This is a genomic window from Pseudomonas sp. FSL W7-0098, from assembly GCF_005930585.1.
Classification (GTDB): domain Bacteria; phylum Pseudomonadota; class Gammaproteobacteria; order Pseudomonadales; family Pseudomonadaceae; genus Aquipseudomonas; species Aquipseudomonas bubulae.
Genome location: NZ_RXHW01000012.1, coordinates 113699 through 171369, shown reverse-complemented (window position 1 = coordinate 171369; position 57671 = coordinate 113699). Strand labels below are relative to the sequence as shown.

The following is a 57671-nucleotide window of genomic DNA, read 5'->3' as shown; positions in this document are numbered from 1 at the left end:
TGCCGCCCATGTGACCGCATTTTTTCACCGAGGCCAGTTGGTCTTCGAAGTGAACGCCTGCAGCGCCCGCTTCGATCATGCTTTTCATCAGCTCGTAAGCGTTGAGTACGCCGCCGAAACCGGCTTCAGCGTCAGCCACGATCGGTGCGAAGTAGTCGATATAACCCTGGTCGCCCGGGTTTTTACCGGCTTTCCACTGAATCTGGTCGGCACGACGGAATGAGTTGTTGATGCGCTTGACCACGGTTGGAACGGAGTCCACCGGGTACAGCGACTGATCCGGGTACATGGATTCGGCAGAGTTGTTGTCTGCCGCCACTTGCCAACCCGACAGGTAGATAGCCTGGATACCGGCTTTAACCTGTTGTACCGCTTGGCCCCCGGTCAGGGCGCCCATGCAGTTGACGAAGTCTTTCTCAGGACGGAAGGACGGGTGTGCGCCCTGTGTCACCAGTTTCCACAGCTTGTCGGCACCCATTTTTGCAAAGGTGTGCTCGGGTTGAACCGAGCCGCGCAGGCGGACCACGTCAGCAGCGGAGTAATCGCGAGTCACGCCTTTCCAGCGTGGGTTTTCGGCCCAGTCTTTCTCAAGGGCTGCAATTTGCTGTTCGCGTGTCAGTGCCATGGTGATAAACCTCGTCGCATAGGTCTGGGTTGAAAAATGGTTGCTCCACCAGGCACACAACACTGTTGTTTGTATAAGTGCGTGAATGGCGGCTCGCTACGGGCAGTAAAGGCCCCAGGGCCTTTGCGGGGCCTCTGATCAGCGGGAGCGGGGCCATCATGCCTTTGCATTTTTGAGGCGTCAAATGTTTTGTAGTGCTTTTTTTACAACACTACATAATTTGCGAAAAACGACTCGTCGGTCAGTTTTGGCCCTTTTGGTCGAGTACATCGACTTTGACCCGAATGGTCATGTCATCCCGGCTTTGCGTAGAGTAGCTGCGGGTTTGCGGCGGATTGTCAGTCTGGTTAAGAGCGTTGTTGCCCGCCACGGTTATCCATTGCCCCAGAGGGCCGCTGACTTGTGTGTCGGTACTTTGCGTGTTCACTACATCGGGTTGCTCCTGGCTCATGCGATCGCGAGTCGTACTGATCGCCAGGTGTACCGTTTCACCTGTGACGCTGGCGGTCACGTAAAAACCCCGGGTGACGTTGCGGTAGTCGGTCTGGGTAAGCAAGCGGCCGTAGGCGTCGGTCTGGGTGCTGGTCAGCGGTACGCTCTGGCCGATCTGGATAAATGCCGGGGTGCCTTCGCTGGTCTGGATTTGCTGGGTGCCGCCGTCGCGGCTGGCGGTGCTGATCACCCGGGTGTCCGGATCATTAGTGGCCAGGTTGTTGTCACTGGTATCGACCGTGATCAGCAGGCGCCGGGCGGGTGTGTCGAGTTGCGCCAGCAGGTCTTCGAGGTTCTGGATTTTCGAGGCGCCTGCCTCGACGATCAGTTGGTTGCCATAGGCGCTGACTTTGCCTTTTTTGCCGATAAAGTTCTGCGCGATGGGCAGCAATTCTGCACTGGTGCGGTTTTGCAGGGTGATGACGCGGGTGTCGGCGATCGCGCTGAAGCTAGCGATCAGCAGCAGGCCAGCGATGAAGGGGCGTAGGGACATGTCCATTATCTCCGCAATGCTTGAAAGGGCTGGGTCTGAGTGTGCCAGATAGCAAAACGCCCTGCGATCCGGGGATGGCAGGGCGTTTTGCAAAACTGCTGTGGGAGCGAGCCTGCTCGCGAAATTCTCAAGAGTGCCGCGCTAGCAGCCTTCGCGAGCAGGCTCGCTCCCACAGAGATCGGCGTGGCAGTTAGCTCACCCGCACCATATCAACGTGGGGAATCCCTGCTTCGAGGAATTCATCGCTGACGATCTTGAAGCCAAGGCGCTCGTAGAAGGGTGTGGCATGCACTTGGGCACTGAGCATTTGTTGCTTGAGGCCACGTTTTTCGGCTTCAAGAATCGTGGCCTGCATCAGTGCGTCGCCAACCTTCAGGCCGCGCCAGTCCTTGAGAACCGATACGCGGCCGATATGGCCGTCCGGCAGGAGCCGGGCGGTACCAATCGGGAAGTCGCCTTCATAGGCCAGAAAATGCACGGCATCGGCATCGTCTGCATCCCACTCCAGTTCTGGAGGTACAGATTGTTCGGCAATAAATACCGCCTCACGAATGCGTCGAAGTTCGGCGTTGTCCTTTTGCCAGTCGGCGACACGTACGTGAATGCTATTCATCAGCGAACCCCAGGCTTCCTTGTTTAACCAGCTCGCAGAGCAGGTTGCGTCCATCTTCATCGGCCAGCCATGTGCCGAGGTTGTCACTGTGCAGCGCGTCGGCGGCACAGATCATTTTCAGCAGTTCGCGCAGCTTGCCCGGCAGCAGGCGGCTTTGGCCGCTGGCGAATAACAACAGATCGTCATCGACCTCGGACCATGCCAGGCGTGCGCTCGGGTTGCGGATCAGGATCGCGCCCTGTTCCAGGCTACCCAACAGGTCTTCTTCTTCGAGTTCAGGGCCGACCACGAGTTCCGGATAACGTGGCTCGGTCATGAACTGGCCGAACCAGGTCAGCAGCATGCGCTCGTCGCTCATGTGCTCGGTCAGCAGGCTCTTGAGGCGATCAAGGGCGTCGTGCTGGATCTGGTGCGGGTCGCTGACCGGTTGCGCGTCAGCGTCGGTGTAGCGATCTTCGTCCGGCAGGTACTGGCTGAGGAAGTCGGTGAAGTGGGTCAGTACTTCAGCGGCGCTCGGTGCACGGAAGCCCACCGAGTAGGTCAGGCAGTCGTCTACGGCTACGCCACTGTGGGCCAGGCGCGGTGGCAGGTAGAGCATGTCGCCGGGCTCAAGGGTCCACTCGTCGGTGGCCTGGAAATCAGCGAGGATACGCAGGTCCGCGTGCTCCAGCAGCTTGCTGTCGGAGTCGCATATCTGGCCGATCTGCCAGTGACGCTTGCCATGACCCTGCAGCAGGAACACGTCGTAGTTGTCGAAGTGCGGACCAACACTGCCACCTGGGGCGGCGTAGCTGATCATCACGTCGTCGATACGCCAGCTCGGCAGGAAGCGGAAGTTTTCCAGCAGTTCATTGACTTCAGGCACGAACTGATCAACGGCCTGCACCAGCAGAGTCCACTCGCGCTCTGGCAGTTTGCCGAATTCGTCTTCGGCGAACGGACCGCGGCGCAGTTCCCATGGGCGCTCGCCGTGTTCGATGATCAGGCGCGATTCGACTTCTTCTTCAAGGGCCAGACCGGCCAGTTCGTCGGCGTCGATCGGGCTTTCGAAGTCAGGAATTGCCTGGCGCACCAGCAGCGGTTTTTTCTGCCAGTAGTCGCGCATGAACTCGCGCGCAGTGATGCCGCCCAGAAGTTGAAGAGGAATGTCAGGATTCATGTGTAACCTATTGAAAAATTGCACTTTGTAATCGGGAATAAAAACGCCCGGCACGGCCGGGCGTTAATAGGTCGTTGCAGCGATCAGATGCGCTTGGCTTGCTCGACGGCGTTGCCAATGTAGTTGGCCGGAGTCAGCAGCTTCAGCTCGGCTTTGGCCGCTTCCGGCATTTCAAGGCCGTCGATGAAAGTTTGTAGTGCTTCAGGGCTGATGCCCTTGCCGCGGGTCAGCTCTTTGAGCTTTTCGTACGGGTTTTCGATGTTGTAACGACGCATCACGGTCTGGATCGGCTCGGCCAGGACTTCCCAGCAGGCGTCCAGGTCAGCAGCGATTTTCTGTGCATTCAGTTCAAGCTTGCTGATGCCCTTGAGGCTGGCTTCGTACGCGATCACGCTGTGAGCAAAGCCCACGCCGAGGTTGCGCAGTACGGTGGAGTCGGTCAGGTCGCGCTGCCAGCGGGAGATTGGCAATTTGCTGGCCAGGTGCTGGAACAGGGCGTTGGCGATACCCAGGTTGCCTTCGGAGTTTTCGAAGTCGATCGGGTTGACCTTGTGCGGCATGGTCGAAGAACCGATTTCGCCGGCAATGGTGCGCTGCTTGAAGTAGCCCAGGGAGATGTAGCCCCAGATATCGCGATCGAAGTCGATCAGGATGGTGTTGAAGCGGGCGATGGCGTCGAACAGCTCGGCAATGTAGTCGTGCGGCTCGATCTGGGTGGTGTACGGGTTGAAACCCAGGCCCAGCTCGTCTTCGATAAAGGCGCGGGCGTTTTCTTCCCAGTCGATCTGCGGGTAGGCCGACAGGTGGGCGTTGTAGTTGCCCACGGCGCCGTTGATCTTGCCCAGCAACGGTACAGCAGCGACTTGAGCGATTTGACGCTCCAGACGGTAGACCACGTTGGCCAGCTCTTTGCCCAGGGTGGTCGGCGAAGCCGGTTGACCGTGGGTGCGGGACAGCATGGGTACGTCGGCGAACTTGATCGCCAGTTCGCGGATGGCTTCTGCGGTTTGACGCATCAGCGGCAGCATCACGTCATCACGACCTTCACGCAGCATCAGAGCGTGGGACAGGTTGTTGATGTCCTCGCTGGTGCAGGCAAAGTGGATGAACTCACTGACGTTGGCCAGTTCAGGCAGCTTGGCGGCCTGTTCTTTGAGCAGGTACTCAATGGCCTTCACGTCGTGGTTGGTGGTGCGCTCGATCTCTTTGACGCGTTCGGCGTGCTCAAGAGAGAAGTTCTCGGCCAGTTCATTCAGAACGGCGTTGGCTTCGGCAGAGAAGGCCGGGACTTCAGGGATGGCAGCGTGGGCGGCCAGGCGCTGGAGCCAGCGAACTTCAACCAGAACGCGAGCACGGATCAAGCCGTATTCGCTGAAAATTGGGCGCAGGGCCTGGGTTTTGCCGGCGTAGCGGCCGTCAACAGGGGAAACCGCAGTGAGCGAAGAGAGCTTCATGGGGTGTTCTCGGACAGTCGGGCAACGAAATGGGGCGCGTATCATACATGAAAAAACGGCCGGTCCGTTGCCAAGTGACCGGCGTCATACGCGTATCGATTTTAAATTCTGTGCCTGCCGGCGTGTTTCAGTTGCCGCGCAGCATCGGGTAAAGCTCTTTGAGCAGCTTGCGTCGGCTGATGACCAGCTGCCAGCGGTGGCCGCCCAATTGGCGCCACAGCCTTGCGCAGCGGATACCGGCCAGCAGCAGGGCGCGAATTTTTGCCGCGTTGTTCGGTTGTTGCAGGTTGCGCATGTCGCCGTGCACCTGGATACGCTGGCGCAGGGTGCTCAGGGTGTCCTGGTACAACGCGCCACAGGCGGCCACCACGTTTTCATGGGCCGGGCCGAAATGCTCGACCTGGGACTGGATCTGCGGCAGGCGCTTGCCGATCAGCTCCAGCATGTCGTCCCGCTTGGCCAGTTGGCGCTCAAGGCCGAGCATCGACAGTGCGTAACGCAGGGGCTCGCGCTGCAGGGTGTTGGGATCGCGCTCAAGGGCACCGATCAGGGCACGATAGCCTTCGCGCAGGTTGATGTCGTCGCCACCAAAGACTTCCAGGGTGTCCTTGGGGTCACGCACCAGCAGGCTGCCGAGCATGCAGCTCAGGTCGGCTTCGCTGACCTGGCCGGTCTTGGCAATTTTATCCACTAGCACCGCGGCCAGAAATACGCCGCCGAGGGCTACCAGTTGCTCCTGAGTGGCGTTCATGGGCGTTTGCCCTTGCTCGACCAGGGCTCGGCCACTTCGATCACGCCGCCGCCCAGGCAGACTTCGCCGTCGTAGAACACCACGGACTGGCCGGGGGTGACCGCGCGTTGCGGGTCGTCGAAGGTGGCGCGGTAGCCGTTGGCGGTTTTTTCCAGGGTGCAGGGCTGATCGCTCTGACGATAGCGAACCTTGGCCGTCAGGCGCAGCGGGGTGCTCAGGTCGATCGGATTGACCCAGTAGATCTCGGAGGCGAGGAGGGCGCCGGAGAACAGCCACGGGTGGTCGTTGCCCTGGCCGACGATCAGCTCGTTGTGCTCCAGATCCTTGACCAGCACGTACCACGGCTCGTCGCTGGCGTCCTTGAGGCCGCCAATGCCCAGGCCCTGGCGCTGACCGATGGTGTGGTACATCAGGCCATGATGGCGGCCGATCACTTCACCTTCTGTGGTCTTGATCTCGCCCGGCTGTGCCGGCAGGTATTGCTTGAGGAAGTCGCTGAAGCGGCGTTCGCCGATAAAGCAGATCCCGGTGGAGTCTTTTTTCTTCGCGGTGGCCAGATCGTGTTTTTCCGCAATGCGGCGCACTTCCGGTTTTTCCAGCTCGCCTACCGGGAACAGGGTGCGGGCGATCTGTTCGCCGCCGACGGCGTGCAGGAAGTAGCTCTGGTCTTTGTTCGGGTCCAGGCCCTTGAGCAGCTCGGTACGGCCGTCAATGTCGCGACGGCGCACATAGTGGCCGGTAGCAATCAGGTCGGCGCCCAGCATCAGGGCGTAGTCCAGGAAAGCCTTGAACTTGATTTCGCGGTTGCACAGGATGTCCGGGTTCGGCGTGCGACCGGCCTTGTATTCGGCCAGGAAGTGCTCGAACACGTTGTCCCAGTACTCGGCAGCAAAGTTGGCGGTGTGCAGCTTGATGCCGATTTTGTCGCACACGGCCTGGGCGTCTGCCAGATCATCCATGGCGGTGCAGTAATCCGTTCCGTCGTCTTCCTCCCAGTTCTTCATGAACAGGCCTTCCACCTGGTAGCCCTGCTCCATAAGCAGAACGGCGGAAACGGAAGAGTCGACACCGCCGGACATGCCGACGATGACGCGCTGTTTTTCGGGGGCGACTAGGGCTGGATCACGCATAAGGATTCAATGAGTGTCTTGAAAAAGGACGCGATTCTAGCAGGCCCGAGCGCTCAAGGCTAAACCGAAGGGCGGATTAACGTCAGGTCGAACAGTTTGCCGCCCAGATAATCATCGATGCACTGCAGGGTCAGCTCGCTGCGCCAGCGTTCGCGCTGTGCAAGCAGTTCGTCGCGAGTCAGCCACAGCGGGCCAATGATGCCGGTGTCCAGCTGGTAGTCGGGGTGGTGCTTGAGCGCCTTGCCGGCAAAGCAGATGCGCTGGTAGGTCACGCCGTTGCTGGGAGCGGTGTAGAGGTAAATGCCGATCACACCGGTCAGTTCGACGTCATAGCCGGTTTCTTCGAGGGTTTCGCGGATGGCGGCCTCGATCAGGCTTTCGTCGGGGTCCAGATGACCGGCCGGTTGATTGAGCACGGCGCGGTCGCGCTTGAGTTCTTCGACCATCAGGAAGCGGCCATTGTCTTCGACGACAGTGGCGACGGTGATGTGGGGTTTCCATTCCATGGGGTGGGTCTCGGTTTATAGGTGGATGCATATCCCCTGTGGGAGCGGGCTTGCTCGCGATGCAGGCGCTTCGGTCTGTGCTTTTTACGCGGTGATGCTATCGCGGGCAAGCCCGCTCCCACCGGGTTTGTGTAGGCCGTAAAAACACAAACCCCGGCGTCGTGGGCCGGGGTCTGTGGTGTTGCCTGTTGCCCTTACACCGAAGCGATGATCGCGTTCAGTGTGGCGCTAGGGCGCATTACTTTGCTTACCTTGTCGGCATCGGCGTGGTAGTAACCACCGATATCGACCGGCTTGCCCTGCACGGCGTTGAGTTCGGCAACGATTTTTGCCTCGTTCTCGGCCATGGCTTTTGCTACTGGAGCAAATTGGGCTTGCAGCTCTTTGTCTTCAGTCTGGGCAGCCAGGGCTTGTGCCCAGTACAGCGCCAGGTAGAAGTGGCTACCGCGGTTGTCGATGTTGCCGACTTTGCGCGATGGCGATTTGTTGTTGTCGAGGAACTGACCGGTAGCCTGGTCCAGGGTCTTGGCCAACACCAACGCTTTCGGGTTGTTGTAGGTTGTGCCCAGGTGCTCCAGGGAAGCCGCCAGTGCCAGGAACTCACCCAGCGAGTCCCAGCGCAGGAAGTTTTCTTCCAGCAACTGTTGAACGTGCTTCGGGGCCGAGCCGCCGGCGCCGGTTTCGAACAGGCCGCCGCCATTCATCAGCGGTACGATCGACAGCATTTTGGCGCTGGTGCCCAGTTCCATGATCGGGAACAGGTCGGTCAGGTAGTCACGCAGCACGTTGCCGGTTACCGAGATGGTATCCAGGCCAGCGCGGGTGCGCTCCAGGGTGAACTTCATGGCCTCTACCGGCGCCATGATGCGAATGTCCAGGCCGCTGGTGTCGTGATCTTTCAGGTAGGTTTCAACCTTTTTGATCATTTCGGCGTCGTGGCTACGCTTTGGATCGAGCCAGAACACGGCCGGAGTGTTGCTGGCGCGGGCACGGTTGACGGCCAGCTTGACCCAGTCGCGGATCGGCGCGTCTTTGGCCTGGCACATGCGCCAGATATCGCCTTCCTCGACGTTCTGTTCCATCAGCACGTTGCCGTTGCTGTCAGTTACCCGCACAACGCCCGGGGTCTTGATCTGGAAAGTCTTGTCGTGGGAACCGTACTCTTCGGCTTTTTGCGCCATCAGGCCAACGTTTGGCACGCTGCCCATGGTGGTCGGATCGAAGGCGCCGTGTTTCTTGCAGTCTTCGATGGTGGCCTGGTAGATGGTGGCGTAGCAGCGATCCGGGATCACGGCCTTGGTGTCTTGCAGCTGGCCTTCGGTGTTCCACATCTTGCCGGAATCACGAATCATGGCCGGCATCGAGGCGTCGACGATTACGTCGCTCGGCACGTGCAGGTTGGTGATGCCTTTGTCGGAGTTGACCATGGCCAGCGCAGGGCGGTTGGCGTACACGGCTTCGATGTCGGCTTCGATTTCAGCCTGCTTCTCGGCTGGCAGCGCCTTGATGCGGGCGTACAGGTCGCCGATACCGTTGTTCAGGTTGAAACCGATTTCTTTGAGGACGTCAGCGTGTTTTTCCAGCGCATCCTTGTAGAACTCGGCCACGATCTGACCAAACATGATCGGGTCGGAAACCTTCATCATGGTGGCTTTCAGGTGAACCGAGAACAGTACGCCCTGCTTTTTGGCGTCTTCGATTTCGGCCGCTACGAACTCGCGCAGGGCTTTTTTGCTCATGACCGAGCAATCGATGATCTCACCGGCCTGGACGGCGGTTTTTTCTTTCAGGACGGTGGTGGTGCCGTCTTGAGCGATCAGTTCGATTTTAACGCTGCCCGGTGCTTCGATCAGGGCGGCTTTTTCGCTGCCGTAGAAGTCGCCTTCGCTCATGTGAGCAACGTGGGACTTGGAGTCTGCAGCCCAGGCGCCCATTTTGTGCGGGTGCTTGCGCGCGTAGTTCTTGACCGACAGCGGTGCGCGGCGGTCGGAGTTGCCTTCGCGCAGTACCGGGTTTACGGCACTGCCCATCACTTTGCTGTAACGCGCCTTGATTTCTTTTTCAGCGTCAGTGGTGACGGTTTCCGGGTAGTCCGGGATGTTGAAGCCCTGCGCTTGCAGTTCTTTGATCGCGGCCTGCAACTGCGGGACCGAGGCGCTGATATTGGGCAGCTTGATGATGTTGGCTTCAGGGGTAACGGCCAGGGCGCCCAGTTCGGCGAGGTGGTCTGCTACAGCCTTGTCACCCAATTGCTCGGGGAAGCTTGAGAGGATGCGGCCAGCCAGAGAGATGTCGCGCGTTTCAACGGCGATATCGGCGCTGGCGGTAAACGCCTCGATGATAGGCAGCAGTGAATAGGTGGCGAGCGCCGGAGCTTCGTCGGTGAAGGTATAGATGATCTTCGAACGGTTGGGCATTTCGGATTAACTCTCTTCTTTGCTGAGCGTGCTCAGATACTCGAGATGCGCAGGGTAGGCGCTTTCGTTCACAGTGAACAATGAGCCGAAAGTCGAGGTTCTTCGCGGTGATGTGAATGCATCAGTAGAGCGTCAAGCGGTCGGGCCGGGGTAACGGCCCAGCCTTTCTAGGCCTGAAAGACTCATTCCAGCATGTGTTTGCAGGTGACTCCATGGTCACCGGCGCAGTATACATAGGTCACCAAGGTTGCTGCGAGGGGGGCGGCCTAACACGAATCATCCATTGGTCTAAGTCCCTGCGGCAAAATGCCCTGATTTTTCGCGGTTTGCCCCGTGATTACGGGTTTTTTCGGCAACCTCAATTTTTCCTCGTGATGGCACGGGCATAAAAAAACCGGCCGATTCGCATGATCGAATCGGCCGGTTTCCTGGGCAGCGGGTCAGACCGGGAGGCTGGTCACCTCTTGCGCGGTCGCTGAAACGCTGGCTGGAACTTGAGCGTTGGTGATTGCAACAGCATGCAGGCCCTTGGGGCCCTGGATTATTTCGAAGCTCACGGGTTGGCCTGCCTTGAGCGTCTTGTAACCGTCCATCTGGATTGCCGAAAAATGCGCAAAAAAGTCGATCGGGTTTCCGTGTTCATCGATGCCTTCCTTGGCCTGCGTATTAATGAAGCCGAAGCCTTTGGCGTTGTTGAACCACTTGACCTTGCCTTGCATACTCATATCCCTCTGCTGCAAACAACTCCATCACTGGAGTATCATCCAGTCAACTCGCACAGAAACCAGTAAAAGTGGTTGACTGCGCGGACCATTTTTCCCCACTGTGGGTACTATATGGTTGTAACACCGTTTTACCGATAGTCAAGGTCACGCGGCGGCGGTGTTGAAATTTGACACCTTTGCCTCCATCACTGTAGTTGCACAACCAACGACGAACCTTTCTTTCCATGCATGCAATCAGCCAGACTCGACTAACATTTAATCAGGATCACCCCGATTTTGATGACGAAGACTCCGCTGGCTTGGCTGTGCAAGAGGCTAAGCCTGCGCTTCAGGCGCCGCCGATGTACAAGGTGGTTTTGTTTAATGATGACTACACGCCAATGGATTTCGTTGTAGAGATCCTTGAGGTGTTTTTTAACTTGAATCGCGAATTGGCGACCAAGGTCATGCTGGCCGTCCATACAGAAGGACGGGCTGTGTGCGGCATCTATACCCGCGACATTGCCGAGACCAAGGCAGCGCAGGTAAATCAGTACGCACGTGAAAGCCAGCATCCGCTACTCTGTGAAATCGAGAAGGACGGTTAACGCCGACCACTTGGGTATGAGGTGAAGCCATGTTAAATCGCGAGCTCGAAGTCACCCTCAATCTTGCCTTCAAGGAAGCCCGCTCCAAACGTCATGAATTCATGACGGTTGAGCACCTCCTTTTAGCGCTTCTGGATAATGAGGCGGCCGCAACCGTTCTACGCGCCTGTGGCGCAAACCTCGAAAAACTCAAGCATGACCTGCAAGAGTTTATTGATTCCACAACTCCCCTGATCCCCGTCCACGACGAAGACCGCGAAACGCAGCCAACCCTGGGTTTTCAGCGGGTCTTGCAGCGTGCCGTGTTCCACGTGCAGAGCTCCGGCAAGCGTGAAGTCACCGGCGCCAATGTGCTGGTAGCCATCTTCAGCGAACAGGAAAGCCAGGCCGTATTCCTGCTCAAGCAACAGAGCGTGGCGCGCATCGATGTGGTCAACTTTATTGCCCACGGCATCTCCAAGGTGCCCGGGCATGGCGAGCACAGCGACAGCGATCATGAGATGCAGGATGAAGAGGGCGGCGAATCGTCGTCTTCCAGCAATCCTCTGGACGCTTATGCCAGTAACCTGAATGAACTGGCCCGCCAGGGCCGGATCGATCCGCTGGTAGGTCGGGAAATGGAAGTTGAGCGCGTCGCCCAGATCCTGGCGCGTCGGCGCAAAAACAACCCGTTGCTGGTGGGTGAGGCAGGCGTGGGTAAAACCGCGATTGCCGAGGGTCTGGCCAAGCGCATCGTCGATAACCAGGTGCCTGACCTGCTGGCTAACAGCATCGTCTACTCCCTGGATCTCGGCGCCTTGCTGGCAGGTACCAAGTACCGTGGCGATTTCGAGAAGCGCTTCAAGGCGCTGCTGGGCGAGCTGAAGAAACGCCCGCAAGCGATCCTCTTTATCGACGAAATCCATACGATCATCGGTGCCGGTGCGGCTTCGGGCGGGGTGATGGATGCCTCCAACCTGCTCAAGCCGCTGCTGTCTTCGGGTGACATTCGCTGCATCGGTTCTACCACGTTCCAGGAATTTCGCGGGATCTTTGAAAAAGACCGTGCCCTGGCGCGCCGTTTCCAGAAAGTCGACGTATCCGAACCTTCGGTTGAAGATACCATCAGCATTCTGCGCGGGCTTAAAGGTCGTTTCGAGCAGCACCATGGCATCGAGTACAGCGATGAAGCCCTGCGCGCAGCGGCGGAGCTGGCCTCGCGCTATATCAATGACCGGCACATGCCCGACAAGGCCATTGACGTGATCGACGAGGCGGGTGCCTTCCAGCGTCTGCAACCGGTTGAAAGCCGGGTTAAACGCATTGAAGTCGCGCAGGTTGAAGATATCGTGGCGAAAATCGCCCGTATTCCGCCTAAACACGTCTCGGTCTCGGACAAGGAGCTGTTGCGCAACCTTGAGCGCGACCTGCGCCTGACCGTGTTCGGCCAGGATGCGGCGATCGATTCGTTGTCCACGGCAATCAAGTTGTCCCGTGCGGGGCTCAAGTCGCCGGACAAACCGGTCGGTTCGTTCCTGTTCGCAGGCCCCACCGGTGTCGGTAAAACCGAGGCAGCACGCCAGTTGGCCAAAGCTTTGGGTATCGAGCTGATTCGCTTCGACATGTCCGAGTACATGGAGCGCCACACCGTATCGCGTCTGATCGGTGCACCTCCGGGCTATGTCGGTTTCGATCAGGGCGGTTTGCTGACCGAGGCCATCACCAAGCAACCTCACTGCGTACTGCTGCTCGATGAAATCGAGAAGGCGCACCCTGAAGTCTTCAACCTGCTGCTGCAGGTCATGGACCACGGCACGCTGACCGACAACAACGGGCGCAAGGCGGACTTCCGCAACGTGATCGTCATCATGACCACCAACGCCGGTGCCGAAACCGCCTCTCGGGCTTCGATGGGCTTTGCCCATCAGGATCATGCTTCCGATGCCATGGAAGCGATCAAGAAGAGCTTCACCCCCGAGTTCCGTAACCGTCTGGACACCATTATCCAGTTTGGTCGCCTCAGCCATGAGGTTATCAAGCATGTGGTGGACAAGTTCCTTACCGAACTGCAGGCGCAGCTGGAAGACAAGCACGTGCAGCTCGAGGTGTCGGATGCGGCGCGTGGCTGGCTTGCAGCGGGTGGTTATGACGCGCTGATGGGGGCACGGCCGATGGCCCGTTTGATCCAGGACAAGATCAAGCGTCCGTTGGCTGAGGAGATTCTCTTTGGTGAACTGGCCGATCATGGCGGTGTGGTACACATCGACCTGGAAAACGGCGAGTTGACCTTCGAGTTTGAAACCGCAGTCGAAATGGCTTGATGTAACACCCTAGTCATAAAAGGCGCCTTCGGGCCAGTGACGATCAGTTGGGCGGGATGCAAAATCCCTGTGGGAGCGGGCTTGCTCGCGATTGGAACAGCGCGGTTTGATAGTTGAACCGCGTCGTCTGTATCGCGGGCAAGCCCGCTCCCACAATGCCCATGACTGGTTTGCATTGGTGCTTGGGCGCCTTTTTGCTGTCTGCGATCAAGCGGCCTGGGCCGACGCGGTATTGCGCTCCAGTACCGTATAGCCGAGTGCGGCAATATGATGATGGACGCGTCGGTAGTCGCGCAGCACCCGCTGGAAGATATCCCCGGATTCGGCCCAGGCCGTCTTGTCGTTCTGCAGCTTGCGAAAGTGCTCGCGGCTGGCGCTGGCTTCCAGCTTGCGCACGGTCTCCTTGTGGCCGATCAGTGCCTTGGCAGCGCTCACGTCCTCACGCAAAAACGCGGTAATGGCCAGGTTCAGGCTGTCCAGCAGGGCCAGGTGCATGGCCTGGATCTGGATCAGTTCGAATGAGGAAAAGCGTTCGCCACGGCGTGTGCGGCGAACAGCCAGTTGCGCGAGGTTGCCGAGGATGTCGCCGGCGTGCTCAAGGTTGATCACGAACATCAGCACTTCCTGGGCGCGATCGGCATCGTCATCGCTCAGGCCATCCTGGCCAATGTCTGCAAGATAGGCGCGGATCGCGGCACTTAGCAGGTCGATGGAGTGATCCAGTTGGCGCACCTTGTCCGCTGTGTCCGGATCGGGTTTCTCGAACAGCTGCAACACCTGGTTGAGCATCAGCGAGGTCATGTCCGCCAGGCGCAGGGCTTCGCGTACGGCATTGGACAGGCCGATATTGGCCACTTCAAGCCCGGCCTCGTCCAGGTATTGCGGCATGCCGGGGTCTGCCGGTGGCTCCTGCTGGGGAAACAGGTAAGTCAGCAGGCGTGCGCAAGGTTCGGTCAGGCCGATGAACACCACGGCCAGCAGCAGATTGAACGCGGTATGCAGGTAAACCACCCAATGTGCCAGGTCGATATCGCTGCGAGCCAGCAAGTTGGCCATCAGCGGCAGGCAGGGCAGCAGCGCCAGGGAGCCCAGCAGGCGCGCCAGCAAGTTGCCCATAGGCAGACGTCGCGCCACTGGCGAACTGGCGCTCATCACGGAGGGCAAGGCGCCGCCGATATTGGCGCCGAGCATCAAGGCGATGGCGGTGGCGGGCGTCATCAGGCCAGCACCTGCCAGCGAGGCGATCAACAGCACCACCGCGACACTGGAGTGGCAGATCCAGGTCAGCAGCACGGCAGCGACCACCGCGATGATCACATCGCCTTCCAGGCTTTGCATGATGGCGCGAAACACTGAGGTGGCTTCCATATGCCCCAGAGTGGCGCTGAGCAAGCCTAGGGCCAGCAACATCAGACCCAGGCCAATCAGTGCGCAGCCCACGCTTTCATGGCGCGAATCATCGCGCAGGCGAAAGACGATATAACCTGTCAGCAAAATCACCGGCATTGCCAGCGAGGTATCAAAACTCAGCAGTTGTACCACCAGGGTCGAGCCGATATTGGCCCCCAGCATCACGGCCAGGGCGGGCGCCAGGCCCAGGGTGCCGGCTGCGGTAAAGGACGTGGCCATGAGGCTGACCGCCGTACTGCTTTGCAGTACGCCGGTAATGCCGATGCCGCTCATCAGTGCCATCCAGCGGTTATTCAGATTGCGCCCCATCCAGTTGCGCAGCTGGGTGCCAAACCCGCGCAGCAGGGCCGTGGAAATCATATGGGTGCCCCACAGCAAAAGTGCGATGGCGCCCGCGAGGTTGAGTAACAGAGTGGTTCCCGACATGAGGAATCTCCACAGAACACGCATTCATTTTTTGCGCGCGGGCTGGCGCGGTGTGGCGCCGGCCCGCGTTGTTTCAACTCAGTACCACTGCTTGAAACGGCGGATGTAGATCGTTTTCATCAGTTGCGCGACACAGCAATAGCTGAACAGGGTGGCCACCAGCCAAGGGAAGTACGACAGCGGCAGTGGTTCCAGGCCCACCATGGTGCCCAGGGGCGAGAACGGTACGTAGATACCCAGCACGATCACGATGAGGGTCATCATGATCACCGGCCATGCTGCAGTGCTCTGGAAGAACGGAATCTTGCGCGTGCGCAGCATGTGCACCACCAGGGTTTGTGACAGCAGTCCCTCAATAAACCAGCCGGACTGGAACAGGGTCTGCATTTCCACGCTGTTGGCCGAGAACACGTACCACATCAGGGCGAAGGTAGTGATGTCGAAGATCGACGACGTTGGCCCGATCCAGATCATGAAGCGGCCGATGTTCTTGGCGTCCCACTTGCGCGGTTTTTGCAGGTATTCCCTGTCCATCTTGTCCCACGGCAAGGCCAGCTGGGAGATGTCGTACATCAGGTTTTGCAGTAGCAGGTGGATCGACAGCATTGGCAGAAAAGGGATGAAGGCGCTGGCTACCAATACCGAGAACACGTTGCCGAAGTTGGAGCTGGCGGTCATGTTCAGGTACTTCATGATATTGCCGAAGGTCTCGCGCCCCTTGAGTACGCCTTCTTCGAGCACCATCAGGCTCTTTTCCAGGAGGATGATGTCAGCCGACTCCTTGGCGATATCCGTGCCGCTGTCTACCGAAATGCCTACGTCGGCATCGCGCAGGGCTGGCGCGTCATTGATACCGTCACCGAGAAAACCGACGGTATGGCCATTGGCTTGCAGCGCTTTCAGCACCCGGGATTTTTGCAGCGGGGTGAGCTTGGCAAACACCGTGCGCTGCTCAACCTCCAGTTGCAGTGCGGCGTCGTCCATTGTTTCGATTTGTGGCCCAAGCAGTGGCGTGCCTGGCTCCAGGCCCACCTGCCGGCAGATTTTGCCGGTGACTACAGCGTTGTCGCCGGTCAGCACCTTGATCGCTACGCCGATTTCTTGCAGGGCTGCAATCGCCGGCCCGGCAGTTTCCTTTGGTGGATCGAGGAAGGTGAGCATGCCGCGGATGACCAGGTCGCGCTCGTCTGCGGTGTTGTACTGCTTGTGCGCCTGTGCCTTGGGGATTTCGCGGGTGGCGACCAGCAGTACGCGGAAGCCGTCCTCGTTGTACTCGTTGGCCAGGGCCAGCAGTTGCTCGCGGCGTGTGGGGTCCAGAACCACGCGGGTGTCGCCTTCCATGACATGGGTGGCGATGCCGAGCATTTCTTCGACTGCGCCCTTGCACACCAGCAGGTGGTCGCCACGGTTGTCCTTGACGATGATCGACAGGCGCCGCCGTACGAAGTCAAAGGGCAGTTCATCGACCTTGCTGTAGTTGTGCGGCGCGTTGAATTTTGGGTCCTGCAGGGCAAACTGCACCACGGCCTGATCCATCAGGTTGCGGATGCCGCTTTGGTGATGGCTGTTGAGCCAGGCCAGGGCCAGTACCGACTCATCGCGCTGGCCACTGGCGTCGATGTGATGCTCGAGGATGATGTGATCCTGGGTCAGGGTGCCGGTCTTGTCGGTACACAGCACGTCCATCGAGCCCAGGTTCTGGATGGCATTGAGGCGTTTGACCACCACCTTGCGTTTGGCCATGGCGGTTGCGCCCTTGGCCAGGTTGGCGCTGACAATCATTGGCAGCATTTCCGGGGTCAGGCCCACGGCCACTGCCAGGGCAAACAGGAAGGCATCGCCCCAGTCGCCCTTGGAGAAACCATTGAGGAAAAACACAATGGGCACCATAACCAGCATAAAGCGGATCAACAGCCAGCTGACGCTGTTGACTCCGCGATCGAACGCGGTTTGCGTGCGCGAGCCGACGATGGCCTTGGCCAGCGAGCCAAAGTAGGTGCGCGGGCCGGTGGCCACGACTACGGCGCGAGCAGTGCCACTGACCACGTTGGTGCCCATAAAGCAGATATTGGGCAGATCCAGCAGGTTGCTCTGGTCGGCGGCGGTGCTGGAGGCGGACTTTTGTGTCACATCGCCCAGGGTGTCGTACTTCTCCACCGGCAAGGCTTCGCCGGTGAGCACGGCCTGGCTGATAAACAGATCGCGGGACTCGATCAGGCGAATATCCGCCGGGATCATATCGCCGGCCGACAGCTGCACGATATCGCCGGCCACCAGTTCGCGCATCGGTACTTCGTGCACCGAGGTGCGGGTACCGCTGTTGTCGCGCCGCACCACGGTCGCGGTGGTGCGGACCATGGCCTTGAGGGCTTCGGCGGACTTGGCCGAGCGGTGCTCCTGCCAGAACCGCAGCAGGCTGCTGAGGCCAACCATCAGGCCAATGATGATGATTTTGGTCAGGTCGCCTTCTTCGCCATCGCGTTCTGGCAGCCAGTAGTCAGTGACAAAGCTGATCACACCCAGGGTCAGCAGCACATAGATAAAAGGGTTATGCAGGGCCAGCAGAAACTGCACCAGTGCGTGAGGCGGCTTGTCGTGAGCCACTTCGTTGTAGCCATCGCTTTGCAGGCGTTCAGTGGCTTCCTGCTCGGTCAGGCCTGCGGTAGTGGCGCGTACATTGGCCAGGGTGGCTGAAAGGCCGTTTTGTGCTTCCCGAGCGGCACGCATGGACAGTTTATTGCTGTCGCTGGCGCTGTTCTTGTCCCGAACTTTAGTATTTTTTACGGCGCTCATGATGAGTACTCCTGTCGCCAACTCTTGACCGGGCATATATTGAATGGCCTTTTAACAGGCGTGCCAATGTATGCCGAGTCGCAAACTTCGCAATCGGTTTAATTGAAGTGTTAAGTGCGCTTTAAAGTCCCGCTGCTGCGAAGTAATTAATACGCGGGCAGCGGGTGACTACTGGCTTCTTCCATAAGGAACTCCAGTGGGTTGGCAGGGTTTTAATTAATTATGAATCAGCGCAAGAACCGACTCTGCGGGTCCTGGGTGTCGGCCATGCTCCAGCGCTGCTCCAGTTGGCCTGTGGCAGGGCTGACGCGCCAATGCACCTGGCGGTGCGCAGGTTTTGCGTCGGCAACGGATGTGGAAAAGGGTGAGCGGGTCGAGCGGGCCAGGGTGGGCTCGCGTGAAAGTTTCACGCGCATGCTTGAGGCAAAGGCTTGAACGCCGGGTAGTACATGGGTTTTAAAGGTCATAACACACCTCGTGACCGGACTGTCGCCGGTGAGGTCGTTACGATGGAGCGTCAGGCTCTAGCGCAGTTGACCCCGCCGTGCAGGCGAGTCCTGTCAATGTCTGGATTTAGCGCCCGGATCGCCGTAGTGACGGTGACCGGACAGCGACTAGATACTGTGTCCATTGGCTTCTTTTGTGAAGTTTATAGGCGGCCTGAATGACCGGCCTGTGCAATCTACTCAGGCCGCGGGTGCAAGTCAATGTTTAAACCCGGCAAGTGTGGCTGGTACAGCCAGGGTTCAGGAAGTTTGGAAGTTAGGTTTGGGTATATAGCTAATAAGACAAAACAGTTACAGGAGTTCAAACTTTATATGTTGAGCCCTGATTGTGGGAGCGAGCCTGCTCGCGAAGGGATCACTGCGGTTTGCCCGAAAAATTGCGTCGTTTGCTTCGCGAGCAGGCTTGCTCCCACGGCAGGCTCAAATCGCAGACAAACAAAAACGCCCGGCAGAGCCGGGCGTTTTGTATTGACTTGCTTAGCGAGCGCGGTAAGTGATGCGCCCTTTGCTCAAGTCATAGGGCGTCAGCTCGACGCGCACTTTGTCACCGGTAAGAATACGAATGTAGTTCTTGCGCATCTTGCCGGAGATATGCGCGGTTACGACGTGCCCATTTTCCAACTCCACACGAAACATGGTGTTGGGCAGGGTGTCGACGACAGTGCCTTCCATTTCGAAGCTGTCTTCTTTCGACATGCAGTAAAGCCCTCGGTGTCCAATGAATGGCCCGGTGCAACTGCGCCAGGCAAAAGCGGCGTGCATTGTGCCCGAAAAATGGGGGTTAAGCCAAGGGTTCAATCAAGAGAGCTCCATCTCTGATTGATTAAGAGCTCAATGGGCCGATATTCGGTCTTGTAATTCATCTTCTTGCAGTTCTTGATCCAGTACCCCAGATACAGCGCATCCAGCTCCAGGCGGCGCGCTTCGGCGATTTGCCAGAGGATTGCATAGCGCCCCAGGCTGCGCCGCTCTTCGTCGGGATCGTAGAAGGTGTAGACCGCCGACAGGCCATTGGGCAGCACGTCCGTGACGGCGACCGCCAATAAACGGCCATCAAGGCGGAATTCGTAAAATCTGGAAAACGCCAGGTCGCGCACCAGGAAGGTCGAAAATTGATCGCGACTGGGCGGGTACATATCGCCATCGGCATGGCGCTGCTCGATATAGCGCTGGTAAAGATCAAAGTTCTCTTCACTGAACGCCGGTTTTACCGCCTCTACCTGCAAGTCGGCATTGCGCTTGAAAATGCGTTTTTGCTGGCGGTTGGGCAGGAAGCGGGCAACCGGGATGCGCGCCGGGGTGCAGGCATCGCACTTCAGGCAATGCGGGCGATAAAGATGGTCGCCACTGCGCCGGAAACCCATCTCGGACAAATCGGCATAAACCTGCACATCCATCGGCTGGCTGGGGTCGAGGAACAGCGTGGTGGCCTGTTCGCCAGGCAAGTAGCTGCATGCGTGAGGTTGAGTGGCATAAAACTTCAAGCGCGCCAACTCGGTCATGATGAACCCTCGGAAAATCTTTAAATTAAGTGTAAGCCAGCGCGCAAAAGTCGCCTACTAAACCCACTGCGCAGTTGTGGGAAGATCCAGATGTTTTTGCAAATACTCAGCAAATATCTGGCGCGGGATTGAACGCGCTCCCAGGCTTTGCAGGTGATCTGTGGGCATCTGGCAGTCAATCAGCACAAACCCCCAGGCCTGCAGCTGTCTGACCAGCGTGGCGAAGCCGAACTTTGAGGCGTTGTCGGCACGGCTGAACATGGACTCGCCAAAAAACAACTGGCCCATGGCCAGGCCATACAATCCGCCCACCAGCTCACCGTTGTCCCAGACTTCCACCGAATGGGCATGGCCGCGGGCATGCAGTTCGATATAGGCGTTTTGCATGTCGTCGGTAATCCAGGTGCCATCCGCATAGTCTCGTGGAGCGGCACAGGCCTGGATCACGGCTGCGAAGTCGCGGTCAAAACTCACCTGGTAGCGTTGCTTGCGCAGCAGTTTGCCCAAACTGCGGGAGATATGCAGCTCTTCGGGAAACAGCACCGTGCGCGGATCAGGCGACCACCACAGGATTGGCTGGCCCTCGCTGAACCACGGAAAACAGCCATGGCGATAGGCCTGGATCAGCCGGTCGGCGGACAGGTCACCGCCAGCGGCCAGCAGGCCATTGGGTTCGCGCATGGCGTTGGCCAGTGGCGGAAATGTCAGGGTGTCGCGTTTTAACCAGGTCAGCATGGCATTGAGTCTTGCACAAGAAGGGGAGGGCGGCTGCAACTCTGTCACGCAAGTGCGGTCTCAGTCGATCTGCCAGTTAATTACAAGCTGTGTTTTGGTGGTGGTATAAGTCTTTGTCACAAAAGGTAATACATGCTCAAATTGGCGCTTCCCGGCGAGTTATGGCCAGCATGGCATCAGCGGCTCAAACCCGTACAATGGCCTGCCTGTATGAGCTGATCTAAACTGCTCCACGTTGCAGCACGCAATAATAAGGGCAGGGCTCATTTCAAGTCCGAACTTGTCGTCTGCTCGCTATGAGCAGTATTTTGCAGTCACATTAGTCAATTAATAGTTGGGCGCGCCACAGGCGCAGGAAAAGACCCGTTTTGAAGAAATCCACAGCAGCACCCAAAGCAGTTCCTCTCTGGCGTCAGCAATTGCACTACCGGCTCAAGGAAGGTGCATTGATCGCTATCGGCGCCCTGTGCCTGTTCCTGATGATGGCCCTGCTGACCTATGGCAAGGATGACCCCGGCTGGAGCCATAACAGCCGGGTTGTCGATGTACAGAACTTCGGCGGGCCAGCCGGCTCCTACAGTGCCGACATCCTGTTTATGGTGCTGGGTTACTTTGCCTATATTTTCCCGCTGCTGCTGGCGGTCAAGGCCTACCAGATCTTCCGCGAGCGGCATCAGCCCTGGCAGTGGAGCGGCTGGCTGTTTTCGTGGCGGCTGGTCGGCCTGATTTTTCTGGTGCTCTCCGGTGCGGCGCTGGCCCATATCCATTTTCACTCTGCCTCGGGTCTGCCTGCGGGGGCGGGCGGTGCGCTGGGCGAAAGCCTGGGCGACCTGGCCAGGAATGCACTGAATATCCAGGGCAGTACCCTGCTATTGATTGCCTTGTTCCTGTTTGGCCTGACGGTGTTTACCGACCTGTCATGGTTCAAGGTCATGGACGTGACGGGCAAGATCACCCTCGACCTGTTCGAGCTGATCCAGGGCGCGGCCAACCGTTGGTGGGCCGAACGTAACGAGCGCAAGCAACTGCAGGCCAAGCTGCGCGAAGTGGATGCCCGGGTCAATGAAGTGGTCGCGCCAAGCGTTTCCGACAAGCGTGAGCAGGCCAAGGCCAAAGAGCGCCTGATCGAGCGCGAGCAGGCGTTGAGCAAGCACATGTCCGAGCGTGAAAAACACGTGCCGGCAGTGATTGCCCCGGCACCGCCCAAGGCGCCCGAGCCGAGCAAGCGCGTGCAAAAAGAGAAACAGGCGCCGTTGTTTGTGGACAGCGCGGTTGAAGGTACCTTGCCGCCGATCTCGATTCTGGATCCGGCCGAGAAAAAACAGCTCAATTATTCCCCCGAATCCCTGGCGGCCGTTGGCCACTTGCTGGAAATCAAGCTCAAGGAATTCGGCGTCGAAGTGACGGTGGATTCCATCCACCCGGGCCCGGTGATTACCCGTTACGAAATTCAACCTGCTGCTGGCGTAAAGGTCAGCCGCATTGCCAACCTGGCCAAGGACCTCGCGCGCTCGCTGGCCGTGACCAGTGTGCGGGTGGTTGAGGTCATTCCTGGCAAAACCACCGTCGGTATCGAGATTCCCAACGAAGACCGCCAGATCGTGCGCTTCTCCGAAGTGTTGTCGACCCCTGAGTACGATAACGCCAAGTCGCCGGTAGCTCTGGCCCTGGGCCATGACATTGGTGGGCGGCCAGTGATCACCGACCTGGCGAAAATGCCGCACTTGCTGGTAGCCGGTACTACCGGTTCTGGTAAGTCTGTAGGCGTTAACGCCATGATCCTGTCGATCCTGTTCAAGTCTGGCCCGGAAGACGCCAAGCTGATCATGATCGACCCGAAAATGCTTGAATTGTCGATCTACGAAGGCATCCCGCACCTGCTGTGCCCGGTGGTAACGGACATGAAGGACGCCGCCAACGCCTTGCGCTGGAGCGTTGCCGAGATGGAGCGCCGCTATAAGCTGATGGCCAAAATGGGCGTGCGTAACCTCGCCGGCTTCAACCAGAAGGTCAAGGACGCCCAGGATGCCGGCGAGCCACTTGTCGATCCGCTGTACAAGCGCGAAAGCATTCACGACGAAGCGCCGCTGCTGGTGAAGTTGCCGACCATCGTGGTAGTGGTCGACGAATTTGCCGACATGATGATGATCGTCGGCAAGAAAGTTGAAGAATTGATCGCCCGTATTGCCCAGAAGGCTCGGGCTGCGGGCATCCACTTGATCCTCGCGACCCAGCGCCCGTCGGTGGACGTGATTACCGGCCTGATCAAGGCCAACATCCCGACCCGCATGGCGTTCCAGGTATCGAGCAAGATCGACTCGCGTACCATCATCGATCAGGGTGGCGCCGAGCAACTGCTGGGTCACGGTGACATGCTCTATATGCCGCCAGGTACCAGCTTGCCGATCCGGGTTCATGGCGCGTTTGTGTCCGACGATGAAGTTCACCGCGTGGTTGAAGCCTGGAAGCTGCGCGGCGCTCCGGACTACAACGAAGATATCCTCAACGGTGTTGAAGAGGCGGGCAGCGGCTTTGAAGGCGGCGGCAGCGAAGGCGGGGACGACCCTGAAACGGATGCCTTGTATGACGAAGCCGTACAGTTTGTACTGGAAAGCCGTCGTGCCTCCATTTCTGCTGTACAACGCAAATTGAAGATCGGTTACAACCGCGCTGCGCGAATGATTGAATCCATGGAAATGGCCGGGGTCGTAACCTCTATGAACACTAATGGCTCGCGCGAAGTACTGGCGCCGGCCCCGATGCGCGATTGATCAGCCCCAGGGCTTCTAACTAATCAATGAGGATGTCCATGCGTTTTGTCAGCATGCTGTTGCTACCGGTACTGGCCTTTTCCTCGCTGTCGGCCCATGCCGACGCCGAGAGTGTGAAGCGTCTTGGCCAACTGTTGGGCTCTGATACCATCACGGCCCGTTTTTCCCAGCTGACCCTCGACGGCAGTGGCACCCAGTTGCAGGAAACTGCCGGCGAAATGTCGGTAAAGCGTCCTGGGCTGTTCTACTGGCACACCGATGCTCCCCAGGAGCAACTGATGGTCTCCGATGGCCAGAAAGTCTCGCTGTGGGACCCGGACCTGGAGCAGGTTACGATCAAGAAACTCGATCAGCGCCTGACCCAGACCCCGGCCTTGTTGCTGTCCGGTGATGTATCAAAAATCAGCGAAAGTTTTGACATCACCACCAAGCAGGCCGGTGACGTGATGGACTTCACCCTCAAGCCCAAGACCAAGGACACCTTGTTCGACTCCCTGCGCCTGTCGTTTCGCGGCGGCAAGATCAACGACATGCAGTTGATCGACAGCGTGGGTCAGCGCACCAACATCCTGTTCACCGGGGTCAAGGTCAACGAGCCGATCCCGGCTTCCAAGTTCAAGTTCGATATCCCGAAAGGGGCTGATGTCATCCAGGAATAAGCCCTGGAAGAGGTTTCAAACGCTGCCCATGGATCTGTTTCGAAGTGCCCCGATAGCCCAGCCACTGGCTGCCCGATTGCGGGCGGCCAACCTGGACGAATACGTCGGTCAGCAGCACCTGCTCGCCCGCGGCAAGCCCTTGCGTGAAGCACTGGAGCAGGGTGCACTGCACTCCATGATCTTCTGGGGCCCGCCGGGCGTGGGCAAGACCACCCTGGCGCGGCTGCTGGCGGAAGTCTCGGATGCCCACTTTGAAACGGTCTCGGCGGTCCTGGCCGGGGTCAAGGAGATTCGCCAGGCCGTCGAAATCGCCAAGCAGCAGGCGGGCCAGTATGGGCGCCGCACCATCCTGTTTGTCGACGAAGTGCATCGCTTCAACAAGTCGCAGCAAGATGCCTTTTTGCCCTACGTCGAAGATGGCACCCTGATCTTTATCGGTGCCACCACGGAAAACCCCTCGTTCGAACTGAACAACGCCTTGCTCTCGCGGGCGCGGGTCTATGTGCTCAAAAGCCTGGACGAAGCGGCGCTACGCAAGCTGGTGCAGCGTGCGCTGACCGAAGACAAGGGCCTGGGCAAGCGCGGTCTGACCCTTGGCGAAGAAAGCTTTCAGATTTTGCTGCGGGCGACTGACGGCGATGGCCGGCGCATGCTCAATCTGCTGGAAAACGCTTCGGACCTCGCCGAAGACCACAGCGAAATCGGCACCGAGCTGCTGCACAACCTGCTGGGTGATACCCAGCGTCGTTTCGACAAAGGCGGCGAAGCCTTTTATGACCAGATCTCTGCCTTGCACAAGTCGGTGCGCGGCTCGAATCCTGACGGTGCCCTGTACTGGTTTGCACGCATGATCGACGGCGGCTGCGATCCGCTTTACATCGCCCGGCGCGTGGTACGCATGGCCAGTGAGGATATCGGCAACGCCGACCCGCGAGCTCTGAGCCTGTGCCTGTCGGCCTGGGATGTGCAAGAGCGGCTCGGCAGCCCGGAAGGCGAACTGGCAGTGGCCCAGGCCATCACTTACCTGGCCTGCGCACCGAAAAGCAACGCGGTGTACATGGGTTTCAAGGCCGCACTGCGCAGCGCGGCAGAATACGGCTCGCTGGAAGTGCCGCTGCATTTACGCAATGCGCCGACCAAGCTGATGAAGCAACTGGGTTATGGCGACGAGTATCGCTATGCCCATGACGAGCCTGACGCGTACGCGGCCGGGGAAGACTATTACCCGGACGAACTTGAACCCTTGAACCTGTATCAGCCGGTGCCACGGGGCCTTGAGCTCAAAATCGGCGAAAAGTTGAAATACCTCGCCGCACTGGACCGGGCCAGCCCCAAACAGCGGAGAAAACCGTGATTCCATTGATTGCAGCGGTCTCGGTGGGTGGCATTGCAGGTACATTGTTGCGCTTCGCTACGGGTAACTGGATCAACGCCAATTGGCCGCGGCACTTTTATACCGCGACATTGGCCGTTAATATCGTGGGCTGCCTGCTGATTGGCGTCCTGTACGGACTTTTTCTGATACGCCCGGAAGTACCGATTGAAGTCCGCGCCGGGCTGATGGTCGGTTTCCTGGGTGGCTTGACCACTTTTTCATCCTTTTCACTGGATACGGTGCGCCTGCTGGAAAGCGGGCAGGTGCCACTGGCATTGGGCTATGCGGCCCTCAGCGTATTCGGCGGGCTGCTCGCAACCTGGGCTGGCCTGTCCTTGACCAAACTTTGATAAACGAGAAACCGACATGCTTGATTCCAAACTGTTACGTAGCAACCTGCAGGACGTAGCGGATCGCCTGGCATCCCGTGGCTTCAAGCTGGACGTGGCGCGCATTGACGCGCTGGAAGCCAAGCGTAAAGAAGTCCAGACCCTGACCGAGAAGCTGCAGGCCGAGCGCAATGCCATCTCCAAAAGCATTGGCCAGGCCAAGGCTCGCGGTGAAGATATCGCGCCACTAATGGCCAGTGTTGAAACCATGGGCAGCGACCTGGCCAATGGCAAGGTTGAGCTGGAAGCCATCCAGACTGAACTGGACGCGATCCTGCTGGGCCTGCCCAACCTGCCGGATGCGTCCGTGCCAGTAGGCGCTGACGAAGACGACAACGTCGAAATCCGTCGCTGGGGCACCCCGACTGCCTTTGATTTCGAGATCAAGGACCATGTCGCCCTGGGCGAGCAGCACGGCTGGCTGGACTTTGAAACCGCCGCCAAACTGTCCGGTGCCCGTTTTGCCTTGCTGCGCGGCCCGATTGCCCGTCTGCATCGTGCTCTGGCACAGTTCATGATCAACCTGCACACCGGTGAGCATGGCTACGAAGAGGCCTACACGCCTTATCTGGTACAGGCCCCGGCGCTGCAAGGCACTGGCCAGTTGCCAAAGTTCGAAGAAGAGCTGTTCAAGATCAGCCGTGAAGGCGAAGCCGATTTCTACCTGATCCCGACCGCTGAGGTCACCCTGACCAATATCGTTGCCGGCGAAATCGTTGAACACAAGGCCCTGCCGATCAAGCTGGTGGCGCACACGCCGTGCTTCCGCAGCGAGGCCGGTGCATCGGGGCGCGATACCCGCGGCATGATCCGTCAGCACCAGTTCGACAAGGTCGAGATGGTCCAGATCGTTGAACCGTCCACCTCGATGGACGCCCTTGAAGGCCTGGTCGGCAATGCCGAGAAGGTTCTGCAACTGCTGCAACTGCCTTACCGCACCCTGTCGCTGTGCACTGGTGACATGGGTTTCAGCGCAGTTAAAACCTACGATCTGGAAGTGTGGGTCCCGAGCCAGGACAAGTACCGCGAAATTTCGTCGTGCTCCAACTGCGGTGATTTCCAGGCCCGTCGCATGCAGGCGCGTTTCCGTAACCCGGAAACCGGCAAGCCGGAACTGGTTCACACCCTTAACGGTTCCGGTCTGGCGGTAGGCCGCACCCTGGTAGCCGTGTTGGAAAACTACCAGCAGGCTGACGGTTCGATCCGTGTGCCGGACGTGCTCAAGCCTTACATGGGCGGTATTGAGGTCATCGGCTAAATGGAGTTTCTGCCGCTGTTTCATAACCTGCGTGGCAGCCGTGTACTGGTGGTTGGCGGTGGGGAGATTGCCTTGCGCAAATCCCGCCTGCTGGCCGATGCCGGTGCCGTGCTGCGGGTGGTCGCACCCGCCATGGAGCCACAGTTGTGCGAGTTGATAAACAGCAGCGGTGGCGAACAGGTGCTGCGCGGATATGCCGAGGCCGACCTTGAAGGGTGCGTCCTGATCATCGCCGCCACCGACGATGAGCCACTTAACGCTCAGGTTTCCGCCGACGCCCATCGCCGTTGCGTACCGGTCAACGTGGTCGACGCGCCCGCCTTGTGCAGCGTGATCTTCCCGGCGATTGTCGACCGTTCGCCGCTGGTAATTGCCATTTCAAGTGGTGGTGATGCGCCCGTGCTGGCGCGGTTGATCCGGGCCAAGATCGAAACCTGGATTCCGTCGACCTACGGCCAGTTGGCGGGCCTTGCGGCGCGCTTCCGTAGCCGGGTCAAAGGCTTGTTTCCGGATGTGCAGCAGCGTCGCGGGTTTTGGGAAGATGTGTTCCAGGGCCCGATTGCCGACCGTTTGCTGGCCGGGCAGGGCGCTGAAGCCGAGCGCTTGCTGCTGGCCAAGATTGAAGGTCAGGCCGTCGAAACCACCGGTGAGGTGTATCTGGTGGGTGCCGGGCCGGGTGATCCCGATCTGCTGACCTTCCGTGCATTGCGCCTGATGCAACAGGCAGACGTGGTGCTCTACGACCGTCTGGTGGCCCCGGCGATTCTTGAACTGTGCCGTCGCGATGCCGAACGTATTTATGTGGGCAAGCGTCGCGCTGAGCATGCGGTGCCACAAGACCAGATCAACCAGCAACTGGTCGATCTGGCCAAGCAGGGCAAGCGCGTGGTGCGGCTCAAAGGTGGCGATCCGTTCATCTTTGGCCGTGGCGGTGAAGAAATCGAAGAGCTGGCCGCCCACGGGATTCCGTTCCAGGTGGTGCCGGGTATTACCGCCGCCAGTGGTTGCGCGGCGTATGCCGGTATTCCGTTGACCCATCGCGACTACGCGCAGTCTGTGCGCTTTGTTACCGGCCACCTGAAAGACGGCACCAGCAACCTGCCCTGGAGCGACCTGGTTGCTCCGGCGCAAACTCTGGTGTTCTACATGGGCCTGGTGGGCTTGCCGATCATCTGCGAGCAGTTGATCAAGCATGGTCGTTCGGCTGATACCCCGGCTGCGTTGATTCAGCAGGGCACTACGTCCAACCAGCGCGTGTTTACCGGTACCCTGGCCGACTTGCCGACATTGGTGGCGGAGCATGAAGTGCATGCGCCTACGCTGGTGATCGTGGGCGAAGTGGTTTTGCTGCGTGAGAAACTGGCATGGTTTGAAGGGGCTCAGGCTCAGGTCTGACGTCTGCCCTCACCCCAACCCTCTCCCTCTGGGAGAGGGTTAGGGCTTTGCTTCAGCTCCGATTTTCCCCCACCAGACTCTCTACCGACGGCACTCGCGTATCGCTTTCCATCTGCGCATCATGTTCGATCTGATGGCTGAAGCGGTCCAGTGAGCCCTGCGCCGGCTGGGCATCGCTGGCAAACACCGGCGGGCTGAGGATGTAGGCACCCAGCAAACGACTCAACGCCGCCAGGCTATCAATATGGGTGCGCTCATACCCGTGGGTGGCATCACAGCCAAACGCCAGTAACGCACAGCGAATATCATGCCCCGCCGTCACGGCCGAATGAGCATCGCTGAAGTAATAACGGAACATGTCCCGGCGCACCGGCAACTCATTGTCACTGGCCAGCCCCAGCAAATGCCGCGACAGGTGATAGTCATAGGGGCCGCCCGAATCCTGCATCGCCACACTGACCGCATGCTCGCTGGAATGTTGGCCCGGAGCCACCGGAGCAATATCAATCCCGACAAACTCGCTCACATCCCACGGCAAGGCCGCTGCCGCACCATTGCCGATTTCTTCGGTGATGGTAAACAGCGGATGACAGTCGATAAGGGGCTGTTCGCCACTGTCGACAATGGCTTTCAGGGCGGCGAGCAGGGCCGCCACACCCGCCTTGTCATCCAGATGCCGCGCACTGATATGGCCACTTTCGGTAAATTCCGGCAGTGGGTCGAACGCTACGAAGTCACCAATATTGACCCCCAGGGAATCGCAATCCGCGCGGGTGGCGCAGTAGGCATCCAGGCGCAACTCGATATGGTCCCAACTGATCGGCAGTTCATCCACGCCGGTATTGAAGGCATGGCCAGAAGCCATTAATGGCAGGACACTGCCACGGATCACGCCGTTGTCGGTAAACAGGCTGACGCGGCTGCCTTCGGCAAACCGGCTCGACCAGCAACCAACAGGTGCCAGCACCAGCCGGCCGTTGTCCTTGATCGCCCGCACGCTGGCGCCAATCGTATCCAGATGCGCGGACACGGCGCGGTCCGGGCTGTTTTTCTGGCCCTTGAGGGTGGCGCGCAAGGTGCCGCGGCGGGTCAGTTCAAAAGGGATCCCCAATTCGTCGAGGCGTTCGGCGACATAGCGCACGATGGTGTCGGTAAAACCGGTGGGGCTGGGAATGGCGAGCATTTCCAGCAATACCCGTTGCAGGTAGTCGAGGTCGGGTTCAGGGAGGCTGCGGTTCATAAAAACTCCTGAGGGCCGGTCAGCTATTGAGCAGGCTGACTGTGGGGAAACAACAGATCGATAAAGCGCTCGGCGGTGGGCTGTGGTTCATGGTTGGCCAGCCCGGCGCGTTCGTTGGCTTCAATAAATACATAGTCGGGTTGGTCGGCGGCGGGCACCATCAGGTCGAGCCCCACCACCGGAATATCCAGGGCCCGGGCTGCGCGAATGGCGGCGTCGGCCAGCACCGGGTGCAGCACGGCGGTGACGTCTTCCAGGCAGCCGCCGGTGTGCAGGTTGGCGGTGCGGCGCACGGCCAGTACTTGCCCGGCAGGCAGGATGCTGTCGTAGTCATAGCCTGCGGCCTGCACGGTGCGCAGGGTTTCGGCGTCCAGCGGGATTCGGCTTTCGCCACCGGTGGCGGCCTGGCGTCGGCGGCTTTGCGCCTCGATCAGGCGCTGAATGCGGTGCTGACCGTCGCCGATCACTTGCGCGGGACGGCGGATGGCGGCAGCCACCACCTCAAAGCCGATCACCACGATGCGCAGGTCGAGGCCTTCGTGAAAGCTCTCGAGCAGCACCCGGCTGTCGAACGCCCGCGCTGCCTCGATGGCCTGTTGCACCTGTTCGATGCTGTCCAGGTCCACCGCTACGCCATTGCCTTGCTCGCCATCCACCGGTTTGACCACCACCCGGCCGTGCTCTTCGACAAACGCCAGGTTGTCATCGGCATTGCCCGCCAGTTGCTGGGTCGGCACGTTCAGGCCGGCCTGGCTGAGCACCTTGTGGGTCAGGCACTTGTCCTGGCACAGGCTCATGCTGATGGCGCTGGTCAGGTCGCTGAGGGACTCGCGGCAACGAATCCGTCGCCCGCCGTGGCTAAGGGTGAACAGGCCGGCGGCCGCGTCGTCAATTTGCACGTCGATGCCACGTTTGTAGGCTTCTTCAACGAGGATGCTGGCATAGGGGTTGAGTCCGACCTCGGGACCAGGCCCCAGAAACAGCGGCTGGTTGATGCCGTTCTTGCGCTTGATGGCAAAGGTCGACAGTGTGCGAAACCCCAGTTTGGCATACAGGTTCTTGGCCTGGGCATTGTCATGCAGCACCGACAGATCGAGATAGCTCAGGCCGCGGCTCATAAAGTGCTCGACCAAATGCCGCACCAGCACTTCACCCACTCCCGGGCGTGAACAGAGCGGGTCGACCGCCAGGCACCAGAGGCTGCTGCCGTTTTCGGGGTCGTTGAATGCGGTGTGATGGTTCAAGCCCATGACACTGCCGATCACCGCGCCGCTGTCCTCGTCTTCGGCCATCCAGTACACCGGGCCGCCGTCGTGGCGCGAGGTCAGCAGGGTCGGGTCGATGGGCAGCATGGAGCGTGACAGGTACAGGGTGTTGATCGCGTTCCAGTCCGCCTCGCTTTGTGCGCGGCGGATACGGAAGCCGCGAAACACGCGGGTGGCCTGGCGGTAATCGGTAAACCACAGGCGCAGCGTATCCGATGGGTCGAGAAACAGTTGTTGCGGCGACTGCGCCAGCACCTGCTGGGGCGCGGCGACATACAGGGCAATATCGCGCTCGCCGGGCTGCTCGTTGAGCAGCTCTTCGGCCAGGGTGAAGGGATCGGGAAAGGTATGCCCGATCAACAGCCGGCCCCAGCCGCAGTGTACGGCCACGGGGCAGGCATTCAGTTCGCTGCCATCCTCGGCAAAGCGGGCTTGCAGGCGTTCATAGGAAGGCGTCTGGCCACGCAGTAAACGCTGGCTATAAGCCGTAGCGAGAGGTTTCATCGATCAGATTCCTTGTTCGCTCAGCCACAGGTTCAGGGCGGCCAGTTGCCACAGCTTGGAGCCGTTGAGGGGGGTCAGCTGGCTTTGCGGGTTGGTCAGCAACTGGTCAAGCATGGCTGGCTGGAACAGGCCGCGATCCTGGCTCGGGTCCAGCAGCAGGTCGCGCACCCAGTTGAGGGTGTTGCCCTGCAAGTGCTTGAGCCCCGGCACCGGGAAATAGCCTTTTTTGCGGTCGATGACTTCGCTGGGGATCACCAGTCGTGCGGCTTCCTTGAGTACCTGCTTACCGCCGTCGGGCAGTTTGAAGCGCGCTGGAATCCGCGCTGACAGCTCGGCCAGGCGGTAATCGAGAAACGGCGTGCGGGCTTCCAGGCCCCAGGCCATGGTCATGTTGTCCACCCGTTTGACCGGGTCATCCACCAGCATCACGGTGCTGTCCAGGCGCAAGGCCTTGTCCACCCCGGCCTGGGCCCCCGGCTGTGCGAAATGCTCACGCACAAAGTCGCCAGCGGCGTTATTGGCTGTCAGCCATTGTGGCTGGACGGTGGCCTTGTACTCGTCGTAACTGCGGTCGAAAAAGGCTTCGCGGTACGCGGCATAAGGATCGCTGGCGCCATCTACTTGTGGATACCAGTGATAGCCGGCAAACAGTTCGTCAGCGCCCTGGCCGCTTTGCACCACCTTGCAATGCTTGGCCACTTCACGCGACAACAGATAAAAGGCGATGCAGTCATGACTGACCATCGGCTCGCTCATGGCGCGGAAGGCCGCTGGCAGTTGCTCGATGATTTCGTGCTCGCCAATGCGCAGTTGGTGATGGCGCGTGCCGTAATGCCGGGCAATCAAATCCGAATACTGGAATTCATCCCCGCGCTCGCCGCCTGCGTCCTCAAAGCCGATGGAGAAAGTCGACAGATCCTGTACGCCCACATCGCGCAACAACCCCACCAACAAACTGGAGTCGACACCGCCAGAGAGCAGCACGCCGACATCCACCGCCGCCCGTTGGCGGATAGCCACGGCTTCGCGGGTGCTGTCGAGGACACGATCGCGCCAATCTTCCAGGGTCAGATTGACTTCATCGGCACGGGGGCCGTAGGGCAGGGTCCACCAGGTTTTTTGCTCGGTGTGGCCATTGGCGTCAATACGCAACCAGGTCGCGGGTGGCAGCTTTTCGATACCGGCAATCAGCGTGCGTGGCGCTGGTACAACGGCATGAAAATTCAGGTAGTGATTAAGCGCCACCGGGTCGAGCATGGGGCTGATATCACCGCCCTTGAGCAGCGCCGGCAGGGTCGAGGCAAAGCGCAAGCGCTCACCGGTACGCGACAGATACAGCGGCTTGACCCCCAGACGATCGCGGGCCAGAAACAGGCGCTGGGCATCGCGTTCCCAGATGGCAAAGGCAAACATGCCATTGAGCTTGGGCAGCAGCGCTTCGCCCCAGGCGTGATAGCCCTTGAGCAGAACTTCGGTATCGCCACCCGAATAAAAGCTGTAGCCCAGGGCTTCAAGCTCGGCGCGCAGCTCGGGGAAGTTATAGATCGCGCCGTTGAAGGCCAGCGACAAACCCAGCTGGCTGTCGATCATCGGTTGGGCTGAACCATCCGACAAATCCATGATTTTCAGGCGGCGATGGCCCAGGGCTATCGGCCCCTGGCTGTGAAAACCCCAGGCATCGGGGCCACGTGGTGCAAGGTGGTGGGTGATGCGTTCGATGGCTGCCAGGTCGGCAGGGTGTTGATCAAAACGTAACTCGCCAGCTAATCCGCACATGGTGTGTAAATCCTTGGTCTTTCGGCATGTGGTGCTACAGGGATGAGTCAGCGTCTTTGCAGGACGCCTGGTAGCGCTTTGGGCCCGGTTTTAAAGGGCGATGCAGTTTTTGACTGCATCGCCAGCCCTTGCGGTGCAAGGCACAAGGCACTCGCTCCGGCATAAATGACCGTGTTTTATCGAGTGACCTGTGCCCGGATCGTTCAATAAAAGTTACAAGTGGTTGTTTTGTCGGGGCTTGGGAGGCCAGCAGGGTTTTGGCTGAAGAGCACTATTTATCTATGTCACATCCCCTGCGACGCCACGTTAGGTTAGGCGCTCTCTGACCTGCAGAAGACCGGATATGCCCCGCCATATGCCCCCGCTGGATGCTCGCGACACCACGCTCAGTGACCTGGAACCCCTGGAGCTGGTCCACAGCCATATGCCCAAATGGTTGTTGGGCGCTGATCCACAGGTCATTGCGGCCATGAATGCATCCATGGCCAGTAGCCGTTTCTATCATGGCCTGGTCGGCAAGAAGTTCGGTGAGCTGCAAAGTGTCGAGGTGTACTGCGGGGCATTGCTGGCAGCCGAGGTCAGGCGTGAGTTCGGGTCGTCACTGAATATTCACCGTGACTATCTGGCGGTGGTGCATGTTCACCTGATCCCCAATATCACGTTGTTCAGTTCCGTTCGCCATTACCTGGTGCATGACGAGCCGAAAACCCTGCTGTGGGCAGCCCTGCAGAATTTTTCGGCCGACGAGGCCCTTGCAAACGGCTTTAATCCGCAAAGCCATATCCGCTACGGTGGCCATCCTCAGCAGATCAGCCCTCTTGAGCCCTGCCACTTTGCCGCGCTATGCCGCAGGCTGGATCTGGGGCTCAAGTATCAACAGTATCTGGAGCACGCTTTGGGCCTTACGGCGTCGGGAACTCCCGGGCCCAGGCATTTGGCGACAGAGTCGAACCTCAGGCTTTTAAAAACCCATGACATGGCGGTCGACGCGCATGTCGCCTACCTCAAGAAACAAATCAGTCAGGCAGCCTATACCACACTGCTTGCCGCCCTGGCTCTGCCCGCCAGTACTGCCCAGGTGCACGGGGTGCAACTGGACGGCAAGCCGATGGTGCCAAGTTCCTTGTCGATACTGGACACGGCAATTGACGGGGTGGTGGTCTTCTCTTCCGACACCTTGTTGTTGCACCCCGGCAACCGCTTGATTGCCTATATCCCCAATGACCCGCGGGCACCCTTGTTCGAGTTCAGTTCATTGCAGGTATTCACCGATGAGTTGAAGCATCGCCTGCTGGATCCGGCGTATGCCAGGTTTTTCTCCCGCTTCACCGCCTTGAATGTACGGCCGCTGTTTATGCAAAAGGTCGCTGGCAGGCCCGAGCATCTGGCCCTTACCGCAACCCCTCTGACCATCAGCGCAGCGCATTACCTGTGCACGGTGCAGCTCAGGAACATGTTTGCCGATGCCCGGCAACTGGCCGTGCCCACCGGCGTGCTGGACGAGCGCGAACGCGAAGAGCGCTGGCAGATGTACAAAACGGCAGGGTTGTTTCTGGTAAACGTCGCGGCCCTTTTTGTGCCGGTGCTGGGCGATCTGATGCTGGCGGTGGCCATTGGGGAGATGCTCAAAGAAGTCTATGAGGGGGTGGAAGACTGGGCCCAGGGCGATGTTGACCATGCTCGCGAGCACTTGCTCAATGTCGCCACGGATCTGGCCGTCAACGCAGGGGTAGTGGTCGGGCTGGGAGCTGTCAAAGCCGCTGCCAGTCGTTTGAGCGCAGCCACCCGGGCGCACTTTGAAGGCCATCAACCCGTCAGTCGTGATGATGGCACCACCCGGTTATGGAATAAAAACCTGCAGCACTACGAGCATAAAGTAATGGGCGAGCATCGCTATACAGCTGATGCCCAAGGTTTACTCAGCCTTCATGGCAGGCAGTATGTAGACGTGGACGGCAAGCACTATCCTGTCGAATTCGACAGCGAGCGCAGGCAATGGCGCATACCTCATCCGCGCAGGGCCGATGTTTTCAAGCCTGCCTTGCTACATAACAACGAAGGGGCCTGGCAGCATGCCCATGAGCGGCCACTGGAGTGGCAAGACAGTGCGACGCTGCTGGGCCGGTTGGGGTCGGCAACAGCAGCACTGGACAGGCAGACACTGGAACGGATTCGGGAACTGACTGACACCGCACCGGGCGTCCTGCGCCGCATGCATCTGGAAAGTCTGGCGCCGCCTTCCTTGCTGAAAGTCAGCCTCAAGCGCTTTGAAATCAACCAGCTTATCGACACCTTTGTCGCACAGATGAGTACCGACCAGTATGCCTCCCGGCGCTGGAGCGAGCTGCAATTACAGCTCTTGCCGGCATTGCCGAAATGGCCAGCGGGCAAGGTGTTGACGGTTGCCGACGATACGGGAAACCGCCTTGCGCACTATGCCAGTGTGATGTGGCCGGCTACGTCCCATATCAACCTGACAAGCTCTGTCGTTGAACAAGGCAAGTTGCTGGATGCTGTTCTTGCGGCCTTGTCCGACTCACAGGTCAGGGCACTGCTGGGCAATGACCTGCCTGCTCCGGGGGCACTGGCCCGCAGACTGGCCCTGGTATTGGGCAGTCATGCGCGGGACAACAAACGTCAGGTCTTCGAGAGGTTGTATGGGCTTTTCAATATCTCGTCTGCGGCAGAAGCTTTGCCCATCGAACGTGACTTTCCGGGGTTGCCCCGTACGGTAGCGCAAGCGTTGGTCGAGTCGGCCAGTAATCCGCAGCTTGAACATTTGCGCAGGGACAGGGTGCCTCTGGAACTGGCCGAGCTGGCGCGCATGCACCTGCGTGAGGCCAGGATAAACCGGGCGATCGAAGGTTTTTATCTTGAGCATCAGGCCAATGACGACACTGAGCGGCTGGCCTTGCATTATCTGGATCAACTGCCCGGCTGGCCTGCTGACAAGGCGCTGGAGATTCGCAAAGATTCGATTTCAGGCGCCATGACTCATTATTGGGGCGGCGTACAGACGACCCCACCGCACGTGCTGGTCAAAACGCTGCGGGGCTACGAGCGTTACCGGCCTCGCGGTCATGTCCATTTGCTTGCGCCTGGCGGTCCTCTGCCATTATCCACTGCCGTGTTTGAATCCCTGACCGATCTTGAGCGCGATGCCATGGGCTTTGCTGCAAACACGGATGCCCCGGCGTTCAATGCGGCCCTGGCAAAGCGGGCGGCCAATGCCCGTCAGGAGTCCGCCCAGGTGTTGCGCATACAGCCGATCAAACCGGGGTTCAAACCGCCGATTACCCTGGCAGATGGTCAGGTGGGCTACCCCCTGTGCGGAATGACATCCGGTGAGCACTCCTGGGAATTGCAGCGCCGTGTGCGCAGGATTTACTCCGACTTTGAAGATGAGCAAGTCATTGAATACCTCGACACCCTGGTCGAGCGGGGGCTTGAACCGCTCAATATCCTGCGTGAGCGCAAGCGCGAGAGAAGGGCCTTGCTAACGAGCCTGCAAGCCTGGATCGATGCCACTCCGGGTGAAGTTGTTCCGACCGATACCCTATATGACTACCCCGAGAACCGATATCAGGCTGCAGGGCTGATTGAGCGTTGCTGGCGTAAAAACCCCGCTCATATTCCCTGGGCTCACAACGAAGAGTTGCACAGCCTGAGCCTGGACGGCTTTCGATTGGGCAACTTTCCGGATCTGCCAGCCATTGCCGACTTCAGCCATGTGCGGGAATTGAAACTCAGCAACATGAATTGCCGGGACACGGCCAATGCATTCCTTGAACATTTCAGCGGGCTGGTTGCCCTTGAAATGGATAACAATCGCATGGTCAACCTGCCCAGGCAGTTGGAGCGCATGCCCAATCTGCAGCGTTTGTCCCTGGCCCGTAACCTGTTGTATCTGAACCCGGGCAACCTGTCGGTATTGAACTCGCTGGGCAAGCTGCAAGTGCTCAACCTCAATGACAACCTGCTGGGTCCGAACCTTAGCCTCAGTAATCTGGGTTTTTTGCGTCGGGTCTATTTGCGTCGTACCTGGATCGACCAATGGCCGCAAGACCTGATATCCCGCCCGTTTCTTGAGTCGGCCGATCTGCGGGAAAACCGTATTATCGACATACCTGAACATGTCTATCAGGCCTCACCCACTGTGACGCGCAATATTTCCCTGGCCGGCAACCCGTTGTCCGCCACCAGCCGCCTGCGTCTGGCCCGCTATGCCATGCAGGGTGGCAGCAGCATGGGCATCAACAGCGAACAGTTGATGAGCGAGGCGGCGGCGTTCGAGTTCTGGACGGCGGGTATTACCGCTCAGGAATTGCGAAGAAGAGAGCTGTTATGGAACAGCTTGCGAGCCGATGCGGCTTCAGACGATTTTTTTACGGTGCTCAGCCGTTTGACATCGACTGCGGACGCCCATGAAGTGCGTCAGGATTTCAGCCGACGTGTCTGGGAAATGATTGAAGCGGCCAACGAGAGCTCCTCCTTGCGCCGTGATGTGCTGGATATTGCGGCTTCGCCGCGTAGCTGTACAGACAGTGTGGCTTTTACGTTCAGCGAGATGGAAGTGCAAATGGAACTGTCCGGGCTTTCAGGCGCGGGCTCGCCTCAGAAGCAGCAACTGCTGACTCTGGGCAAAGGGCTTTTCAGGCTCGACAGGCTCGCCAGAATCGCCCACGAGCACTTTTTGTTACGCCTTGAGGGGGCAGGCCCGGCACCGGACGAGCTTGAGATGCACCTGGCTTACCGTGTGGGCCTGGCGCGAGCCCTTGAGCTGCCGGGGCAACCTGAAAGCATGGCGTTTAAATCACTGGCCGGGGTGACTCAGGCAGATCTGGACATTGCGCGGCTGGAAGTCGAAAAGGCCGAGAAAACGGCCTCGCTGAACATCTTTATCAGCACCCGCCAGTTTTGGCGGGAGTACTTGATACGTACCCACAGGACGCAATATGGCGCGCTGACCGAGCCGTACTTCGAGGCGTTAAGCAACTTGCTTAAAAGATCTCCAGAAATGAACAGTGAGCGCTATCTGCGCGAGGTCAGCGAAGTTCGCCATCAGATGGACGCGGCTGTCGATGTCTGGAGCCTGCAAAAGACCGAGGCGCTGCTGGCGCCCAAGTCCCTTGAGGGGTCGCCCTCTACAGCCCTTTGATCAGGGCCCGCAGCCCGAACCGGTTCGGCAGGCAGGCTTCGGCCACTGCTCTGGATACGGGCAGGGGTTCATCGTTGATCCAGGCGGCGAGTATTTCGCCAGACAGGGGTGCGGTGATGAGCCCGCGAGAGCCGTGGCCGCTGTTGACGTACAAGCCATCAAGCCACGGGCAGGGGACGTCAGGCACCTGTCGGGCATCCTTGCGCAACACGCCATAGGCGCTGGCGAACTGCTCCGGATCCGCGAGCGGGCCTACAATTGGCAAGTAGTCCGGGCTGGTGCAGCGGAACGCTGCCCATCCACGCAGGGTGTCAGGGTTGAGTTGTTCGTCACCGAGCCGATGGGCCAGGTCCGGTGAGATTTCCTCGAGCAGCTCGAGGTTACCTTGATGCCCCTGCGGGGTGGTGGTCAGGTCTTCGTTATCAAAGTCGAAGCTGGCGCCCAGCGTGTGCTCACCGAGGCGGCCAGGAGCCACATAGCCCTCGGCACACACTACGGTTTTCAATACGGCGCTGGCAGGGGTTTCTACCAGTTGAGTGATTTGCCCGCGAATCCGTTTGAGTGGCAGGCCGCTGCTGGCCGGGAAGCGCTTGACCTCGGCAGCGCCAGCCAGAATGACAACCGGAGCGCTGGCCAGTACCTGGTCGTTGTGGCACGCCTGCCATTGCTCATTGACCTTGTGCAGTTGCAAAATGTCATGGTGGGTCAGCACCCGAACCTTGGGGTGCAGGGCCTGGTAGTGGCAAAGCGCTGGAGGGTGAACCCAGCCGCCTTCGGGGTAGAACAGGCCGCCGTGGGCCAGTTCGATCCCGGCCAGGGCTTGTGCCTGGGGTTGGTCAAGCAGATGCACCAGCGCCGGGGGAAAGGCTGCGGCCAGTTGGGCCTGTCGTGCGGCTTCCTTGGCGTTGAAAGCCAATTGCAGGACCCCGCAATCATCCCAGTCGCGCCCGCGCTGCAGGTGTTCCAGCAGACGACGGGTGTAGCCAAAGCCGCTGACGATCATCTGCGACAAAGTCGTACCGTGTGCCGAGAGCTTGAGGTACAGAACGCCTTGCGGGTTGCCCGACGCTTCCTTGGCCAGTCTTTCGTGGCGCTCCAGCAATATCACCGTCCAGCCGCGGCGGGCCAGGCTATTGGCGCTGGCGCAACCCGACAGGCCGCCACCGATGACCAGTGCTGTACGCGGGCCTTTGACCCGGGGCGGGCGGGCAAACCAGGGTTTGACTGTGGGTGCTGTTGAAGCGGTGTCCGGCAAGCCGACAAAGGTGCCGCGCAGGATTTCCCACTTATGGCCTATGCCTGGCGTGCGGCGCATCTTGAATCCGGCGTCATTCAGTGCGCGGCGTACCCAGCCGGTGCTGGTGAATGTGCTGATTGTCGAATCGGGTGCCGCCAGGCGTGCCAATTGCGCGAACAGTTCCGGGGTCCACATGTCGGGGTTTTTCGCCGGGGCAAAACCGTCTAGAAACCATGCATCAACTTTGGCGTCGAGTTGCGGCAACTGTTCAAGTGCATCGCCGATCAATAACGTGAGCGTGACCCGGCCATCGGCCAGGGTCAGGGTCTGAAAGCCCGGATGGATTGCAAAATACACGGCCAGCAATTGTTCGCTGAGGGGCGTCAGCTCCGGCCACAGGGCCAGCGCGCGTTGCAGGTCGTTGCGGGTCAGCGGGTATTTTTCGACGCTGATGAACTGCAGGCGCGCATCGGGGTGGGCATGTTGCTCGAACAGCTGCCACGCGCACAAAAAATTCAGCCCGGTGCCGAAACCGGTTTCGCCAATAACCAGATGGCCGTCAGCGGGCAGGGCGGCGAAACGCTCTGCAAGGGCGTTCTGTTCGATAAAGACATAGCGGGTTTCTTCAAGCCCCGACTTGTCCGAAAAATACACGTCATCAAACACCCGTGAATGGGGGCGACCTTGGTCATCCCAGTCGATCTGGGCATTGGCAGTTTCAGTAGTCATGTGTGGCTCGGCAACGGCAAGGCAGCCATTCTAGCCGATCAGTCAGGCCGGGACTGATCCATGACAGGTTTGCTCGGTTTCTTCCTGCATATTGCAGAGCAATCCGCTAGGCTTGGTTCATCTTGCCAGGGAGCATTCCATGTTCGAATCAGCTGAAATCGGCCATTTCATCGATAAAGAAACCTACGACAGGGAAGCCCCCGCTTTACGTGAAGCGTTGCTTGAAGCCCAGTTTGAGCTCCATCAGCAAAAGCGTGCTTCGGTCATTGTGCTGATCAATGGCATTGAAGGCGCCGGCAAGGGTGAAACGGTCAAACTGCTTAGTGAATGGATGGATCCGCGCCTGATCGAAGTGCGGACTTTTGATAGCCAGACCGATGAAGAGCTGGCTCATCCGCCGGCCTGGCGTTACTGGCGTCAATTGCCCGCCAAGGGGCGGATGGGCGTGTTTTTTGGCAATTGGTACAGCCAGATGCTCCAGGGCCGGGTTCACGGCCTGTTCAAGAATGCCGTGCTTGATCAGGCGATCACGGGCGCCGAACGTCTGGAAAAGATGCTGTGCAATGAGGGCGCAGTGATCTTCAAGTTCTGGTTCCACCTGTCCAAAAAACAAATGAAGGAACGCCTGCAAACCCTCAAGGATGACCCATTGCACAGCTGGCGCATCAGCCCGCTGGACTGGCAGCAGTCCAAAACTTATGACAAGTTCGTACGCTATGGCGAGCGGGCGATCCGCCGCACCAGTCGTGATTACGCACCGTGGAATATCGTCGAAGGTATTGACCCCTATTACCGCAGTCTGACTGTGGGCAAAATCCTTCTTGAAGGGTTGCAGGCGGCGTTGCATACCCCCAAGGTTGCAGCCCGCCCGGCGGGTGTGCCGCCGTTACCGGACAAGCAAGGCGAATTGACCCTGCTCGATTGCCTGGACCTGACCCGGCATCTTGAAAAAGAGGATTACCAGGAGCAATTGATCACTGAGCAGGCGCGTCTATCGGGCCTGATGCGTGACAAACGGATGCGCCGGCATTCATTGATTGCCGTATTTGAAGGCAATGATGCCGCAGGCAAAGGCGGCTCTATCCGGCGGGTGGCGGCAGCGCTGGACCCGCGTCAGTACATCATTGTGCCTATTGCTGCGCCTTCCGAGGATGAGCGAGCACAACCTTATCTTTGGCGTTTTTGGCGACATATACCGGCGCGGGGCAAATTCACCATTTTTGACCGCTCCTGGTATGGCCGGGTGCTGGTTGAACGGGTCGAGGGTTTTTGCACGAAAGCGGACTGGATGCGCGCTTATGGCGAAATCAACGATTTCGAAGAACAACTTACGGCAGCAGGCGCGATTGTCGTCAAATTCTGGCTGGCAATCGACAAGGATACCCAGCTTGAGCGTTTTCAGGAGCGTGAAGAAATCCCGTTCAAACGCTTCAAGATTACCGAGGAAGATTGGCGTAATCGCGAAAAGTGGGATGTGTACCGCAGTGCGGTATGCGACATGGTGGATCGCACCAGCACCGAAATCTCGCCCTGGACCCTGGTTGAAGCCAATGACAAGCGCTGGGCACGGGTAAAGGTGCTACGCACGATCAACGAGGCTCTGGAAGCAGCCTTCGAGAAACGCGACAGGCAGGAAAAAAAGCGCAAGAAGAAGTAACACGGCACTTACCCTGTGGTGCTTCGCTTGTGCGCGGCAACACGGGGTTAGCCTGCGACTATATATCTACCACTGATGCACTCCGGGTTTCTGTTCAGATCAGGTGACTGTCGATCACTTGGGATGAACGCTTTCATGTCCGAAAACAGCCACACCCTTAACGCTGACCAGTACCTTTCATTTGGCAGCCTGTCTATCAATTTGCCCGGTACTCTGCGAGAGCGAAAAGTCTCACGCTACGAAGCAAGCCTGCAGTCATTTATAGGCACTGCTGATCAGGCGATGACTCGCTTGGCCGCTTACCGGGATACTCATGAGCAGGCTCTGACCCAGTGTGCCGAAACTCAACAGGCAACGGACAGGCTGCTCGAGGGGGCCGAGTCTCAGGGCACCGACTTCTGGACCCGGCTGGATGCCGGCGGGCTTAGTCTGTTGCAGCGTTTGTCTACGGGCAGGTCGCGCAGCTTGCTGGCCGAAGCACAGTTGCAAGTGTATGAAGGCCGGTTGAGCGAATCTGCGTATCAACAGATAAAAGAAGTTGTCAGCGAACCCTGGTCTTCACTCCGCGGGCAAAGTGTCAGCTGCGTTTGCGACCTGTCCCTGGGCACCTCGCAACGCTCTTATTTGCTGCAGGGGGCGATGGTGATAACTCGTCAGCCTGCGCTTGATGACCATCAACATCCGGGGCCCGTATTTCTGTTCGTTCCGGGCAATGCGGGCGGTTTGCACGCATTCACTTCCGTGGCTCAGCTCAAGACCCAACTGGCCCGCAGCGTTCGGGCCGATCCGGACGGGTTCTGGCTCGGCCATGTTTCGCTGAAAAACCGCGCTGCTGCTCGGGCAGCGATAATGCTCGAGGGTACTGAAAGCCCCGTTATCCTGCGTGTGCTAGATGGTCATGCCTTCAGTCTGGGGGTTGAGGATCAAATCGCCGGTTATAAAGAAATTGCTTCGCTTATAGCCAGGGGCCAGTTGTTGTACAGCGAATCGACGGTTGCGCAGTCTCTTGAGCGCTTGCGTCTGGAAACCGCACAAAACCTGCTGGCACCGGGCAATGAGGCCCGTGAACAGGGCATTGACCTTGTGGCGGAACAATTGCGTACGGCACAGGCTACGCAGGACTTGCCGGACTGGTTGCTGCGGGCATCGGTCGAAGAGCGGGCCGAATATGCCAAGGGACTTGTGGTTTACGCACGTAATGCCCTTTGGCTGGAGGACGATCTTAACCGTCATCTGCCGTCATTCGAGGTGTTTACCCGCGATAAGCTGGCTGAGCGGCTCAAGGCCGATTTAAAACGAGATATCGATCCGGATGCGGTCAGGGTCGATATGCCCGATCGGGTCATCGTTGAGGTGTTGCAAACGAGCGAGAGGGCCGAGCGTCCGCATCTGGCGGGCGATACGTCGGAAAGCATAGCGATCACCGGCTTTTCAACCTGGGATGACGTCAGTCTTGCGCGTCACACCTTCAGCTTGTCCGAGCTTGCTCGCAAGAATATTGATGTGAATGACGAACAGCAGATGCTGCGTCTCAAGCACAGCTACTTCACTCTGGATGGCGTGGATACCAAGGCGCTGGGTATTGACCTTAAGTATCTGCTCAAAACCATTCCGGATCTGGATGTTGCCATGCTTTACAGCATGAGGATCACCCGTGCTTTTCTGGGTCGCACAGTAGGGGGTAGCCAGCCCGGAGCTCCCGATATTGCCAGGCGACTGGGAGTGTTCAGGCAAGCCATCAACCTTGAGGCCTGGGTCGCACGTCAGCGCAGCCACCTGTCAGAGCGGGGGTACAGGCTGGCGCAGGCAGCGACCGCACCCGGCAATGGTAATCACAAACCTGACGCCGAATTCGACATCGAATACCGTTATACCTGGTTACGCTCACCAGACCGGGGGGACAGTTCCTATACCGAACAAGCCTTGATCGGGGTGTCTGTGGTGCATGACAAAACCTCGGGGCTGGCGCTGATGTATCTGGCGGGCGCTCCGGGTAATCAGAAGTTCTTCGAAGGTTCCGGGTTCCAGCATCTGATTGAACGTCTCTCCAATCATGTGCTGCTCAACAGGGAGCTGCTCACCTACTTCGCAAACAGTACAGAGACCGGTTCGAGCGTTGCGCGGAATATTCAGAACATCAATGCCATTTTGCGTGTCGGAACTTACGGTTTTCTCGTGATTGACCCGGTCAAGGCGTCCCATGTGTCGCTGACTGACATGCAGTACCTGGCACGCATGGGGCGGCTCAAGGAGCAGGTCTATGGTTCCTCCAGATCGGCGCTGGATATCGAGCGCCGTCAGATGGAGCGTATTGCGCAGCGGGATCTGAGCTACATAAAGATTGGCCTGTCGGTTATTCCGGGTATTGGCACAACCATTGGTGTCTATGACGGCTGGAATGACGCATCTGCGGCCATCAGTGCGTTTGCCCGAGGCGATTACAAGGCGGGAGCGTGGCTGGCTTTCTCTGCCGCGCTTAATTTGGGCGAGGCGGTTCTTACGCTCGCACCTCTGGTGGCGCGCCCCAGAGCAGTAAGCGCAGTGCTGGGCAGCCTGGATGAAACGGTGACCAAGGCCGTAGCAACCCTATATGACGCAGGGTGGAGAGCCAGTAAATCGTTGCAGAAAAAACGCCTGAAGGATCTATTGCCGTCTGTCACTTCCCGCAAGCCCTGGCGTACCAAGGCATTCGAGGGCTATGAGGTCAAAGTCCCGCTCTATGACGCCGTGAGGCTCAGGGGGAAAAACGAAAATGTCTATCTCTTGAATAACAAGATGTACATTCAGATCGATGAAAAAGTGTACGAAGTGTATCGTCGCTCAGGTGAGAAAACCCTTCGCCTCAAGGCGCGCCCGCCCAAGAACTATGAACCGCCGATCAGGATGGATGCACGGGGGCGCTGGGAGTATCACGCCGATGTCGGGGGCAAGGGAGGGGCGCCGTTTCCGGAGCTGGAAGAGCTGATTGTTGATTCAACCCCCGTTACATCCACGCGCAAGGTTCCTGATGGATACGCTGTGACGGCCGCGGTTACCCCGGCGCCAATTCCTGCCGTACATCCTCAAGGCGTCGAGTCGATGGACAGGGTGGTTATCGGCCATCGGGATTTGTTTGTTTCCAGCGAACTTGATAGTGCAGGCAATTTTGGAATCTATCGTATTGATCCTGCTGATCCGACCCGACTGCAGGCTCAGGGTGTATTAACGCCCGAAGGGGTATATCGCCTCACCGATCAGCCTCTAGTCTCCGGTAGCGATCTGTTTGAAGAAGTCGCCGAAGATTTTGTCTTTATGGACAACAAGTTCTATCGGGTGCAACTGGATACTGAGCAGTTTTCCTGGAAAGTGGTGCGCACGGGTGATGAGGGTAGCAGCACGCTGTTTATCGAAAGTGATGGGGTATTTGATCCGGTCACACAACGGTTGGTCATCAGCAACTGGCACCTGATGCCAAGGCTCGGAGAACATCCCAGTCTGGAGGCCCTGGTGCGCCAGGCGCTTGACTTGCCTGCAACTGGTCTTGACCACGAAGTCTATGCATTTTTGCGCAACTACACGCGCCAGATCATCCAGTCTGTCGACACACAGGTGATACGGGCACCTGATGTGCTGGAGCTGGAGCGTCTGTGTGAGCAGAGCCTGCGCCGCAAGCAATTCCCGGTGGGCAGGCTGGACGAAGCCTTGACGGCCATGGCCAACAAGCAGCCCCTGCCGATCTGGGCACCGGTCTATGACGAACTGCAGGGTATGCGCTCGGTATTCCCGACGACATCCGGAAGGTATTACAACATTGATGCCGTGCGTCAATTGCGCAGTCATATGTCGATCCGCGATCTGGATGTGGAGGTTGCCGCCCTTATTGACAACTATGCAGCAATGCGTGCCGGATTGATCTCTACGTTTAATATGAGAAACACTCTGGCCAAAAGCGTCATGCAGTTGGTCTTGAAAAAGCGTGGTTACACATTACTTGATGGCGGTCGCTACAAAGTGGGGGCTGCCGGTTTCGGTATGGTGCTACGTGGTCCCAACGGTGATCTGTATCTGATGGAAGTCAGGCATATACGGGCCACCGGCAACACCTGGGGGCATGTATTTTTTGATCGTGGATCCGCGAGCAAACTAGTCATGATGTCTGATGAATGGGTCGATATCGTCGTGCGAAAATCCCTGGAGGAAGTGCCATTCAATCCTGCAGCTGTGGCAGTACAGCAAGCCAGGGCAGATGGCCGCTTGTTCAAACTGGTTGGCACCATCACCCCCGACAAGGAAGTGATGGTGTTCAAGGTTGCAACCCCGGGCCCAGGATTGTAAAAAACCGTCTAGCCGTGCTTGCCCGCGCCCAGCATGTTTTCAGGACGAACCCACTGGTCAAACTCGGCGTCCGTGAGGTAGCCCAGTTCCAGTGCTGCTTCGCGCAGGGTCAAACCTTCGGCGTAGGCCTTTTTGGCAATCTCGGCTGACTTGTCATAGCCGATATGGGGGTTGAGTGCGGTCACCAGCATCAGGCCGCGCTCCAGGTGTTCGGCCATTTTGGCAGCATCGACCTCAAGGCCGGTGACGCAGTGTTTGAAAAAGTTGCTGCAACCGTCTCCCAGCAACTGGATGGATTGCAGCAGGTTGTGAATGATCACCGGTTTATAGACGTTCAGTTGCAAATGCCCCTGGCTTGCAGCAAAGCCGATGGCAACATCGTTGCCCATCACCTGGCACGCCAGCATCGACAAGGCTTCGCACTGGGTCGGATTGACCTTGCCCGGCATGATCGAACTGCCCGGCTCATTGGCGGGCAGTTTGATTTCGGCCAGCCCGGCGCGGGGGCCGGAACCCAGCAGGCGGAAGTCATTGGCCAGTTTCATGAGGGTCACGGCCAGGGTTTTGAGGGCGCCTGACAGGGTGGTCAAGGGCTCGTGGCCGGCCAGCGCGGCAAATTTATTCGGCGCGGTGACAAATGGCAGGCCAGATAACGCAGCCAGTTCAGCAGCAATCGCTTCGGCAAAACCGTGGGGTGCATTCAGCCCGGTGCCCACTGCGGTACCCCCCTGTGCCAGCTCACACACTGCGGGCAAGGCCGAACGTATGGCTTGCTCGGCGTAGTCCAGCTGCGCGATATAGGCTGACAGCTCCTGGCCGAAGGTGATCGGCGTGGCGTCCATCATATGGGTGCGGCCGGTCTTGACCAGTTTCATATGCCGTGCCGACAACTCGGCCAGGCCTCCTGCCAGTTCATTGATCGCGGGCAGCAAATGATTGTGCACAGCCTTGGCAGCGGCGATATGCATGGCGGTGGGGAAGCAGTCGTTGGAGCTTTGCGAGCGGTTGACATGGTCATTGGGGTGGACTGGCGACTTGCCGCCACGGCCTTTGCCCGCCAGTTCATTGGCGCGTCCTGCAATCACTTCGTTGGCGTTCATGTTGCTCTGTGTACCGCTGCCTGTCTGCCACACCACCAGCGGGAACTGGTCGTCGTGTTCACCGTTGAGCACTTCATCGGCGGCCTGTTCGATCAGGCGGGCGATATCGGCAGGCAAATCACCGTTGCGGTCATTGACCCGCGAGGCAGCCTTTTTGATCAAGACCAGGGCATGCAGAACCGCCAGCGGCATTTTTTCGTTGCCGATGGCAAAGTTGATCAGTGACCGCTGTGTCTGCGCCCCCCAATAAGCCTCATCGGCCACGCTTACTTCACCCAGGCTGTCGGTTTCGATACGGCTCATCGGCTCTTTCTCCTTGAAGTCTGACCTGACAGCTTAGGCGTTGATTCACACTAAGGGTTCAATCTTGCGTTTTCGGTGCTTTTGGTCGGCTGATGAGAACGTCTATCAGTGTCGGGGTTGAGTGACACACTTTATTAGGCGCAGAATGGCCGCCCTTGGGGTTAAACCTCGCTTGCTAGAAAAGGAAACTCGATGACCCGTCTTCGCGCCATCTGTACAGCGGTAGCTCTGGTTTGCGCCAGCGGCCAGGTTTTCGCCGATGCAGCTAGCCACGCTGCCAGTGCTGAAACGTTCCTGAAACTGGCACATGCCGATAAGCTGGGTACCCCGGTGTATATGCAAGTGCAGCAAATGTTCGCTCAGCGTTTCGAGCAAACCAAAGCACCAGCCTCCAAGAAAGCCCTGCTGGAAACTTACCAGGCCAAAGCCAACACCGCTCTGGATCAAGCCATTGGCTGGAACAAGCTGAAGCCGGACATGGTCAAGCTCTACACCACCAATTTCACCGAGTCTGAGCTCAAGGACCTGGTAGCGTTCTACCAGTCGCCTCTGGGCAAGAAAGTGCTGGAAAAAATGCCGCAACTGACCCAGCAATCGGCACAAATGACCCAGGCCAAACTGGAAAGTGCAGTGCCGGTTGTCAACAAGCTGCTAGAAGACATGACAGCCGAGCTGGAGCCAAAAGCGGCCCCGGCCAAAAAGAAGTAAGCGGAGCCTGAATGAGCATGCAACAGCGTATTGAAGCGGCGCTAGGCGCTCTGCAACCCGAGCACCTGAGCGTGCTGGATGAAAGCCATATGCACAGTCGTGGGTTGCAGACCCACTTCAAGGCAGTGGTGGTCAGCGAGCAGTTCGCCGGGCTCAACAGCGTCAAGCGTCATCAAAAGGTCTATGCCACCCTGGGTGACCTGATGGGCGAGTTCCATGCGCTGGCTTTGCACACGTACACGCCTGAGGAATGGGCGAAAATCGGCACGGCCCCGGCATCGCCGACCTGTGCTGGCGGTGGGCACTGAGTTGGCGTAATCCGCCTGCTTTTTGTTAGAATCCGCAACGCGCCGCTTCGTCGGCGCGTTTTTTTTTGCGCCCGGTTCACCCTTTACGAGGGTAGCCACCTGGAGATTGATGCGATGACTTCGCCTGTTGTTGTAGCTGCACTGTATAAATTCGTCACCCTTGAGGACTACGTCGAGCTGCGTGAGCCACTGCTCAAGGCCATGGTCGACAACGGTATCAAGGGCACCTTGCTGATCGCCGAAGAAGGCATCAACGGTACGGTATCCGGCAGCCGTGAAGGTATTGACGGGCTGATGGCCTGGCTCAAGACTGATCCGCGCATGGTCGATATCGATCACAAGGAATCCTACTGCGATGACCAGCCGTTCTATCGGACCAAGGTCAAGCTCAAGAAAGAAATCGTCACCCTCGGTGTTGAAGGCGTGGACCCGAACAAGAAGGTCGGGACCTATGTCGACCCCGAGAACTGGAATGCGCTGATCAGCGATCCAGAGGTGTTGTTGATCGACACCCGCAACGATTACGAGGTTTCGATCGGTACGTTTGAAGGCGCTATCGACCCGAAAACGACCAGCTTTCGCGAATTTCCCGACTATATCAAAGCCAATTTCGACCCTGCCAGGCACAAGAAAGTCGCGATGTTCTGCACCGGCGGCATTCGCTGTGAAAAGGCTTCGAGCTATATGCTCAGCCAGGGTTTTGACGAGGTTTATCACCTCAAGGGCGGTATCCTGAAGTACCTCGAAGAGGTACCCCAGGAAGAAACCAAATGGCAGGGCGACTGCTTTGTATTTGATAACCGCGTTACCGTGCGCCATGACCTCAGCGCCGGCGAATACGATCAGTGCCATGCCTGCCGCACCCCGATCAGCCTCGCTGATCGCGAGTCCGAGCACTATCAGCCCGGTATCAGTTGCCCGTATTGCTGGGACAGCTTGAGCGAGAAAACCCGTCGCAGCGCCATTGATCGCCAAAAGCAGATCGAGCTGGCCAAGGAGCGTAATCAGCCGCACCCGATCGGTCACAACTACCGTAAAGCTGCCGAGGCCTGATATGACAGCGCGCCTGCTCTATGTGATGGATCCAATGTGCTCCTGGTGCTGGGGTTTTTCGCCCATCGCCCAGGCGCTGGTTGAGCAGGCGCAGGCCGCAGGCGTTGAGTTGCATCTGGTAGTGGGAGGTTTGCGCACCGGCAGTGGCTCGGCGCTTGAGCCTGCTACGCGGCGCTATATTCTTGAGCACTGGCAGGCGGTCACAGAGGCCACCGGGCAACCTTTCAACTTCGAGGGGGCCTTGCCCGACGGCTTTATCTACGACACCGAACCTGCCTGCCGGGCTATTGTCGCGGTACGCAGCCTTGCCCCCGATTGCGCCTGGAAGCTGGTCAAACTGATACAGCAGGCGTTTTACGTACAAGGCCGTGATGTGACCCAGGCAAGTGTGCTGGTCGAACTGGCTGAAATCGCGGGAGTGCCGCGTATCGAATTTGCTGCCGCTTTTGACTCTGCCGAGGAGCATGCAGCGACAGCCGCGGATTTTACCTGGGTGCAGGATCTGGGGATTGCCGGTTTTCCGACCTTGCTTGCCGAGCGCAACGGCCAGCTGGCGTTGTTGACCAACGGCTATCAGCCGCTTGCGCCCTTGTCTGACTTGCTTGCTCGCTGGCTTGAACGCGCTGCACGTGTTTGATCCCTCTGCTGTACCGCCTGCGGCTGCGGTGACGGATCGCCTGACCTGGGCCGAAATCCGCCGCCTGGCCCTGCGCCATAAAAAAGCCCTGTGGCTTGCCAACGGCGTTGCCGTGCTGGCGACCCTGTGCAGTGTGCCGATCCCCTTGCTGCTGCCTTTGCTGGTGGACGAGGTGCTGTTGGGTAACGGCGACGCTGCGCTGAAGGTCATGAACCACTGGCTGCCGACTGCGTGGCAAAGCGCGGCAGGCTATATCGGCCTGATGCTGGCGATTACCCTGTTGCTGCGCTGCGGTGCTTTGCTGTTTAACGTGCTGCAGGCGCGGCTGTTTTCGCGGCTGGCCAAGGACATTGTGTTTCGCATTCGCCTGCGCCTGATCGAACGCTTGAAGCGAATATCACTGGCCGAGTACGAAAGCCTGGGCAGCGGCACGGTGACGACTCATCTGGTCACCGACCTCGATACGCTCGACAAGTTTGTCGGAGAAACCCTGAGCCGATTTTTGGTGGCGATGCTCACTCTGGTGGGCACTTCGGCGATTTTGTTGTGGATGCACTGGCAGCTGGCGCTGCTGATTTTGCTGTTCAACCCGCTGGTGATTTACGCCACGGTGCAGTTGGGCAAGCGGGTCAAGCACCTGAAAAAGCTTGAAAACGACAGCACGGCGCGCTTTACCCAGGCCCTTACCGAGACGCTGGATTCCATCCAGGAAGTGCGTGCAGGTAACCGTCAGGGCTTTTTCCTGGGCCGTCTGGGGTTACGGGCGCGAGAAGTGCGGGACTTTGCCGTGGCTTCACAGTGGAAGAGCGATGCCTCCAATCGCGCCAGCGGTTTGTTGTTCCAGTTCGGGATCGATATTTTTCGAGCCGCCGCGATGTTGACGGTATTGTTTTCGGATCTGTCGATCGGTCAGATGCTCGCAGTGTTCAGTTATCTGTGGTTCATGATCGGGCCGGTTGAGCAGTTGCTCAATTTGCAATATGCCTTCTATGCCGCTGATGGAGCCGTTACGCGGATCAATCAGTTATTGGCGCGCAACGACGAGCCACAATACCCCGGCGGTGCCAATCCATTTGTGGGGCGACAGACGGTCGGCATCGAAGTGCGTGACCTTAGCTTCAGCTATGGCGACGAAAAGGTACTCGATCACCTTAACCTGACCATTGCTCCTGGTGAGAAGGTGGCCATTGTCGGCACTAGCGGTGGTGGTAAAAGCACCCTTGTGCAACTGTTGCTGGGCTTATACACGCCGCAGTCGGGGAGTATCCGCTTTGCTGATGCCAGCCAGCCCGAAATCGGCCTGCAGACCATTCGCGAGCATGTGGCGGTGGTGCTGCAACACCCGGCATTGTTCAACGATACCGTGCGTGCCAATCTGACCATGGGCCGTGAACGAACCGATGAAGCGTGCTGGCACGCCCTGCAAATCGCTCAGCTCGATGGCACCATTGATGCGCTGCCCCAGGGCCTGGACAGCATCGTGGGGCGTTCGGGGGTGCGTTTGTCCGGCGGTCAGCGTCAGCGCCTGGCGATTGCGCGCATGGTATTGGCCGAACCCAAGGTGGTGATCCTCGACGAGGCCACCAGTGCCCTGGATGCTGCCACCGAATACAACCTGCATCACGCTTTGGGAAAATTTTTGAGCGGGCGCACAACTTTAATCATCGCTCACCGTTTATCTGCGGTAAAACAGGCTGACCGGGTGCTGGTGTTTGATGGTGGGTGCATTGCCGAAGAGGGCGATCACCAGCAGTTGATTGCAGAGGGTGGGCTCTATGCCAGGCTCTACGGGCATCTGCAGCAGACGTGATGTCGCAGGGTTGTGGGGGCGAGCCTGCACGCGAAAGCCCATGAACATCGCAGTTATCCGGCCAATACACGGTATTGCTCACGATCTTCTCGAGCAGGTTCTTTTGCACAGGCGCATTGCTTGCTTCAATGAACATAATGATGCGGCTGCACGCTTATTGAAGATTTAGATCGGCTCAGACTACTCAATTTTTGAAAAATTGGCCTAGGCTGACTTGTAGTGAGATTTTCTCTCTGGTTTTCATTTGACTCCATGAAGCAAAGGGAACTCATGAAATCTAAACGCCCCCTTGGTACACCACGCTTATTGGGCATTGTTTGGCCTTTTATTGCTGTCGTGCTGTTCCAGGCGTTATTGGGGTGCGTGAGTCTGTATATGCTTTCTGCCGTGAGGAGTTATGTCGGTGGCGAAAGTTTATGGTCCAAGGGGCAGAAGGACGCCATCTACTTTCTCTATCTGTATTCCGATACCCATGACCCGGTTTATTACGAAAAATACACACAGGCCATAAGTGTTCCCCAGGGCGACCATAAGTTACGCCTGGCGATGGATGAGTCCCCACCCAATGAAGTCGCTGCCCGCGAAGGCATTCTGCAGGGCGGCAACAGCGCGCAAGATGCCTCGAGCATTATCTGGTTTTACCGCTACTTTCGCCATGTAAGCTATATGGAAACCGCCATCGAGAAGTGGGCCATAGGTGATGCTTACCTGCTCAAGCTCGACAATCTGGCCCAGGAGATGCACAAGGCCATCCTCGCCGGCAATGCCGATGCTGCGGAGTCCCAGCGCTGGGAAGACGAGATTTTCGCCATCAACGAGGGTATTGCGCCTTCTGCCAAGGCTTTCAGTGATGCGCTGGGTGAAGGCTCGCGCTTTATCTGGCGGTTGCTGGTGGTCATAAACCTGGTCACGGCGGTGGCGCTGATCCTGCTGGTACTCAAGCGCACCCATAAAGTGCTCAAGCAGAGCCGTGCTTTTGCCGAGGCGCTGCAGCTGGAAAAAGAGCGGGCGCAAATCACCCTGCAGTCGATTGGCGACGGTGTTATCACCACCGACGTCAATGGCGCGATTGCCTATATGAACCCTGCGGCCGAGAACTTGACCCAGTGGAAGTCCGAGCAGGCGCAAGGCATTTCCCTGGCTGCGCTGTTCAAGTTGCTTGATGACAACGATCAGGACGAAGGCCCCAGGCTGGTCGAGCGTATTCTCACTGGCGAGCTGGGTAACAGTCGCGAGCACTCCCGGCAGATTCAACGCATGGATGGCAGTACCGTTGCGGTAACCCTTGTGGGTGCGCCAATCCTTCACGATGGCGATGTCAGTGGCGCAGTGCTGGTGCTGCATGACATGACCCAGGAGCGCCAGTACATTGCCAACCTGTCCTGGCAGGCGACCCATGATGCACTGACCGGGCTGGCCAACCGACGTGAGTTCGAATACCGCCTGGAGTTGGTACTGAAGAACCTGGGGCGCCAGCAGGGCCGGCATGCCCTGATGTTTCTTGATCTGGACCAGTTCAAGCTGGTCAATGACACCTGCGGTCACGCGGCGGGTGATGAGCTGTTGCGGCATATTTGTACGTTGCTGCGTACCGGCCTGCGTGAAGGCGATACCCTGGCCCGGCTGGGTGGGGATGAGTTTGGCATCCTGCTGGAAAACTGCCCGGTGGACATGGCGGAAAAAATCGCCGGCGGTTTGCGTCAGGCGGTGCAAAGCCTGCATTTTGCCTGGAAAGGGCGCCCGTTCATGAGCACCATCAGCATCGGCCTTGTGCATATCCATAAAGCGCCAGTCACCCTTGAGTCTCTGATGCGGGCTGCGGACATGGCCTGTTATATGGCCAAGGAAAAGGGCCGCAACCGGGTGCAGGTTTATCATGTGGATGACACGGAGTTGTCATTGCGCTTTGGTGAAATGGCCTGGGTACAGCGCTTGCATGTCGCACTGGAAGAAAACCGCTTCAGTCTGTATGCCCAGGAAATAACCCCCCTGGGACCTGTGCAGGACGGGGGCGGGCATATCGAGATTCTGTTGCGCCTGCAAGATGAAAACGGTCGCATTGTATTCCCCGACAGTTTTATTCCTGCGGCGGAACGTTATGGCTTGATGAGTTCGATAGACCGCTGGGTGGTCGAAAATGTGTTCAGGATCATTGCGGAATGTTCAGCCCAGGCGGGTGGGCGGCCAATGGCCATGTGTGCGATCAACCTGTCTGGGTCAACCATTGGCGATGATGACTTTCTTGCGTTTTTGCATGAACAATTTGACTGTTACGGCGTGTCGCCAAAACTCATCTGTTTTGAAATTACTGAAACCAGTGCAATTGCCAACCTGGGTAATGCCATCCGTTTTATCAATGATCTTAAAACCCTGGGTTGTCACTTTTCGCTGGATGACTTTTGTGCCGGGATGTCCTCATTTGCCTATTTGAAACATCTTCCTGTCGACTTTTTGAAGATCGACGGCAGTTTCGTCAAGGACATGTTGGACGACCCGATCAATCGTGCCATGGTTGAAGTCATTAATCATATTGGCCATGTCATGGGCAAACGCACGATTGCCGAGTTTGTTGAAAGCACGCAGATTGAAGAGGCCTTGATTGAAATCGGCGTTGATTATGCGCAGGGCTATATTGTCCAGCGGCCACAGTTATTCACGTTCGATAGTTTGTTGCAGCGTCCTCAGCGTGCCCGGGCGTTGACATTGAAGTCCCCGGGCACGTTGCGTTGATCTGTTCTACATTTCTAAAGTCTATTATCAAAAAGGATTTGGATTGTGAGTGAAGTCTTCAACCGAACGGGGCCTCTTATGGAGGAAGCCAGTTACCCCCAGTGGGCCCGGCAGTTGATTCGGGACTGTAGCGAAAGCAAACGTCGGGCAGTCAAACACGAAATTTACAAGCGCATGCGTGACAACACCTTGAGCCCCAGAGCAATGCGCATGTTTCTCGTGGGCGGCTGGCCGGTGGTCGAGCAGTTTTCGTTGTATATGGGCCATAACCTGGGCAAGACCCGCTACGGGCGTCACCCCGGCGAAGACATGGCCCGCCGCTGGCTGATTCGCAATATCCGGGTCGAGCTTAACCATGCCGACTATTGGGTGAACTGGGCGCTGGCGCATGGGGTCAGCCTTGAAGACCTCAATGCCCAGGACCTGCCTGCCGAGTTTCAGGCGCTGAACGACTGGTGCTGGCATAGCTGTTCCAAGGATTCGCTGGCCGTGGCGATGGCTGCCACCAACTACGCCATCGAGGGTGCCGTGGGTGAGTGGGCGGCGATTGTCTGCTCAGCCGATATCTATGAAGAGTCGTTTGCGGTCGATCAACGCAAGCGCGCGATGAAGTGGCTGAAGATGCACGCCCAGTACGATGACGAGCATCCCTGGGAGGCGCTGGAAATTGTCTGTACCCTTGTGGGAATGAATCCGAGCCAGGAGCAGATCACTGAACTGCGCAAAGCCATCTGCAAGAGCTACGATTATATGTATCTGTTTCTGCAAAGTTGCCTGTTGTTCGACAAGGCCGCTGTGGCGCGTGAGCATCGGGAACTGGTCGAGAGCTGAACACCGGCTTTTCAGTGCATAAAAAAACCGCGGACTGCATGGGATGCAGCCCGCGGTTTTTGTTTGTTGCCCTGTTACTGTGCGTTGAAAGCCTGGCCGTTGATCCCGGTACTGTCCGGGCCCATCAGGTACAGGTAAACCGGCATGATTTCGTGTGGCTCTGGATTGTTCTCCGGGTTTTCACCCGGATAGGCCAGGGCGCGCATGCTGGTGCGGGTCGCGCCGGGGTTGATGCTATTGGCACGTACCGGGGCCACGCCGTCGACTTCGTCGGCCAGGGTTTGCATCAAGCCTTCGGTGGCGAACTTGGAGACGCCATAGGCACCCCAGTAAGCACGGCCTTTGCGCCCGACACTGCTGGAAGTGAAGATCACCGAGGCGTCCTGCGACAGCTTGAGCAGGGGTAGCAGGGTGCTGGTGAGCATAAACATGGCATTGACGTTGATATGCATCACGCGCATGAAATTTTCCCCCGACAGCTGCTCCAGCGGCGTGCGCGGACCAATGATCGAAGCGTTGTGCAGCAGCCCGTCAAGGCGGCCGAACTCGGTCTCGATCATGGCGGCCAGCTCATCGTATTGATGGGGTTGGGCGGTTTCGAGGTTGAACGGGATAACCACTGGCTGCGGATGGCCCGCAGCTTCGATTTCGTCGTAGACCTGGCTTAGGTTGGCTTCGGTCTTGCCCAGCAGCAATACGGTTGCGCCGTGTGCGGCATAGGTCCTGGCTGCAGCAGCGCCGATGCCGCGACCGGCGCCGGTAACCAGGATCACCCGATCCTGGAGCAGGTTGGGGCGGGCTGAATAATCAAACATAAAAAACCTCAACAAAATCGGTCATCGTTAGCAGCTGCACATCGCGTTATCCAGCACTTTGCGCAGTTCGGCCGGATGATCGACCACCACGTCCGCACCCCAGTGATCAGGGTTGTCGTCAGGGTGGATATAACCAAAGCGCACGGCTGCAGTTTTGGTCCCGGCATCGCGCCCGGACTCGATATCGCGCAGGTCATCGCCTACAAACAGTACGCTGGCCGGGTCAAGGTCGAGCATTTTGCAGGCCAGAATCAGCGGCTCGGGGTCCGGCTTGCTGTTTTTGACGTGGTCGGGGCAAATCAGCAGCGCCGAGCGCTCGGCCAGGCCCAGGCGTTCCATGATTGGCTGGGCGAAGCGCACCGGTTTGTTGGTGACGACGCCCCACACCAGATGGGCCTTTTCGATATCGGCGAGCAACTCTTCCATGCCATCAAACAGCTTGGTATGGACTGCGCAATTGCGCTGATAGCGCTCCAGGAACTCCTGACGCAGCTCTTCAAAGCCAGGTGCGTCAGGGTCCATGTTGAAAGTCGCTGCCACCATGGCGCGTGCACCGCCGGAAATCTCGTCGCGGATAAGTTTGTCTGCGACGGGAGGCAGGTCGCGATCGGCGCGCATGGCCTGGCAGATGGCGATAAAGTCCGGCGCGGTGTCGAGCAGGGTGCCGTCCATGTCAAAAAGAACTGCTCTTAAACGCATGTGTTACTCCTCGCGAAGGGTCTGGATCATGTAGTTGACGTCAACATCGGCGGCCAGCTTGTAGTGCTTGGTCAGCGGGTTGTAGGTCAGGCCGATGATGTCCTTGACGCTCAATCCGGCTTGGCGGCTCCAGGCGCCCAGCTCGGAAGGGCGAATGAATTTTTTGAAGTCATGGGTGCCACGGGGGATCAGCTTGAGTATGTATTCCGCACCGAGGATAGCGAACAGATAGGACTTGGGGTTGCGGTTGATGGTCGAGAAGAACACCTGGCCACCGGGCTTGACCATTTTGTAGCAGGCGCGGATCACCGACGACGGGTCGGGTA

General features: G+C 58.5%; 42 protein-coding genes (2 of these 42 running past the window's edge). 18 read left to right on the top strand and 24 right to left on the bottom strand.

The genetic code is table 11. From position 1 onward, the window contains the following. The 10 genes from aceA to FHL07_RS20600 form a co-directional block, all read right to left on the bottom strand. Positions 1 to 625, bottom strand: the beginning of a protein-coding gene (gene aceA / locus FHL07_RS20645; protein ID WP_048365296.1) for an isocitrate lyase. 701 nt of this gene lie to the left of the window's left edge; only the first 625 of its 1326 coding nucleotides appear in the window; the start codon lies at positions 623 to 625; the stop codon falls past the left edge of the window. Between the two features lie 241 nt (positions 626 to 866). Continuing rightward, positions 867 to 1610, bottom strand: coding sequence for a secretin N-terminal domain-containing protein (locus FHL07_RS20640; protein ID WP_095019132.1), 744 nt, complete (start codon positions 1608 to 1610; stop codon positions 867 to 869). A gap of 190 nt (positions 1611 to 1800) precedes the next feature. Further along, a complete protein-coding gene (locus FHL07_RS20635) occupies positions 1801 to 2223 on the bottom strand; it encodes a GNAT family N-acetyltransferase (RefSeq protein ID WP_095003299.1) in 423 nt (140 codons plus the stop codon). After that, positions 2216 to 3382, bottom strand: a complete 1167-nt coding sequence (locus tag FHL07_RS20630) for a ribosomal protein uL16 3-hydroxylase (protein WP_138738864.1) — start codon at positions 3380 to 3382, stop codon at positions 2216 to 2218. Before FHL07_RS20630 ends, FHL07_RS20635 begins: the two co-directional genes overlap by 8 nt. Before the next feature lie 83 nt (positions 3383 to 3465). Continuing rightward, on the bottom strand, positions 3466 to 4836 hold the full coding sequence (purB, locus tag FHL07_RS20625; protein WP_016780205.1) for an adenylosuccinate lyase: 1371 nt from the start codon (positions 4834 to 4836) through the stop codon (positions 3466 to 3468). A 127-nt stretch (positions 4837 to 4963) separates the two neighbouring features. Further along, positions 4964 to 5587 (bottom strand): high frequency lysogenization protein HflD, encoded by a 624-nt coding sequence (gene hflD, locus FHL07_RS20620; protein ID WP_095003297.1) that lies wholly within the window; start codon positions 5585 to 5587, stop codon positions 4964 to 4966. Then, positions 5584 to 6717, bottom strand: a complete 1134-nt coding sequence (gene mnmA, locus FHL07_RS20615) for a tRNA 2-thiouridine(34) synthase MnmA (protein WP_095003296.1) — start codon at positions 6715 to 6717, stop codon at positions 5584 to 5586. Before mnmA ends, hflD begins: the two co-directional genes overlap by 4 nt. A 59-nt stretch (positions 6718 to 6776) precedes the next feature. Next, on the bottom strand, positions 6777 to 7223 hold the full coding sequence (locus FHL07_RS20610) for an NUDIX hydrolase (RefSeq protein WP_095003295.1): 447 nt from the start codon (positions 7221 to 7223) through the stop codon (positions 6777 to 6779). A gap of 194 nt (positions 7224 to 7417) precedes the next feature. Further along, a complete protein-coding gene (locus FHL07_RS20605; RefSeq protein WP_095003294.1) occupies positions 7418 to 9640 on the bottom strand; it encodes an NADP-dependent isocitrate dehydrogenase in 2223 nt (740 codons plus the stop codon). Between the two features lie 440 nt (positions 9641 to 10080). Then, a complete protein-coding gene (locus FHL07_RS20600) occupies positions 10081 to 10359 on the bottom strand; it encodes a cold shock domain-containing protein (RefSeq protein ID WP_095019122.1) in 279 nt (92 codons plus the stop codon). 230 nt (positions 10360 to 10589) lie between these two features. Between FHL07_RS20600 and clpS the strand changes: the two genes are divergently transcribed. Both clpS and clpA read left to right on the top strand, forming a co-directional pair. Further along, positions 10590 to 10952, top strand: coding sequence for an ATP-dependent Clp protease adapter ClpS (gene clpS, locus FHL07_RS20595; protein ID WP_016780211.1), 363 nt, complete (start codon positions 10590 to 10592; stop codon positions 10950 to 10952). Between the two features lie 29 nt (positions 10953 to 10981). Further along, complete coding sequence (clpA, locus tag FHL07_RS20590; RefSeq protein WP_095003293.1) at positions 10982 to 13252, top strand: ATP-dependent Clp protease ATP-binding subunit ClpA; 2271 nt, start codon at positions 10982 to 10984, stop codon at positions 13250 to 13252. Positions 13253 to 13459: 207 nt separating this feature from the next. Here clpA and FHL07_RS20585 read toward each other — a convergent pair whose 3' ends face one another. From FHL07_RS20585 to aat, 6 genes are all read right to left on the bottom strand, one after another. After that, positions 13460 to 15088: a Na/Pi cotransporter family protein gene (locus FHL07_RS20585; protein ID WP_138738863.1), complete on the bottom strand. Its 1629-nt coding sequence runs from the start codon at positions 15086 to 15088 to the stop codon at positions 13460 to 13462. A 78-nt stretch (positions 15089 to 15166) separates the two neighbouring features. Further along, entirely contained in the window at positions 15167 to 17881 is a 2715-nt protein-coding gene (gene mgtA, locus FHL07_RS20580) for a magnesium-translocating P-type ATPase (protein WP_138738862.1), read from the bottom strand. Between the two features lie 227 nt (positions 17882 to 18108). Next, positions 18109 to 18348 carry a hypothetical protein gene (locus FHL07_RS20575; protein WP_095003290.1) on the bottom strand — a complete coding sequence of 80 codons (240 nt, stop codon included), beginning with the start codon at positions 18346 to 18348 and terminating at the stop codon, positions 18109 to 18111. A gap of 516 nt (positions 18349 to 18864) precedes the next feature. After that, positions 18865 to 19083: a translation initiation factor IF-1 gene (gene infA, locus FHL07_RS20570; RefSeq protein WP_002553999.1), complete on the bottom strand. Its 219-nt coding sequence runs from the start codon at positions 19081 to 19083 to the stop codon at positions 18865 to 18867. A 98-nt stretch (positions 19084 to 19181) separates the two neighbouring features. Then, positions 19182 to 19889 carry an arginyltransferase gene (locus FHL07_RS20565; RefSeq protein ID WP_095003289.1) on the bottom strand — a complete coding sequence of 236 codons (708 nt, stop codon included), beginning with the start codon at positions 19887 to 19889 and terminating at the stop codon, positions 19182 to 19184. Positions 19890 to 19946: 57 nt separating this feature from the next. After that, a complete protein-coding gene (gene aat, locus FHL07_RS20560; protein ID WP_095003288.1) occupies positions 19947 to 20624 on the bottom strand; it encodes a leucyl/phenylalanyl-tRNA--protein transferase in 678 nt (225 codons plus the stop codon). A 368-nt stretch (positions 20625 to 20992) separates the two neighbouring features. Between aat and ftsK the strand changes: the two genes are divergently transcribed. From ftsK to cysG, 6 genes are read left to right on the top strand one after another with little or no spacing between them, the layout of a single operon-like run. Continuing rightward, positions 20993 to 23395 carry a DNA translocase FtsK gene (gene ftsK, locus FHL07_RS20555; RefSeq protein WP_095003287.1) on the top strand — a complete coding sequence of 801 codons (2403 nt, stop codon included), beginning with the start codon at positions 20993 to 20995 and terminating at the stop codon, positions 23393 to 23395. A 38-nt stretch (positions 23396 to 23433) separates the two neighbouring features. Further along, positions 23434 to 24054: an outer membrane lipoprotein chaperone LolA gene (gene lolA, locus FHL07_RS20550; RefSeq protein ID WP_138738861.1), complete on the top strand. Its 621-nt coding sequence runs from the start codon at positions 23434 to 23436 to the stop codon at positions 24052 to 24054. A gap of 28 nt (positions 24055 to 24082) precedes the next feature. After that, positions 24083 to 25408: a replication-associated recombination protein A gene (locus FHL07_RS20545; RefSeq protein ID WP_095003286.1), complete on the top strand. Its 1326-nt coding sequence runs from the start codon at positions 24083 to 24085 to the stop codon at positions 25406 to 25408. After that, complete coding sequence (gene crcB, locus FHL07_RS20540) at positions 25405 to 25779, top strand: fluoride efflux transporter CrcB (RefSeq protein WP_095003285.1); 375 nt, start codon at positions 25405 to 25407, stop codon at positions 25777 to 25779. The genes FHL07_RS20545 and crcB overlap by 4 nt, the downstream gene beginning before the upstream one ends. A 16-nt stretch (positions 25780 to 25795) precedes the next feature. Then, positions 25796 to 27076 carry a serine--tRNA ligase gene (gene serS, locus FHL07_RS20535; protein ID WP_138738860.1) on the top strand — a complete coding sequence of 427 codons (1281 nt, stop codon included), beginning with the start codon at positions 25796 to 25798 and terminating at the stop codon, positions 27074 to 27076. After that, positions 27077 to 28471: a siroheme synthase CysG gene (gene cysG, locus FHL07_RS20530; protein ID WP_095003283.1), complete on the top strand. Its 1395-nt coding sequence runs from the start codon at positions 27077 to 27079 to the stop codon at positions 28469 to 28471. A gap of 52 nt (positions 28472 to 28523) precedes the next feature. Here cysG and FHL07_RS20525 read toward each other — a convergent pair whose 3' ends face one another. Genes FHL07_RS20525 through FHL07_RS20515 form a run of 3 tightly spaced genes read right to left on the bottom strand, consistent with a single transcriptional unit; the run spans position 28524 to position 33256 of the window. Continuing rightward, positions 28524 to 29711, bottom strand: coding sequence for an osmoprotectant NAGGN system M42 family peptidase (locus tag FHL07_RS20525; protein ID WP_095003282.1), 1188 nt, complete (start codon positions 29709 to 29711; stop codon positions 28524 to 28526). A gap of 23 nt (positions 29712 to 29734) precedes the next feature. Continuing rightward, complete coding sequence (gene ngg, locus FHL07_RS20520; RefSeq protein WP_095031737.1) at positions 29735 to 31480, bottom strand: N-acetylglutaminylglutamine synthetase; 1746 nt, start codon at positions 31478 to 31480, stop codon at positions 29735 to 29737. 3 nt (positions 31481 to 31483) lie between these two features. Further along, positions 31484 to 33256: an N-acetylglutaminylglutamine amidotransferase gene (locus FHL07_RS20515; RefSeq protein WP_138738859.1), complete on the bottom strand. Its 1773-nt coding sequence runs from the start codon at positions 33254 to 33256 to the stop codon at positions 31484 to 31486. A gap of 343 nt (positions 33257 to 33599) precedes the next feature. On the opposite strand from FHL07_RS20515, the gene FHL07_RS20510 reads away from it, so the two are divergent. Beyond that, the gene (locus tag FHL07_RS20510) at positions 33600 to 38414 is read left to right on the top strand and encodes an NEL-type E3 ubiquitin ligase domain-containing protein (RefSeq protein ID WP_138738858.1); all 4815 of its coding nucleotides are present in this window, start codon (positions 33600 to 33602) and stop codon (positions 38412 to 38414) included. On the opposite strand, the gene mnmC is transcribed toward FHL07_RS20510, so the two are convergent. Next, the gene (mnmC, locus tag FHL07_RS20505) at positions 38401 to 40380 is read right to left on the bottom strand and encodes a bifunctional tRNA (5-methylaminomethyl-2-thiouridine)(34)-methyltransferase MnmD/FAD-dependent 5-carboxymethylaminomethyl-2-thiouridine(34) oxidoreductase MnmC (protein ID WP_130871746.1); all 1980 of its coding nucleotides are present in this window, start codon (positions 40378 to 40380) and stop codon (positions 38401 to 38403) included. The genes FHL07_RS20510 and mnmC overlap by 14 nt on opposite strands. 139 nt (positions 40381 to 40519) lie before the next feature. Here mnmC and pap point away from each other — a divergent pair, with 139 nt between their 5' ends. Next, positions 40520 to 42037 (top strand): polyphosphate:AMP phosphotransferase, encoded by a 1518-nt coding sequence (gene pap / locus FHL07_RS20500; RefSeq protein WP_095002821.1) that lies wholly within the window; start codon positions 40520 to 40522, stop codon positions 42035 to 42037. A gap of 135 nt (positions 42038 to 42172) precedes the next feature. Further along, positions 42173 to 46351 (top strand): dermonecrotic toxin domain-containing protein, encoded by a 4179-nt coding sequence (locus FHL07_RS20495; RefSeq protein WP_138738857.1) that lies wholly within the window; start codon positions 42173 to 42175, stop codon positions 46349 to 46351. Positions 46352 to 46359: 8 nt separating this feature from the next. Here FHL07_RS20495 and FHL07_RS20490 read toward each other — a convergent pair whose 3' ends face one another. Further along, entirely contained in the window at positions 46360 to 47754 is a 1395-nt protein-coding gene (locus tag FHL07_RS20490; protein WP_095002819.1) for a class II fumarate hydratase, read from the bottom strand. A 192-nt stretch (positions 47755 to 47946) separates the two neighbouring features. Between FHL07_RS20490 and FHL07_RS20485 the strand changes: the two genes are divergently transcribed. From FHL07_RS20485 to FHL07_RS20455, 7 genes are all read left to right on the top strand, one after another. After that, the gene (locus tag FHL07_RS20485) at positions 47947 to 48462 is read left to right on the top strand and encodes a DUF2059 domain-containing protein (RefSeq protein WP_095002818.1); all 516 of its coding nucleotides are present in this window, start codon (positions 47947 to 47949) and stop codon (positions 48460 to 48462) included. Between the two features lie 11 nt (positions 48463 to 48473). Further along, positions 48474 to 48770, top strand: coding sequence for a BolA family protein (locus FHL07_RS20480; RefSeq protein WP_095002817.1), 297 nt, complete (start codon positions 48474 to 48476; stop codon positions 48768 to 48770). 114 nt (positions 48771 to 48884) lie between these two features. Continuing rightward, positions 48885 to 49823, top strand: coding sequence for an oxygen-dependent tRNA uridine(34) hydroxylase TrhO (gene trhO / locus FHL07_RS20475; protein WP_095019032.1), 939 nt, complete (start codon positions 48885 to 48887; stop codon positions 49821 to 49823). 1 nt (position 49824) lies between these two features. Then, on the top strand, positions 49825 to 50460 hold the full coding sequence (locus tag FHL07_RS20470; RefSeq protein ID WP_095024116.1) for a DsbA family protein: 636 nt from the start codon (positions 49825 to 49827) through the stop codon (positions 50458 to 50460). A gap of 28 nt (positions 50461 to 50488) precedes the next feature. Continuing rightward, entirely contained in the window at positions 50489 to 52270 is a 1782-nt protein-coding gene (locus FHL07_RS20465) for an ABC transporter ATP-binding protein (protein WP_178084401.1), read from the top strand. A 270-nt stretch (positions 52271 to 52540) separates the two neighbouring features. After that, entirely contained in the window at positions 52541 to 55000 is a 2460-nt protein-coding gene (locus FHL07_RS20460) for an EAL domain-containing protein (RefSeq protein WP_095020242.1), read from the top strand. A 45-nt stretch (positions 55001 to 55045) separates the two neighbouring features. Continuing rightward, positions 55046 to 55831, top strand: a complete 786-nt coding sequence (locus FHL07_RS20455) for a TenA family transcriptional regulator (protein WP_095019029.1) — start codon at positions 55046 to 55048, stop codon at positions 55829 to 55831. A 74-nt stretch (positions 55832 to 55905) separates the two neighbouring features. On the opposite strand, the gene FHL07_RS20450 is transcribed toward FHL07_RS20455, so the two are convergent. The 3 genes in view from FHL07_RS20450 to ubiG are tightly spaced (at most 27 nt apart) and all read right to left on the bottom strand, a layout consistent with a single transcriptional unit that may run on beyond the window. Continuing rightward, entirely contained in the window at positions 55906 to 56646 is a 741-nt protein-coding gene (locus FHL07_RS20450; RefSeq protein ID WP_095002811.1) for a YciK family oxidoreductase, read from the bottom strand. A 27-nt stretch (positions 56647 to 56673) separates the two neighbouring features. Further along, positions 56674 to 57345, bottom strand: coding sequence for an N-acetylmuramic acid 6-phosphate phosphatase MupP (mupP, locus tag FHL07_RS20445; RefSeq protein WP_138738855.1), 672 nt, complete (start codon positions 57343 to 57345; stop codon positions 56674 to 56676). A 3-nt stretch (positions 57346 to 57348) separates the two neighbouring features. After that, positions 57349 to 57671, bottom strand: the 3' end of a protein-coding gene (ubiG, locus tag FHL07_RS20440; protein WP_095002809.1) for a bifunctional 2-polyprenyl-6-hydroxyphenol methylase/3-demethylubiquinol 3-O-methyltransferase UbiG. It continues 376 nt past the right edge of the window; only the last 323 of its 699 coding nucleotides appear in the window; its start codon lies beyond the right edge, outside the window; the stop codon is at positions 57349 to 57351.

Coding starts and splice junctions, on each gene's coding strand:
- FHL07_RS20525 (WP_095003282.1), bottom strand. CDS start 29,711: ATGAACCGCAGCCTCCCTGAACCCGACCTCGACTACCTGCAACGGGTA.
- FHL07_RS20575 (WP_095003290.1), bottom strand. CDS start 18,348: ATGACCTTTAAAACCCATGTACTACCCGGCGTTCAAGCCTTTGCCTCA.
- FHL07_RS20600 (WP_095019122.1), bottom strand. CDS start 10,359: ATGCAAGGCAAGGTCAAGTGGTTCAACAACGCCAAAGGCTTCGGCTTC.
- FHL07_RS20605 (WP_095003294.1), bottom strand. CDS start 9,640: ATGCCCAACCGTTCGAAGATCATCTATACCTTCACCGACGAAGCTCCG.
- FHL07_RS20450 (WP_095002811.1), bottom strand. CDS start 56,646: ATGTTTGATTATTCAGCCCGCCCCAACCTGCTCCAGGATCGGGTGATC.
- FHL07_RS20545 (WP_095003286.1), top strand. CDS start 24,083: ATGGATCTGTTTCGAAGTGCCCCGATAGCCCAGCCACTGGCTGCCCGA.
- FHL07_RS20640 (WP_095019132.1), bottom strand. CDS start 1,610: ATGTCCCTACGCCCCTTCATCGCTGGCCTGCTGCTGATCGCTAGCTTC.
- FHL07_RS20635 (WP_095003299.1), bottom strand. CDS start 2,223: ATGAATAGCATTCACGTACGTGTCGCCGACTGGCAAAAGGACAACGCC.
- purB (WP_016780205.1), bottom strand. CDS start 4,836: ATGAAGCTCTCTTCGCTCACTGCGGTTTCCCCTGTTGACGGCCGCTAC.
- serS (WP_138738860.1), top strand. CDS start 25,796: ATGCTTGATTCCAAACTGTTACGTAGCAACCTGCAGGACGTAGCGGAT.
- mnmA (WP_095003296.1), bottom strand. CDS start 6,717: ATGCGTGATCCAGCCCTAGTCGCCCCCGAAAAACAGCGCGTCATCGTC.
- FHL07_RS20515 (WP_138738859.1), bottom strand. CDS start 33,256: ATGTGCGGATTAGCTGGCGAGTTACGTTTTGATCAACACCCTGCCGAC.
- clpS (WP_016780211.1), top strand. CDS start 10,590: ATGCATGCAATCAGCCAGACTCGACTAACATTTAATCAGGATCACCCC.
- FHL07_RS20610 (WP_095003295.1), bottom strand. CDS start 7,223: ATGGAATGGAAACCCCACATCACCGTCGCCACTGTCGTCGAAGACAAT.
- trhO (WP_095019032.1), top strand. CDS start 48,885: ATGACTTCGCCTGTTGTTGTAGCTGCACTGTATAAATTCGTCACCCTT.
- mupP (WP_138738855.1), bottom strand. CDS start 57,345: ATGCGTTTAAGAGCAGTTCTTTTTGACATGGACGGCACCCTGCTCGAC.
- mnmC (WP_130871746.1), bottom strand. CDS start 40,380: ATGACTACTGAAACTGCCAATGCCCAGATCGACTGGGATGACCAAGGT.
- hflD (WP_095003297.1), bottom strand. CDS start 5,587: ATGAACGCCACTCAGGAGCAACTGGTAGCCCTCGGCGGCGTATTTCTG.
- lolA (WP_138738861.1), top strand. CDS start 23,434: ATGCGTTTTGTCAGCATGCTGTTGCTACCGGTACTGGCCTTTTCCTCG.
- pap (WP_095002821.1), top strand. CDS start 40,520: ATGTTCGAATCAGCTGAAATCGGCCATTTCATCGATAAAGAAACCTAC.
- ngg (WP_095031737.1), bottom strand. CDS start 31,480: ATGAAACCTCTCGCTACGGCTTATAGCCAGCGTTTACTGCGTGGCCAG.
- FHL07_RS20480 (WP_095002817.1), top strand. CDS start 48,474: ATGAGCATGCAACAGCGTATTGAAGCGGCGCTAGGCGCTCTGCAACCC.
- infA (WP_002553999.1), bottom strand. CDS start 19,083: ATGTCGAAAGAAGACAGCTTCGAAATGGAAGGCACTGTCGTCGACACC.
- FHL07_RS20460 (WP_095020242.1), top strand. CDS start 52,541: ATGAAATCTAAACGCCCCCTTGGTACACCACGCTTATTGGGCATTGTT.
- FHL07_RS20485 (WP_095002818.1), top strand. CDS start 47,947: ATGACCCGTCTTCGCGCCATCTGTACAGCGGTAGCTCTGGTTTGCGCC.
- FHL07_RS20565 (WP_095003289.1), bottom strand. CDS start 19,889: ATGACCGAGTTGGCGCGCTTGAAGTTTTATGCCACTCAACCTCACGCA.
- aat (WP_095003288.1), bottom strand. CDS start 20,624: ATGCTGACCTGGTTAAAACGCGACACCCTGACATTTCCGCCACTGGCC.
- mgtA (WP_138738862.1), bottom strand. CDS start 17,881: ATGAGCGCCGTAAAAAATACTAAAGTTCGGGACAAGAACAGCGCCAGC.
- FHL07_RS20585 (WP_138738863.1), bottom strand. CDS start 15,088: ATGTCGGGAACCACTCTGTTACTCAACCTCGCGGGCGCCATCGCACTT.
- FHL07_RS20490 (WP_095002819.1), bottom strand. CDS start 47,754: ATGAGCCGTATCGAAACCGACAGCCTGGGTGAAGTAAGCGTGGCCGAT.
- cysG (WP_095003283.1), top strand. CDS start 27,077: ATGGAGTTTCTGCCGCTGTTTCATAACCTGCGTGGCAGCCGTGTACTG.
- FHL07_RS20510 (WP_138738858.1), top strand. CDS start 33,600: ATGCCCCGCCATATGCCCCCGCTGGATGCTCGCGACACCACGCTCAGT.
- clpA (WP_095003293.1), top strand. CDS start 10,982: ATGTTAAATCGCGAGCTCGAAGTCACCCTCAATCTTGCCTTCAAGGAA.
- FHL07_RS20470 (WP_095024116.1), top strand. CDS start 49,825: ATGACAGCGCGCCTGCTCTATGTGATGGATCCAATGTGCTCCTGGTGC.
- FHL07_RS20630 (WP_138738864.1), bottom strand. CDS start 3,382: ATGAATCCTGACATTCCTCTTCAACTTCTGGGCGGCATCACTGCGCGC.
- FHL07_RS20495 (WP_138738857.1), top strand. CDS start 42,173: ATGTCCGAAAACAGCCACACCCTTAACGCTGACCAGTACCTTTCATTT.